This window comes from Winogradskyella poriferorum (genome assembly GCF_050618035.1).
GTDB lineage: Bacteria > Bacteroidota > Bacteroidia > Flavobacteriales > Flavobacteriaceae > Winogradskyella > Winogradskyella poriferorum_A.
The window spans coordinates 57672-115342 of sequence record NZ_JBODPY010000007.1; the positions used below are offsets into that span (position 1 = coordinate 57672).

General features: G+C 35.2%; 62 protein-coding genes (2 of these 62 cut by a window edge). 50 read left to right on the plus strand and 12 right to left on the minus strand.

Features of this window, described 5'->3' with window-relative positions; all coding sequences use genetic code 11:
- Window positions 1-645: the 5' portion of a 5-(carboxyamino)imidazole ribonucleotide synthase gene (locus tag ACRHOC_RS13670; protein WP_431159209.1), read on the minus strand. It extends 510 nt beyond the left edge of the window; only the first 645 of its 1155 coding nucleotides appear in the window; its start codon is at window positions 643-645; its stop codon lies beyond the left edge, outside the window.
- A gap of 153 nt (window positions 646-798) precedes the next feature.
- On the opposite strand from ACRHOC_RS13670, the gene ACRHOC_RS13675 reads away from it, so the two are divergent.
- The 4 genes from ACRHOC_RS13675 to ACRHOC_RS13690 all read left to right on the plus strand — a co-directional run bounded on the left by ACRHOC_RS13675 (window position 799) and on the right by ACRHOC_RS13690 (window position 4178).
- The gene (locus ACRHOC_RS13675; protein ID WP_431159210.1) at window positions 799-1908 is read left to right on the plus strand and encodes an adenylate kinase; all 1110 of its coding nucleotides are present in this window, start codon (window positions 799-801) and stop codon (window positions 1906-1908) included.
- A 38-nt stretch (window positions 1909-1946) separates the two neighbouring features.
- Window positions 1947-2945 (plus strand): GTPase ObgE, encoded by a 999-nt coding sequence (gene obgE / locus ACRHOC_RS13680; protein WP_431159211.1) that lies wholly within the window; start codon window positions 1947-1949, stop codon window positions 2943-2945.
- A gap of 70 nt (window positions 2946-3015) precedes the next feature.
- Complete coding sequence (locus tag ACRHOC_RS13685) at window positions 3016-3534, plus strand: DUF4136 domain-containing protein (protein ID WP_431159212.1); 519 nt, start codon at window positions 3016-3018, stop codon at window positions 3532-3534.
- Between the two features lie 83 nt (window positions 3535-3617).
- Window positions 3618-4178, plus strand: coding sequence for a DinB family protein (locus ACRHOC_RS13690; RefSeq protein WP_431159213.1), 561 nt, complete (start codon window positions 3618-3620; stop codon window positions 4176-4178).
- 37 nt (window positions 4179-4215) lie between these two features.
- On the opposite strand, the gene ACRHOC_RS13695 is transcribed toward ACRHOC_RS13690, so the two are convergent.
- On the minus strand, window positions 4216-10302 hold the full coding sequence (locus ACRHOC_RS13695) for an alpha-2-macroglobulin family protein (RefSeq protein ID WP_431159214.1): 6087 nt from the start codon (window positions 10300-10302) through the stop codon (window positions 4216-4218).
- A gap of 174 nt (window positions 10303-10476) precedes the next feature.
- Between ACRHOC_RS13695 and ACRHOC_RS13700 the strand changes: the two genes are divergently transcribed.
- The 6 genes from ACRHOC_RS13700 to ACRHOC_RS13725 all read left to right on the plus strand — a co-directional run bounded on the left by ACRHOC_RS13700 (window position 10477) and on the right by ACRHOC_RS13725 (window position 18077).
- Window positions 10477-11430 (plus strand): tetratricopeptide repeat protein, encoded by a 954-nt coding sequence (locus ACRHOC_RS13700; protein ID WP_431159215.1) that lies wholly within the window; start codon window positions 10477-10479, stop codon window positions 11428-11430.
- Window positions 11431-11547: 117 nt separating this feature from the next.
- Window positions 11548-12222, plus strand: a complete 675-nt coding sequence (locus tag ACRHOC_RS13705) for a TetR/AcrR family transcriptional regulator (protein ID WP_431159275.1) — start codon at window positions 11548-11550, stop codon at window positions 12220-12222.
- Window positions 12223-12227: 5 nt separating this feature from the next.
- Window positions 12228-13889, plus strand: a complete 1662-nt coding sequence (locus ACRHOC_RS13710; protein ID WP_431159216.1) for a peptidase domain-containing ABC transporter — start codon at window positions 12228-12230, stop codon at window positions 13887-13889.
- A gap of 11 nt (window positions 13890-13900) precedes the next feature.
- Window positions 13901-15250, plus strand: coding sequence for an HlyD family secretion protein (locus ACRHOC_RS13715; protein ID WP_431159217.1), 1350 nt, complete (start codon window positions 13901-13903; stop codon window positions 15248-15250).
- Window positions 15251-15253: 3 nt separating this feature from the next.
- Window positions 15254-16657, plus strand: a complete 1404-nt coding sequence (locus ACRHOC_RS13720) for a TolC family protein (protein WP_431159218.1) — start codon at window positions 15254-15256, stop codon at window positions 16655-16657.
- A 67-nt stretch (window positions 16658-16724) separates the two neighbouring features.
- Entirely contained in the window at window positions 16725-18077 is a 1353-nt protein-coding gene (locus tag ACRHOC_RS13725; RefSeq protein ID WP_431159219.1) for a UDP-N-acetylmuramate--L-alanine ligase, read from the plus strand.
- Between the two features lie 3 nt (window positions 18078-18080).
- On the opposite strand, the gene ACRHOC_RS13730 is transcribed toward ACRHOC_RS13725, so the two are convergent.
- The 3 genes from ACRHOC_RS13730 to ACRHOC_RS13740 are packed head-to-tail and all read right to left on the minus strand — an operon-like array spanning window position 18081 to window position 20025.
- Window positions 18081-18968 (minus strand): dienelactone hydrolase family protein, encoded by an 888-nt coding sequence (locus tag ACRHOC_RS13730; protein ID WP_431159220.1) that lies wholly within the window; start codon window positions 18966-18968, stop codon window positions 18081-18083.
- Window positions 18969-18988: 20 nt separating this feature from the next.
- The gene (locus tag ACRHOC_RS13735) at window positions 18989-19582 is read right to left on the minus strand and encodes an FMN-binding negative transcriptional regulator (RefSeq protein WP_431159221.1); all 594 of its coding nucleotides are present in this window, start codon (window positions 19580-19582) and stop codon (window positions 18989-18991) included.
- Window positions 19582-20025 (minus strand): DUF1569 domain-containing protein, encoded by a 444-nt coding sequence (locus tag ACRHOC_RS13740; RefSeq protein WP_431159222.1) that lies wholly within the window; start codon window positions 20023-20025, stop codon window positions 19582-19584. The genes ACRHOC_RS13735 and ACRHOC_RS13740 overlap by 1 nt, the downstream gene beginning before the upstream one ends.
- Window positions 20026-20076: 51 nt before the next feature.
- Between ACRHOC_RS13740 and radC the strand changes: the two genes are divergently transcribed.
- The 4 genes from radC to ACRHOC_RS13760 are packed head-to-tail and all read left to right on the plus strand — an operon-like array spanning window position 20077 to window position 23595.
- A complete protein-coding gene (gene radC, locus ACRHOC_RS13745) occupies window positions 20077-20775 on the plus strand; it encodes a RadC family protein (RefSeq protein WP_431159223.1) in 699 nt (232 codons plus the stop codon).
- Window positions 20775-22070: a polysaccharide deacetylase family protein gene (locus tag ACRHOC_RS13750; protein WP_431159224.1), complete on the plus strand. Its 1296-nt coding sequence runs from the start codon at window positions 20775-20777 to the stop codon at window positions 22068-22070. The genes radC and ACRHOC_RS13750 overlap by 1 nt, the downstream gene beginning before the upstream one ends.
- A complete protein-coding gene (locus ACRHOC_RS13755) occupies window positions 22067-22750 on the plus strand; it encodes a YjjG family noncanonical pyrimidine nucleotidase (RefSeq protein ID WP_431159225.1) in 684 nt (227 codons plus the stop codon). The genes ACRHOC_RS13750 and ACRHOC_RS13755 overlap by 4 nt, the downstream gene beginning before the upstream one ends.
- The gene (locus ACRHOC_RS13760) at window positions 22750-23595 is read left to right on the plus strand and encodes a hypothetical protein (RefSeq protein ID WP_431159226.1); all 846 of its coding nucleotides are present in this window, start codon (window positions 22750-22752) and stop codon (window positions 23593-23595) included. Before ACRHOC_RS13755 ends, ACRHOC_RS13760 begins: the two co-directional genes overlap by 1 nt.
- Here the strand turns inward: ACRHOC_RS13760 and ACRHOC_RS13765 are convergent.
- On the minus strand, window positions 23592-24869 hold the full coding sequence (locus ACRHOC_RS13765; protein ID WP_431159227.1) for a replication-associated recombination protein A: 1278 nt from the start codon (window positions 24867-24869) through the stop codon (window positions 23592-23594). The genes ACRHOC_RS13760 and ACRHOC_RS13765 overlap by 4 nt on opposite strands.
- A 66-nt stretch (window positions 24870-24935) precedes the next feature.
- Here ACRHOC_RS13765 and ACRHOC_RS13770 point away from each other — a divergent pair, with 66 nt between their 5' ends.
- Both ACRHOC_RS13770 and ACRHOC_RS13775 read left to right on the plus strand, forming a co-directional pair.
- Entirely contained in the window at window positions 24936-25676 is a 741-nt protein-coding gene (locus ACRHOC_RS13770) for a rhomboid family intramembrane serine protease (protein ID WP_431159228.1), read from the plus strand.
- Between the two features lie 152 nt (window positions 25677-25828).
- Window positions 25829-27577 carry an FG-GAP-like repeat-containing protein gene (locus tag ACRHOC_RS13775; protein ID WP_431159229.1) on the plus strand — a complete coding sequence of 583 codons (1749 nt, stop codon included), beginning with the start codon at window positions 25829-25831 and terminating at the stop codon, window positions 27575-27577.
- 59 nt (window positions 27578-27636) lie between these two features.
- On the opposite strand, the gene ACRHOC_RS13780 is transcribed toward ACRHOC_RS13775, so the two are convergent.
- From ACRHOC_RS13780 to ACRHOC_RS13805, 6 genes are all read right to left on the minus strand, one after another.
- Window positions 27637-28491, minus strand: coding sequence for a hypothetical protein (locus ACRHOC_RS13780; RefSeq protein WP_431159230.1), 855 nt, complete (start codon window positions 28489-28491; stop codon window positions 27637-27639).
- Between the two features lie 12 nt (window positions 28492-28503).
- Window positions 28504-30162, minus strand: coding sequence for a SusD/RagB family nutrient-binding outer membrane lipoprotein (locus ACRHOC_RS13785; protein WP_431159231.1), 1659 nt, complete (start codon window positions 30160-30162; stop codon window positions 28504-28506).
- A 9-nt stretch (window positions 30163-30171) separates the two neighbouring features.
- Window positions 30172-33423 (minus strand): SusC/RagA family TonB-linked outer membrane protein, encoded by a 3252-nt coding sequence (locus ACRHOC_RS13790; RefSeq protein ID WP_431159232.1) that lies wholly within the window; start codon window positions 33421-33423, stop codon window positions 30172-30174.
- Between the two features lie 140 nt (window positions 33424-33563).
- On the minus strand, window positions 33564-34304 hold the full coding sequence (rlmB, locus tag ACRHOC_RS13795) for a 23S rRNA (guanosine(2251)-2'-O)-methyltransferase RlmB (protein WP_431159233.1): 741 nt from the start codon (window positions 34302-34304) through the stop codon (window positions 33564-33566).
- Between the two features lie 60 nt (window positions 34305-34364).
- Entirely contained in the window at window positions 34365-36002 is a 1638-nt protein-coding gene (locus tag ACRHOC_RS13800; RefSeq protein ID WP_431159234.1) for an aryl-sulfate sulfotransferase, read from the minus strand.
- Between the two features lie 50 nt (window positions 36003-36052).
- The gene (locus tag ACRHOC_RS13805) at window positions 36053-37741 is read right to left on the minus strand and encodes a POTRA domain-containing protein (RefSeq protein ID WP_431159235.1); all 1689 of its coding nucleotides are present in this window, start codon (window positions 37739-37741) and stop codon (window positions 36053-36055) included.
- A 177-nt stretch (window positions 37742-37918) separates the two neighbouring features.
- Here ACRHOC_RS13805 and rpsL point away from each other — a divergent pair, with 177 nt between their 5' ends.
- The 34 genes from rpsL to eno form a co-directional block, all read left to right on the plus strand.
- A complete protein-coding gene (rpsL, locus tag ACRHOC_RS13810; RefSeq protein WP_008269190.1) occupies window positions 37919-38293 on the plus strand; it encodes a 30S ribosomal protein S12 in 375 nt (124 codons plus the stop codon).
- A 22-nt stretch (window positions 38294-38315) separates the two neighbouring features.
- Window positions 38316-38792, plus strand: a complete 477-nt coding sequence (rpsG, locus tag ACRHOC_RS13815; protein ID WP_431159236.1) for a 30S ribosomal protein S7 — start codon at window positions 38316-38318, stop codon at window positions 38790-38792.
- Window positions 38793-38797: 5 nt separating this feature from the next.
- Complete coding sequence (fusA, locus tag ACRHOC_RS13820) at window positions 38798-40924, plus strand: elongation factor G (protein ID WP_431159237.1); 2127 nt, start codon at window positions 38798-38800, stop codon at window positions 40922-40924.
- 11 nt (window positions 40925-40935) lie between these two features.
- Complete coding sequence (gene rpsJ / locus ACRHOC_RS13825; protein WP_007650482.1) at window positions 40936-41241, plus strand: 30S ribosomal protein S10; 306 nt, start codon at window positions 40936-40938, stop codon at window positions 41239-41241.
- 141 nt (window positions 41242-41382) lie between these two features.
- The gene (gene rplC, locus ACRHOC_RS13830) at window positions 41383-42000 is read left to right on the plus strand and encodes a 50S ribosomal protein L3 (RefSeq protein ID WP_431159238.1); all 618 of its coding nucleotides are present in this window, start codon (window positions 41383-41385) and stop codon (window positions 41998-42000) included.
- A complete protein-coding gene (rplD, locus tag ACRHOC_RS13835) occupies window positions 42000-42629 on the plus strand; it encodes a 50S ribosomal protein L4 (RefSeq protein ID WP_431159239.1) in 630 nt (209 codons plus the stop codon). The genes rplC and rplD overlap by 1 nt, the downstream gene beginning before the upstream one ends.
- 7 nt (window positions 42630-42636) lie before the next feature.
- A complete protein-coding gene (gene rplW, locus ACRHOC_RS13840) occupies window positions 42637-42927 on the plus strand; it encodes a 50S ribosomal protein L23 (protein WP_224530957.1) in 291 nt (96 codons plus the stop codon).
- 10 nt (window positions 42928-42937) lie between these two features.
- Complete coding sequence (rplB, locus tag ACRHOC_RS13845; protein ID WP_431159240.1) at window positions 42938-43765, plus strand: 50S ribosomal protein L2; 828 nt, start codon at window positions 42938-42940, stop codon at window positions 43763-43765.
- A gap of 10 nt (window positions 43766-43775) precedes the next feature.
- Entirely contained in the window at window positions 43776-44054 is a 279-nt protein-coding gene (gene rpsS / locus ACRHOC_RS13850; RefSeq protein WP_111685493.1) for a 30S ribosomal protein S19, read from the plus strand.
- A 5-nt stretch (window positions 44055-44059) separates the two neighbouring features.
- Entirely contained in the window at window positions 44060-44467 is a 408-nt protein-coding gene (gene rplV / locus ACRHOC_RS13855) for a 50S ribosomal protein L22 (protein WP_431159241.1), read from the plus strand.
- Window positions 44468-44476: 9 nt separating this feature from the next.
- Window positions 44477-45187 (plus strand): 30S ribosomal protein S3, encoded by a 711-nt coding sequence (gene rpsC / locus ACRHOC_RS13860; protein WP_114300010.1) that lies wholly within the window; start codon window positions 44477-44479, stop codon window positions 45185-45187.
- Between the two features lie 20 nt (window positions 45188-45207).
- Window positions 45208-45627 carry a 50S ribosomal protein L16 gene (gene rplP, locus ACRHOC_RS13865; protein WP_218547011.1) on the plus strand — a complete coding sequence of 140 codons (420 nt, stop codon included), beginning with the start codon at window positions 45208-45210 and terminating at the stop codon, window positions 45625-45627.
- A 12-nt stretch (window positions 45628-45639) separates the two neighbouring features.
- Window positions 45640-45831, plus strand: a complete 192-nt coding sequence (gene rpmC / locus ACRHOC_RS13870) for a 50S ribosomal protein L29 (protein ID WP_431159242.1) — start codon at window positions 45640-45642, stop codon at window positions 45829-45831.
- A 17-nt stretch (window positions 45832-45848) separates the two neighbouring features.
- Window positions 45849-46106 (plus strand): 30S ribosomal protein S17, encoded by a 258-nt coding sequence (rpsQ, locus tag ACRHOC_RS13875; RefSeq protein WP_111685488.1) that lies wholly within the window; start codon window positions 45849-45851, stop codon window positions 46104-46106.
- 2 nt (window positions 46107-46108) lie between these two features.
- Window positions 46109-46477 carry a 50S ribosomal protein L14 gene (gene rplN, locus ACRHOC_RS13880; RefSeq protein WP_431159243.1) on the plus strand — a complete coding sequence of 123 codons (369 nt, stop codon included), beginning with the start codon at window positions 46109-46111 and terminating at the stop codon, window positions 46475-46477.
- Window positions 46478-46489: 12 nt separating this feature from the next.
- Entirely contained in the window at window positions 46490-46801 is a 312-nt protein-coding gene (rplX, locus tag ACRHOC_RS13885) for a 50S ribosomal protein L24 (RefSeq protein ID WP_111685486.1), read from the plus strand.
- Window positions 46802-46803: 2 nt separating this feature from the next.
- Complete coding sequence (gene rplE / locus ACRHOC_RS13890; RefSeq protein ID WP_431159244.1) at window positions 46804-47355, plus strand: 50S ribosomal protein L5; 552 nt, start codon at window positions 46804-46806, stop codon at window positions 47353-47355.
- 2 nt (window positions 47356-47357) lie between these two features.
- Entirely contained in the window at window positions 47358-47627 is a 270-nt protein-coding gene (gene rpsN, locus ACRHOC_RS13895; protein WP_114300021.1) for a 30S ribosomal protein S14, read from the plus strand.
- A 106-nt stretch (window positions 47628-47733) separates the two neighbouring features.
- Window positions 47734-48132: a 30S ribosomal protein S8 gene (rpsH, locus tag ACRHOC_RS13900; RefSeq protein WP_296355447.1), complete on the plus strand. Its 399-nt coding sequence runs from the start codon at window positions 47734-47736 to the stop codon at window positions 48130-48132.
- 13 nt (window positions 48133-48145) lie between these two features.
- Complete coding sequence (rplF, locus tag ACRHOC_RS13905; protein WP_431159245.1) at window positions 48146-48688, plus strand: 50S ribosomal protein L6; 543 nt, start codon at window positions 48146-48148, stop codon at window positions 48686-48688.
- A 10-nt stretch (window positions 48689-48698) separates the two neighbouring features.
- Window positions 48699-49055, plus strand: coding sequence for a 50S ribosomal protein L18 (gene rplR, locus ACRHOC_RS13910; protein WP_431159246.1), 357 nt, complete (start codon window positions 48699-48701; stop codon window positions 49053-49055).
- Between the two features lie 6 nt (window positions 49056-49061).
- A complete protein-coding gene (rpsE, locus tag ACRHOC_RS13915) occupies window positions 49062-49586 on the plus strand; it encodes a 30S ribosomal protein S5 (protein ID WP_431159247.1) in 525 nt (174 codons plus the stop codon).
- A 12-nt stretch (window positions 49587-49598) separates the two neighbouring features.
- Complete coding sequence (gene rpmD / locus ACRHOC_RS13920; RefSeq protein ID WP_431159248.1) at window positions 49599-49778, plus strand: 50S ribosomal protein L30; 180 nt, start codon at window positions 49599-49601, stop codon at window positions 49776-49778.
- 16 nt (window positions 49779-49794) lie between these two features.
- On the plus strand, window positions 49795-50247 hold the full coding sequence (gene rplO, locus ACRHOC_RS13925; protein ID WP_431159249.1) for a 50S ribosomal protein L15: 453 nt from the start codon (window positions 49795-49797) through the stop codon (window positions 50245-50247).
- Between the two features lie 10 nt (window positions 50248-50257).
- Window positions 50258-51619 (plus strand): preprotein translocase subunit SecY, encoded by a 1362-nt coding sequence (gene secY / locus ACRHOC_RS13930; protein WP_431159250.1) that lies wholly within the window; start codon window positions 50258-50260, stop codon window positions 51617-51619.
- A gap of 9 nt (window positions 51620-51628) precedes the next feature.
- Entirely contained in the window at window positions 51629-51844 is a 216-nt protein-coding gene (gene infA, locus ACRHOC_RS13935) for a translation initiation factor IF-1 (RefSeq protein WP_007094967.1), read from the plus strand.
- Between the two features lie 26 nt (window positions 51845-51870).
- Entirely contained in the window at window positions 51871-51987 is a 117-nt protein-coding gene (gene ykgO, locus ACRHOC_RS13940) for a type B 50S ribosomal protein L36 (RefSeq protein ID WP_008269159.1), read from the plus strand.
- A gap of 2 nt (window positions 51988-51989) precedes the next feature.
- A complete protein-coding gene (gene rpsM, locus ACRHOC_RS13945; protein ID WP_431159251.1) occupies window positions 51990-52364 on the plus strand; it encodes a 30S ribosomal protein S13 in 375 nt (124 codons plus the stop codon).
- A gap of 107 nt (window positions 52365-52471) precedes the next feature.
- Window positions 52472-52855 carry a 30S ribosomal protein S11 gene (rpsK, locus tag ACRHOC_RS13950; protein ID WP_431159252.1) on the plus strand — a complete coding sequence of 128 codons (384 nt, stop codon included), beginning with the start codon at window positions 52472-52474 and terminating at the stop codon, window positions 52853-52855.
- Window positions 52856-52985: 130 nt separating this feature from the next.
- Entirely contained in the window at window positions 52986-53591 is a 606-nt protein-coding gene (gene rpsD / locus ACRHOC_RS13955; protein WP_431159253.1) for a 30S ribosomal protein S4, read from the plus strand.
- A gap of 96 nt (window positions 53592-53687) precedes the next feature.
- Complete coding sequence (locus ACRHOC_RS13960; protein WP_431159254.1) at window positions 53688-54680, plus strand: DNA-directed RNA polymerase subunit alpha; 993 nt, start codon at window positions 53688-53690, stop codon at window positions 54678-54680.
- 68 nt (window positions 54681-54748) lie between these two features.
- On the plus strand, window positions 54749-55222 hold the full coding sequence (rplQ, locus tag ACRHOC_RS13965) for a 50S ribosomal protein L17 (protein WP_431159255.1): 474 nt from the start codon (window positions 54749-54751) through the stop codon (window positions 55220-55222).
- 93 nt (window positions 55223-55315) lie between these two features.
- Entirely contained in the window at window positions 55316-56419 is a 1104-nt protein-coding gene (carA, locus tag ACRHOC_RS13970; RefSeq protein ID WP_431159256.1) for a glutamine-hydrolyzing carbamoyl-phosphate synthase small subunit, read from the plus strand.
- A 153-nt stretch (window positions 56420-56572) separates the two neighbouring features.
- On the plus strand, window positions 56573-57671 hold the 5' portion of the coding sequence (gene eno / locus ACRHOC_RS13975; protein WP_431159257.1) for a phosphopyruvate hydratase. Its footprint extends 191 nt past the window's final position; only the first 1099 of its 1290 coding nucleotides appear in the window; its start codon is at window positions 56573-56575; its stop codon lies off the right edge, out of view.

The window sequence follows — 57671 nt, forward strand, 5'->3', positions numbered from 1 at the left end:
AGCTTCTGGATGAAATTCCATTTCTACAACTGGATAAGTCTTTAAGTCGCCTCTTTCATTTCTTGCAACAATAACAGCCAATTCATTTTTAAATGGAATCATCTTCTCTGCAATACACTCTACATTAGGTAAGTCTATCAGATCTGTATAGCGTTTTACAATTTTAACCCCTTGGCCATCATAACCAAAGCGCGCACTTTTCCAAACGAATGGATAACTAAGGCCACCGTTTTCGACCGCTTCATCAATTTCCGAAGTATAGGCAAATCGTGAAAATTCAGCTGTTGGGATATTATTATCTACATAGAATAATTTTTGATGGGCCTTATTCTGTATGGTTTTTAATGTTTTTGCTGATGGATAAACTTTAATGCCTTTATTTTCTAGAGTCTCAAGTGCATCGACATTAACATTTTCAATTTCGATTGTAAGGACATCTACTTTTTCACCAAATTCCACAACGGATTTATAATCCATTAAATCACCAACAAAAAACTCATCGCAGGCAAGTCTAGCAGGTGCTTCTTTACTAGGGTCCAAGACGCAGGTGTGAACATCAAATTTACGTGTATTGTACAAAATCATTTTGCCTAGTTGGCCACCACCTAAAATACCAAGTTTAAATTTAGAAGAGAAGTAGTTCATATGCGCCTGATACACTTATAAGATCAATAAATAAATCCATTAAAATTACAGCAAAAATACACTAATTATAGTACATTTTTCTAAAATCATAAATCAAAAAATAGTCTTTCGTTAATCAAATGATTATCTTTGCATTTCTAAAATTATAGCACATTGATAAAGCTTCACGATTTATACTTTAAGCCATTTATTTCAGAAGATGAAATTCAAGAAGCCGTGCAAAGAATGGTTGATGCTGTTGCAGCAGACTTGGGAGATGAAATGCCAGTATTTGTTGGGATCCTTAATGGCTCATTTATGCTTGCTAGTGATTTTGTTAAACTCTATCCAAAACCTTGTGAGGTAACATTTATAAAACTAGCATCTTATGAAGGTGTAAAGTCTACTGAGGATATACAACGTTTAATTGGTTTAACCCAAGATCTGACAGGTAGGACCGTAGTAATTTTAGAGGATATTATAGATTCTGGTAATACGCTAGAGGAAGTGCACCGCATCTTTAGTAATGAAAACGTAAAGCAACTTCTTATAGCTACGCTTTTCTACAAACCAGAGGCTTATAAAAAGGACTTTAAACTTCATTATGTTGGTATGGAAATTCCTAATAAATTTATTGTGGGCTATGGATTAGACTACAATGGTTTAGGTAGAGATATGCCAGCAGTATATCAATTAAAATCGACACAACACATGACTAATTTCGTTTTATTTGGCCCTCCAGGTGCAGGTAAAGGAACTCAAGCAAATTTTTTAAAAGAAAAATATGATTTAGTACATATTTCCACTGGTGATGTTTTTAGATATAATATCAAAAACGAAACAGCTTTGGGAATGTTAGCGAAATCTTATATGGATAAAGGTGACTTGGTGCCAGATCAGGTGACTATTGATATGCTTAATAAAGAGGTTGAAAAAAATTCTGATGCTAACGGATTTATTTTTGATGGTTTCCCAAGAACAAATGCTCAAGCCAAAGCGCTCGATGAACTAATGGAATCTAAAGATTCACAGATTAATGCAATGGTTGCATTAGAAGTTGATGATGAGGTACTTGTGCAGCGTTTATTAGAACGTGGTAAAACGAGTGGAAGAGCTGATGATGCAGATGAGTCTATCATTAGAAACCGTATTAAAGAATATTACGACAAAACAGCTATCTTAAAAGATTATTACTCAGATCAAGATAAATACTACGGTGTGGACGGTGTTGGTAGCATTGATGAAATTACTGTGCGTCTGAGTAACGTAATCGATAATTTATAAGAGATAAGTATACTTCACGTACTTATTAGTCTTTTACCATGACAGAAGGAAATTTTGTAGACTACGTAAAAATGCATGTTGCTTCTGGTAATGGAGGTAAAGGATCTACACACTTACATCGCGAAAAATATATTGCCAAAGGAGGTCCAGATGGTGGTGATGGTGGTCGCGGTGGTCATGTCATAATCAAAGGGAATTCTAATCTATGGACTTTAGTGCATCTAAAGTTTAAACGTCATATTAAAGCAGGTCATGGTGCTCATGGTAGTTCTGGAAGAAGTACTGGTGCTGATGGTGCCGATGCCATAATAGAAGTGCCACTGGGTACAGTTGTGAGAGATACCGATACGAATAAAATTATCTTCGAAATCACAGAGGAAGGTGAGGAAAAAATAGTAGCTGAAGGTGGTAAAGGTGGCCGTGGCAATTGGCATTTTAAAAGTGCAACCAACCAAACACCTAGATACGCTCAACCAGGTATTCCCTTGGAAGAAAAAAATATCACCTTAGAGCTTAAAGTACTTGCCGATGTTGGTTTGGTAGGTTTTCCTAATGCGGGAAAATCAACATTATTATCTGTCTTAACTTCTGCCAAACCAAAGATTGCCGATTATGAGTTTACCACTCTAAAGCCAAATTTGGGAATAGTAAAGTATAGAGATTACCAGTCTTTTGTAATGGCAGATATACCTGGTATTATTGAAGGTGCTGCAGAAGGTAAAGGATTAGGTTATTACTTTTTAAGACATATAGAGCGCAACTCGATATTGTTGTTTTTAATCCCTGCAGATGCTAAGGATATTGTGGAGCAATATGAAATTTTAGTTGATGAGTTAAGACGTTATAACCCAGAGATGCTAGATAAAGAACGCTTTGTGGTTATTTCTAAATCGGATATGCTAGACGACGAGCTAAAAACAGAAATGACAGAAATTCTAAATAAAGATCTTGAGACGGATTATATGTTTATTTCTTCTGTTGCACAACAAGGCTTAACTGAGCTAAAAGATAAGCTTTGGCATATGCTTAATAACTAATCAATTTTAACTTCTTTTAATAGTTTCTGTTCTCAAAGGCGCTATCTTTTTTAATATCTTTAAAAGAAAAATGAAAGCGTTAAAATACCTTCTTGTATTTTTTGTTATTTCTTCCTGTGGGCCACTGGTATCGTATGACTATGAAGAATCTACAAACTTTAATAAATATAGGTCTTACAACTACTTTGATGATATGGACACTGGTCTAAGTGCGTTTGACCAAAAGAGAATAATGAGGTCCATAGATTCCAAATTAGAGGCATTAGGTTTAGAGCGAAAAGACAATGCTGATTTTTATATTGATATTACTACCAGAGAGGTACAACCAAGAAATAATTCTACCATTGGACTTGGTGTTGGAGGAACAGGTACTAATATGGGTGGTGGTGTTTCTGTTGGTGTTCCCGTGGCAAGTAATCTTCTATCTCGCGAAATTACTGTTGATTTCGTGGATTTGAGTGAGGGTGAAAAGCTAATTTGGCGCGCCATTTGTGAAGCTCTCTATAAGCCAAATGATACGCCTGAGAAACGTGATGCACATTTTGAAAAGGTAGTAGAAAAGATATTATCTAAATATCCACCTAAGTAGGTTACGCCTTAGTTATCAAGTAGTTTGTGTTATTGTCAAATTTCGATTTAGTACTTTTAGTCTAATCTTAAAATTCACAAACCATGAAACATGTATTAATTCTTGCCCTAACTTTACTTAGCCTAGTTTCAATTCACTCACAAAACACCATAACTGCAGAGGATGGTTTTACACCTCAAGTTGGCGTTCTTGTGTCAATGCTTAATGATCTAAGTAATCGTGTAGAACGAACTGTAAAAGACTTGGATGCTGAAGGTGTTGATTTTTTACTCGACGAAAATGCAAATTCTATTGGGACATTAATTATGCATTTAGCCGCTACAGAAAAAATTTATCAGGTGTATACCTTTGAGAAAAGAGAGTTTAATGATGAAGAAGCAGAGGCATGGGGAACAGCCATGTCTATGGGTAAGGATGCTCAGAAAAAATTTACTGGTAAGGACGTAAAGGAATATCTCGAGTCCTTTAAAAAGGTAAGAGCTAAAACATTAGAATATTTAAAAACAAAGGATGATGCTTGGTTGGGCGAAAATACCTTTGATAATAGTATGAACCACTATTGGGCTTGGTTTCACGTCATGGAGCATCAGTCAAGTCATTTGGGACAAATATTATTAATTAAGAAACGAATTCCCAAAGCGTAATACGCTATATTAAAAAGAGGCCTAAAAGCCTCTTTTTTTATTCTACATTTATTCTAGTGCCTTCACTTTGACTACTAAATTCTGGTGCATACATAGATTGTATAGTACTGATGCCGTTACTCATATTGCCAGCATTATTAACTCTAAGGTCATATTCAAAAACAAATACACCTTTTGGCAAATAATCGATAAAGAAATTAGTTGAGGCATCCTTAGTGCTTTCATAATAACCTAAACCGTCTTGCCATTTATATTGTGAGACGACATTTATTGGCTCCAGACCAGAAGCTCGCATGTCTTTTAGGTGAATAAATTCCATGGAGCGATCAGTTCGCAGTTCAATTCGAACCCTAATAAGATCTCCAACTTTAAGACTTGTACTGTCTTTTATTTCAGTGATGACTTCCCCGTTTTCTGTGTTCCTTTTTAGGAATAACTTTTTGTTTAGTTTCAGACTTGTCTCAGTACTTGAAATTTTATCGAGATTTTCAAAATATTGCCAATACAATGCACCCCAAACTATACCTTCACCTTTTTTGGTCATGGTGATATCAGCCATACTTTTGCTAATTTCAGTACCATTCCATGAGGTTTTAAAATAACCAGAACCTGCTTCTATTTTTACATCATCTTTAGATTGAGGAGAAACGTTTATATCCCCAACCTTAACATCCACCATTTCAGTTACATCGAGCCAAGAACTTCCTTGTAGTAACAAGGCGTACACTGCCTCAGTTGTAGCCTTAGTAGTTTTCCATTGATTAGTTTGTCTGTTTTTTAGCAACCAAATTTTAAGGTTATCAATTGTTTCAATTTCATTTTCAATTTCAGAGAAAGCTTCAATAAGTAAGGCTTGCGTTTCTATTGGAGCCTGGTGCCAATACAAAGAATTTGTATTGTCCTTCCAATACATACCCAATTCCTCAGAGATAATGCTATTTTCCTTTAATGATCTCAATATTTTGGTCGCCGTTTCACTATCATCCAACCTGTGCATAGTCAATGTCATCAATCCTTTGGCGTATAAAGAACGTTTTAACCAGTAGGATTTAATTTGTGATTTATAGTAATCAACAATATCCCTTACTTCTTTAGTTTTTGGAATATCAGGGTAAAAACTTCTAACATATAGATAATGTAATTGGGTGTATGAGAGATGGTCTTTATCTAAATCTACATCATCATTATACTTTTTTAAATCCTTATATTCTTTCACAAACTCCCTGTCGAGATATTTTATAGCATTTTGAATCATTCTTTGGTCGTCTCCTTCAAGAGAACCAATCACATTAAGTTTTTTTAAATGACCAAAGCCTGCAATTATATGTTGTGTTATGTAGCGATTATCTCGACCTCCATTAAACCATGGCCACGCACCAGAATTAGATTGATTGTTTCTTAATTTCATTTTAGCCGATTGCAATTCTTGAGTCATTTTATTCAAATCGAATAATAATGCAATTCTTTTTTTCTGTTCTGACTCCGACTGAGCGTCTCTTAACCAAGGCGTCTCAGAAATGAGAATATTTTTTAATTCTTGGTTCTTTTCAAGATTAGATATTAATGCATCAGAAGACTTCCATTGCTTAAAAACGGCTTCTATCTTTGGATTAGAAGTCACAATATGTTGTGCTAAGGCATTCGCATAATAGCGTGAAAAGGTCTGCTCATTACAATCATAAGGATATTCCATAAGGTATGGTAACGCCTGCACTGCATACCACGCAGGATTTGATGTGATTTCTAATGTCAGCTTATGGTGCTTCAAGGTTGCTGAGTTATTGGTCTTTAATTTGTCTAATGAAAAGGACTTGGTTTCATTAGATCCTACCCACATTGGTAATGTTTCTGTGACAAGCATTCGATTACTTAAAACCGGAAGCGCATTCTGTTCACCATCGCTATATTCACCTGTAGTTGCGACGATTTTATATTGAATAACTTGCGTGCCGTTTGGAATTTGAAGCGTCCAGTTGGTATTAGTGTTGTTATTCGCATCAATAGAAAACGCTTGATCCGTTAGTTCGGTCATTACCGTATAATTTTTTCCAGCTTCACCTTTTATTAACTTTGAAAGTGAGGCACCTGATATAGGGTCTGTAAGTTCTAGCCTTACAGTTCCAGATAATATCTTATCAGTGAGATTTGCAATTTTTGTACTTAGCACTATTTCATCGCCTTGTCTTAAAAACCTAGGAGCATTTGGTAAAACCATTAACTCTTTTTGTGTTACCGTTTCAAGTTGGGTGACTGTACTTTCTAGTGTTTTGGTATGACCTAACAACTGTAATTTCCATCTGGTTAAGGCCTCAGGTGCTTTAAAAGTAAAACTTACATTGCCTTCAGAATCAGTTTGCAGTTGAGGAAAGAAAAATGCAGTTTCATTAAAGTTCTTTCTCACTTGAATATTCGTAAAGTCTTCTTCAGTTTGTTCGTTGGTAGAGGATGGTGCGCCGTTTGCAGGTGGTTCTGCTGATGCATCCTGTGCTATGCCATATCCTGTAACCACAAGTTCCTCTAAATCCGCCTTAGCTACTTCGGTCTCCATAAAAGCATCTGATAATTGCGGTGCTCCCACGGCTTGTACACGTACTTTTCGCATGGAATATCCAACATTTCCAAAATTAAATCCAAACCAATTTAAACGATCAAATTGGCGTTGAGGTTCATAACGTGCTGTTTTGAAACGGTTAAACAAATCGAAATTTGTCACGCCAAAACTGTTGTGATAGTTTTTGTTGAGATGACTGTAATACAAAGGTTTATTAATTGGGTTAAATGCCCAAACGTGTGGTAAAAATTCATCTAGAGACGCATCATACATACTGGCAAGTAACTCGGCAGTGACTTTATCACCTTTTGGTCCTTTTATTGTAAATCGCCATGTTTCTTCATCGTTGGGTTGAAGTCTATCTCTAAACGATTCCGTTATAATTTCTAAATCGGTGTGTGGATATGGGACATTAACTCTAACAGATTGAGAGATAAAACTATTTGCAAAGGCAAAGCTGTAATGAATGATGAAACCACCCACATCATCTTTTAATATTGGAATTACAATTTTCTTTTTTGAATCACTGAGTTTTACTAATTGGGATACTAAAATTTTATGATCTTTTTCAATTTCAACGCTAACCGTGACATCCTTAGCGCTAGAGCCTATAGTAAGCTCTGCCATGTCGTTAGGTTGGTAAGAATCTTTATCTAGTTGCACTTCTATAAGTTGATTGTCTGCAACGGTTTTATCCTTTTTACTGTAGACCGAAACATAAACCATATCTTTTACGTTCTTACCAAAATTGTCTTTGGTCTCAGCGATAATCACATATTTTCCAGATTCCCATTTTCTTAGTTTTTTAAGGGTTAGCGTTTTATCTTTTGCCGTGTCATAAGATTCGTTAAAGACGATTTCTCCTTTTTCCCAATTTCTAATATTGTTCTCATTTTTATAGGCATCATGTGGGAATAATTGAAGAAATTGTACTTCTGAAATTTCCTGAAAATCTGGTGCTGACCATGGTCTTGTTCTTAAGATTCTGTCTGGTGCATTTAATTTGATAACCTTAACCGTTCCTTTGGAGTCAATCGTCGAACCATTTAAATTAAATGCTTCAATAGTGATGTCTTTTTCTTTAAGAGTTTTGTCTATGTTTTCTGGAGCATTTATTGAAACCGTCATAGAATGGTATCCTACATTTACTATTGTTGTAGCACTTCTTGTCTCTCCATTAATATCTGTGATGTCAACTGTGACCTCATAATTAAAAACGGGTAAATTATCTTTAGAAACCCCTTTGTCTGGTATGGCTTTAAACTCTATTTCAAATTCACCCTTTTCATTAGTAAGGGTTTCTCCAAAAGTGATTTCTTGAGATTCAGAATTATAGTACGGCCCTCTCCAATAATACCATTCGGGAAATTGTACATTGCGTTTTACCCGATAGACCACTTTTGCATTTGTAATATTACTGCCGGCAAATGCTGTAGCCTTTCCACCAAGGGTGATGGTGTCATTAATTTTATAAGTCTCTGTGATGGCATCAAATTCTGGCCTAAACTTTGGTCGTTTATATTCCTCAACAGCGAAACTATGATATTGGTTTCCTATACGACTCGATGAGCTTCTTAATGAGTATTGTCCATTTAGTCCTGAATCTGGCAAGATGAATTCACCTTTTATAGATCCGAATTCATTTGATGTAAAATCTAGCTCCTTTAGTTTCTCTCCATTCACATTATGCAGAGCTACCTTTATTTTTTCGTCCGGTATGACTGAGGTATTTAGACCGTAGCGTTGAGATAGTATACCTTTAAAATATACGATTTGGCCTGGTCTATAAATGCTTCTATCCGTAAAAAGGTAAGTTTGGTATTGGGTGTCGTCATCAAAATCATAATCATACTTCTCAGACATATAATAGTCGCCGAAATAGGCTTCCTTATCATTTTTAGTAACCTTTATTTTAATTTTACGGAAATAGACGTTGCCCTTTTTAACTTCAAACCTACCATTACTATCTGTTGTAAATGTCCTTTTTCGGGATTGGTTATTGTTGATGTTATATGAAAATTGAATTTTCGCCTCTTTGATAGGCGCTCCATTATTTCTATTAATAAGTTGATAGAGTTGTTTATCCTCTGTGTCATTTTCTATAAGTGCAAAATCGGTGACTTGTATACTGGTGGTCGCAAAAACATTTTCTTCTGAATTTGTTTTCACTTCAATAATGTACAAGCCATTGGATAGTTTTGGCATTAAAACTTCAGTGGCATGTTCTTGATAATCACCTACAGTTTTTAATGAGCTTTCAAATGTTTTTAGTGGCTTTAACTTTCCTATGAATTGCTCCTTGTCTGTAGCGCGATAACTACTTTGAAATTTAGAGAGTTGCTTACTGTTAACGTTGTATATATTAAGATTGATTGCATCTAAATTTTTATAGGTAACTAACAGTCGTGAAGGACTTTCTATAGGTAAATATTCTTCCGCTTGAATTCTAAGATTTGGCTTTAATATTTGCTGTAGGAGCACCTCACACTTTTTGGCACCTTCACTATTTGGATAACTTTTAATTGTACTATTACATAAGGCCACAGCTTCTTTTAATTTCCACTGCTGATTGTCCTTTTGAGGTTCTGTACTACTATGATTAAAATTCAGTCCTTGGCGATGTTTTATTCGAGCTATTTCGAATAAATAGAGGGATGCTTGCTCAGAATCTTTTATGGATTTTGCCTTGTCATTCAGTCTGTCAATCAGTAGATTTTCTTTATCCGAAAACGTAGCGTGTTGTGTAATAAATAAAAGACGTTCTATATCCGAATATACAAAGGCTTTTGAGCTTAAATCTCTACCATGAAACTTTAATAAATTCTGATAAATCTTTATAGCATTAAATTGAAGTGATAAAGAATCCTTGGTCTTAATATCGAGATACGAGAAAGTTTTACTGTCCGAGAGTAAATCAGTATCTGTAATAGTAAATTTATAAGATGGTCTGGTTATATTATTTTCATCGGTTTTATAAAACTCTAGGGCATTATGACAAAGCAGATCGTAAAGTGTTGGACGAATGGTTTTAGATCCTTCTTGTTCGATTAACAAGGCACTATAATTTGATAAAGGTTCTTGCTGAAGAATTAAAGCACTTTGTAAAGAACTTTGATAATAATAATGAATTTCATTAAATAGAGTTTGTAAATCCCAAGTTCTAAAATCGTTGTTTACCTTTTCATCTGTTGTACTTCTATTATAAAACTTATATCTATTCTGATTGAAATAATGCCAGTATGTTGTTGCGAGTATATTTTGTAAGAGATGTTTTTTTACAAGATTGTCTGAAGCTTCTATTTCAGATTTAAATTGATTGACAATTTTGAGTTGGGCTTCCTCTTCTAAGATTAACATATACTTGCTTTTGTAAAGCAAGGCTTTAATACGTTCATCTACCATATTGTCGGCAACAGAAGTATTATAAATTTGATCAACAATTTCAAGCGCACTTTTAGTCAGTCCATCAGCTTCAAGCTTTTCGATTTCTTTCCATGAGTTTTCATTGCTGTTTTGAGCACTGGATAATGTAGCAAAACATATTATCATTAGAATTGAGATATAATTTTTCATTCATGAAATTATTTATGACAAAGTACCTTCAAAAGGTATTCCAAAAACAGTAGTAATACGTTAACCTAACTTTTCGATGAGGGAAGTTAAGCAATTTAGAAGTTAAAAAGTACGTTAAGTTTCTGAGTTTTTACGACTGTTTAATTGTAATTTTGTTTGAGACAGCCTTATCCTATGTACAAGATCATAACTTTTTTATTCTTCACCTTTTTAGGCTTTAGTCAAAATCCTGTAGCACATACCAAAGGCCTTATCGAATCCAAGAAATATGGGCTGGCACAGCAAGAAATGCTGAATTATCTTAAGTCGAATCCAAATGATATAGAAGCTAAAGAATTGTTGGGAGATGCCTATGCCTATCAGAGAAAGTGGGATAGCGCTATAGAACAATATGAATGGCTAAAATTAAATTATCCTAAAAATGCCAATTTTCATTATAAATATGGTGGTGCACTTGGAATGAAGGCACGTTCTATAAGTAAGTTTAAGGCTTTAGGTATTATTGGAGATATAAAGCGTTCCTTTTTAAAAGCGGCATCTTTAGACCCTACACATATTGACACGCGTTGGGCCTTAGTAGATTTATATGTTTCATTACCTGGAATAGTTGGAGGAAGTTATTCTAAAGCCCTAGAGTATGCACAACAGCTGGAAGATTTGTCAAAGGTTGATGGTTATTTAGCCAAAGGTTATGTATACGAATATGATGACGAACCAAAATTGGCAGAAAAATATTATAAGATGGCAATTAAGGTTGGAGGTTCAGTAACATGCTATGATAAGCTTACTACTTTTTACGACAATCAAAACCAACCTGGAAAAGCCATTGGGACTTTAGAAGAATCTCATTTAAGACACAAACGAAATGCCATCCATTATCAAATCGGTAAGGTCTGTGCTGATTATAATGTTCAGCTCAATAAAGGAGAAAAGTGTTTAAATGCTTATTTGGCAAATTATTCTGCAAAGGATGGCGTACCTAGAGAATGGGCCTATTATCGACTTGCTCAGATTTACAGACATAAAAAAGACAAGAGTAACGCACTGCTTTGGATCAACAAAGCAATCGCTGGCTTACCTAAAATTGAAGTTTTTAAGGATGAAAAAGCCTTAATATCAAGACTTTAAGCATTAAACATAAATAAAATTAATATATATTATAAGTATTATTTATAATACTAAATATTTGTTAAATACGCATAAATGATAGTATTACTATTATATTTGCACCCAAATATTTTAGGTATGATAAATTTACTGTCAAATTTAAAGATTCAAGTACCAGATAAAATTTATATCAAAGATCCGGAATCATCAGATCTGGGGAAACGAATCATCGAACATAGTATTTTATTAATTGAAGAAATTGGCTTCGATAGTTTTACGTTTAAAAAACTGGGAGCGAAAATTGGTTCTAACGAAAGTTCTATTTACCGATACTTTGAGAGCAAGCACAAATTACTTCTTTATTTAACGTCTTGGTATTGGGCATGGATTGAGTATCAATTGGTTTTTGCAACGCACAATATGCCTAACAAAGAAGAACAACTATTTAAGGCAATTGAGGTTGTAACAATGGCGATCAAAGAGGATGTTACATTCTCTCATATTAATGAGGTTGTTTTAAATAAGATTGTTGTAAACGAATACTCAAAAAGTTATTTAACTAAAGAGGTTGACACAGAAAATAAGGAAGGATACTTTGTGGTATATAAGAACTTGGTAAAGCGCCTTAGTGATTTTATTTCTAGTGTCGACGAATCTTATGAATTTCCTTCAAGTTTAGCGAGTACTATAGTAGAAGGATCGCTTCATCAGCATTACTTAAAATCTCATTTTAGTTCCATTACGGATTGTGATCAGAAAACAACACCGACAGATTTCTTTATTAACCTTACCAAAAAAGTATTAAATCTATAATAAGCATGAACAACGAAAAGCCTTTATTAACTCCTTGGCAACGTTTTGTAGGTATCCTGAGATTGGAAAAAAAGGACCTTTTACAGGTCATTTATTATGCCGTTTTTTCCGGTCTTATTGGACTTACATTGCCTTTGGGAATTCAAGCGATAATAAACCTAATCCAAGGAGCTCAGGTGAGTACATCTTGGATTGTTTTGGTAGTATTAGTAACGATTGGTGTTGCATTTGTTGGAATTCTACAGCTTATGCAAATGCGAATTATAGAAACAGTACAGCAAAGAATATTCATGAGAGCATCTTTTGAATTTACGTATCGTTTCCCAAAAATTAAAATGAACGAATTACGCAACTATTATCCACCAGAGTTGGCTAACCGATTTTTTGATGTACTAACGGTACAGAAAGGATTAGCTAAACTATTATTGGATGTGCCTGCAGCTGTTTTACAAATAGCCTTTGCACTTATTCTGTTGTCATTTTACCATCCTTTCTTTATTGCTTTTGGTGTACTTCTAATTGCTTTAATATACATCGTATTCAAGTTTACCATTCAGAGAGGTATGGAAACCAGTTTAGCAGAGTCAAAAAAGAAATATATGGTTGCGCATTGGATACAAGAAGTAGCGCGTGCGATAACGAGCTTTAAAATTTCTGGTCGTACATCTTTGGCTTTAGAAAAGAACGATAAGTTGGTAGATGGTTACTTAGTGGCAAGAGAAAGTCACTTTAGAATATTAGTTATTCAGTTTATCCAAATGATTGGCTTTAAAGTCATAGTAACTGCTGGGTTATTAATTATTGGTGGTTTGCTCGTATTAAGTCAAGAGATGAATATTGGTCAGTTTGTTGCAGCGGAAATTATAATTCTTCTTGTTATTTCTTCTGTTGAAAAACTAATTCTTGGATTGGAGTCTTTTTATGATGTGCTAACATCACTCGAAAAGATGGGCCAAGTTGTAGATAAGAAGTTAGAGGAGCAAGAAGGTATAAAAGTGGATCAGGCAGAGCATTTTGATATAGAACTTAATAAAATCACTTATGAAGTACCAGATAGAAATCTGCCTATACTTAATAATGTGTCGTTTCGCATTAAGCCTTCCTCAAGGATATTAGTACAAGGACCAAGTGGATCTGGTAAATCAAGCTTGTTGAGAATTATTTCTGGAATCATTTCACCATCAAAAGGTCATATTTACATTAATGAAGAATCGCTTGGCAATATTCATTTGAATAATTATAGGTCTTGCCTAGGATTATCATTAGCAGAAGAAACCCCTTTTGAGGGAAGTATTAGAGATAACCTAACACTTACCAACCCGAATATTACAGATGAGGAAATTCATAAGGTAATTGAAATCGTAGGCTTAAGAGATTACTTAAAAACTACAGCAAAGGGCTTGGATACTATTATATACCCTGAAGGAAAGCAGATATCTTTCACAGTAGCAAAGAAAATAATATTAGGAAGGGCTATTCTGAAGAAGCCAAAGCTATTGATTTTAGAGGAGCCTTTAGAGCATTTTGAGGCCGAAGAAGCAAAACGAATCATCAAAGCCTTAACGGCAGATTCTAATCCTTGGGCACTAATTGTAGCTAGTTTTAATCCAGATTGGTCTAGCGAGTGTACAGATGTTGTCAAATTAAATAATGGTGAAATCATTTAAACCAAAAAATCATGTTAAACATATCTAGAAATCCATTAAATAGAAAAGTTGACCTGTCAAGGTTTAAATCCAGTACGCATGTATTTAATAAGTCCTATTACAAATACTTTAATAGGTTCTTAGCGGGATTTGCAATATTTGGTTTCATCGTATTGTTCTTGCCATGGACACAGAATATTACTGGTCGAGGTAAGGTAACAACTTTAACACCAGATCAAAGACCTCAGACCATACAGTCTCCAATTCCTGGAAGTATTAAAAAGTGGTTTGTACGCGAAGGTGAGTTTGTAAAACAAGGTGATACCTTGTTGCAAATTGAAGAGATAAAGAGTGAGTATTTTGATCCTAATTTAGTACAACGTACTTCACAACAGCGAGATGCAAAATCTCTTGCTGTTAAGTCCTATGAGCAAAAGGTTAGAGCACAAGACGTAAGAATTAATGCCTTGCGTAATGAGAGAGTATTAAAATTGGAGCAAGCCCAAAACAAGTTGATACAGTCTAGATTAAAGGTACAAGCAGATAGTATTGATCTCGAAGCGGCCAAGATTAATTTAACCATTGCTGAAACAAAATACGATCGTGCAAAAACCCTTTTTGATGAGGAGATAGGAGCTTTGAAGACGGTAGAAGATACACGTATAAAACTCCAAGAAACTCAGGCAAAGCGTATTTCTCAAGAAGCTAAACTTTTGGCAAGTCGAAATGATGTTATTAATGCCCAAGTAGAAATTTCTCGAATTAAGGCTGAGTATGCTGATAAGATTTCAAAAGCAGAAAGTGATAAGTTCTCTGCACAGTCAAGCCAGTTTGATTCTGAAGCGCAGGTGCAAAAATTAGAAAACGAGGTTACTAATTATTCACTGCGTAATCAGTTGATGTTTATTACAGCGCCTTATGATGGTTATATACAAACAGCATTACGTGGCGGTGTTGGACAAACCTTTAAAGAAGGTGAGGAGTTGGTAGGTATCATACCAGCTAATGTAGACCTAGCAGTTGAAACTTTTGTAGAGCCTATTGATTTACCATTGATTCATAAAGGTGAAAAAGTGAGAATTCAATTTGACGGATGGCCTGCAATTATATTTAGCGGTTGGCCAAATGTCTCCTATGGTACTTATGGTGGTGAGGTTGTTGCTGTAGAGCGTTTTACAAGTCCAAATGGTAAGTTTAGAATCTTACTTAAGCCAGATCCAGACGACCACCCATGGCCTCAGGATGTCCGTGCAGGTTCTGGTGCTTTTACAATGGCATTGCTAGACGATGTCCCGATTTGGTTTGAACTTTGGCGTCAGTTAAATGGATTCCCTCCAAACTATTATCAGCCAATGGAGGTTACAGACACTAAAAAGAAATAAAATATGCGTTTTAAATTATTAACCATACTTGTTTGTTTCAGTTTTCTGGGTATTGCACAAACCGAGGAATTATCAAATGTTTTAAGATTTGATGAGTATCTAGGTTATGTAAAGGCCTATCATCCAATAGTAAAGCAAGCAGAGCTTGTTATTGATGAGAGCCAAGCTAAACTTATGAAATCGAGAGGTGCTTTCGATCCTAAGTTTGAAGTAGATTATGACCGAAAGAAATTCAAGGGTACAGAGTATTTCGATAGATTAAATGGAACATTTAAAATACCAACTTGGTTTGGTGTAGAACTTAAAGCTGCGTTTGAAGAGAATACAGGTGATTTCTTAAATCCTGAAGCCTTTGTACCAGACGATGGTCTTTATAGTGCAGGTATTGCTGTACCTTTAGGTAGAGGCTTATTAATTAATGATCGTATGGCTTCGTTAAAACAAGCCCGATTATTTAGAGAGCAAGCCAAAGCAGATCGAGATATTTTTGTCAACAACATTCTTTTTGAGGCGTCGCTGGTCTATTTTAAATGGTTACAGGCTTACAATGAGCTCAAGCTGTTTGAGAACTTTCTTGTTAATGCTGAGATAAGATATAGAAGTATTGAAAGAGGTGTAGAATTAGGAGAATATGCTGGGATTGATGCTACCGAAGCTCGTATTGCATTAAATAGCAGAAAATTAAGCCTGGAGCAATCGCGAGTAAAATTGATGAAGGCATCATTAGAATTATCTACATTTTTATGGTTAGAAAATAATACACCAGTTGAATTACAACCTAATGTAATTCCAGATGTAAATACAGAACCAATTGTAGATGCCACATTTAATATTAATCAATTACAAGAAGATGAGGCTGTAATTGAGGCGCATCCAAAAATGGTGTCATTAGACTACAAGATACAAGGACTAGAAGTTGATACACGCTTAAAAGCCAATAGGCTATTGCCAAGAATTGATGTGGAGTATAACTTCTTAACTGAAGTACCAGAGATCGCAAGAAGTTTAAATACGGCAGAGTACAAGGGTGGATTAAACATAAGTTTTCCATTGTTTTTACGTAAGGAGCGTGGTGATTTAAAACTTGCCAAAATTAAATTATCTGATACGGAATTTGAGAGAGATGCAACACGCGTTAATCTTCAAAATAAGATAGATGCCTTAAAGCAAGAGTTAGATTCTTATGTCACGCAGAACGATATAACACTTCAAATGGTTACCGATTCTGAGCAGGTGCTAACGGCTGAGGAGCGTAAGTTTCAATTAGGAGAGAGTTCATTATTCTTAGTTAATTCAAGGGAGTCTAAGCTTATTGAGAATCAGTTAAAAGCAATATCCATTCAGAATAAATTTTTCAACACTAAGGCTAAGCTATTTAATAGTCTCGCTGTTAATCCAGATCTATAGGTTATACATTGGTTAATATTGTAGCACCTAATTTGGAAATTGGATAAGGTAGTTTGATATTTGCTACATGAATGTACATTTTATTGCCATTGGAGGTGCAGCAATGCACAATTTAGCTATTGCATTGCATAATAAAGGGTATAAGGTCACTGGTAGTGATGATACCATTTTCGATCCTTCCAAATCACGCCTTGAGGCCAAGGGATTACTGCCTAATGCCTTTGGATGGTTCCCAGAAAAAATCACTTCAGATTTAGATGCTATAGTTCTTGGTATGCATGCTAAAGAAGACAATCCAGAATTGCTGAAAGCTCAAGATCTTGGATTGAAAATTTTTAGTTATCCAGAGTTTTTGTACGAACAGTCTAAGCACAAAACCAGAGTAGTTATAGGAGGTAGTCATGGTAAAACGACAATAACATCCATGATTTTACATGTAATGCATTATCACGATAGAGATGTAGATTTTATGGTAGGCGCGCAACTCGAAGGATTTGATGTTATGGTAAAACTTACCGAGGATAATGATTTTATTGTACTCGAAGGTGATGAATACCTAAGTTCTCCAATCGATAGACGTCCAAAGTTTCATTTATATAAACCAAATATTGCCTTATTGAGTGGCATTGCTTGGGATCATATTAATGTGTTCCCGACCTATGAGAATTATGTGGAGCAATTCAAAATCTTTATTGATTCTATAATACGAGGTGGAAGTATTAACTATAATGAAGAAGATGAAGAGGTGAAACGTGTTGTACTTAAATCTGAAAATCAAATACGTAAATTACCTTACAATACACCAGAATATTCAGTAGAAGATGGTGTTACTTTATTGGAAACGCCAGATGGACCGATGCCAATTGAAGTTTTTGGGGCTCATAATCTCAATAATCTTGCAGGTGCAAAATGGATATGTCAACATATGGGAATTGACGAAGATGATTTCTATGAGGCTATATCAACTTTTAAAGGTGCCAGTAAGCGCTTGGAAAAGATTGCTGAAACTTCTAATAGTGTTGCATATAAAGATTTTGCACATTCACCAAGTAAGGTTGAAGCCACTACCAAAGCAGTAAAAAGCCAATATAGTGATAGAACTTTGGTAGCCTGTTTAGAATTGCACACCTATAGCAGTCTAAATGCAGAATTTCTTAAAGAATATAAAGGTGCTCTTGATAGCGCAGATGTTGCTGTGGTTTTTTATTCGCCTCACGCTGTTGAGATAAAGAAGCTGGAGGAAGTGACACATGAGCAAATAGCTAATGCCTTTCAACGTGATGATTTAATCATTTATACCAATCCAGAAGACTTTAAGAACTTCCTATTTTCTCAAAACTTTGATAATAAATCGTTACTCCTAATGAGTTCTGGTAACTATGGAGGATTAGATTTTGATGAGGTAAAAGGATTGATTTAGCAATTACATCAAATACTTCTTAAAAAAGGCAATGGTGCGTTCCCAAGATAAATTGGCAGCGTCTTTGTCAAATCGTGGTGTCGTATTGTTATGAAAACCATGGTTAACACCTGGATAAATATAAGCCTCATGTTCAATGTTGTTTTCTTTTAAAACTGCTTCAAAAGCCGGCCAACCAGCATTAACACGCTTATCTAGTTCACCATATTGCAAGAGTAAAGGTGATTTTATTTTCTTAGCATCTTCAGCCTCGGGTTGCCTACCATAATAGGGTACTGCAGCTCCTAATTCTGGTAGTCTTACAGCCATCATATTTGATATCCATCCACCGAAACAAAATCCTACCACACCAACTTTTCCGTTACAATTTTCATGATTTTTAAGATGGTGATAGGCCACTATAAAATCTTCTAACATTTCATTGCGATCACGCTGTCTTTGCATTGTTCTACCATCATCATCATTACCAGGATAACCACCTAAGGGCGAAAGTGCATCTGGTGCAAGTGAAATAAATCCTTCTTTAGCAACTCTTCGACCTACATCTTCAATGTAGGGATTGAGCCCTCTATTCTCATGAACAACCACAACGCCTGGAACTTTGGTATCCAAATTTTTCGGTTTAGAAAGCAATCCTTTAATGGTGCCACCTCCTTGAGGAGAATCATAATTTATATAATCAGAATCTATGGTTGGGTCATCTGGTTTTACCGTTATGGTATCTAAATAATTTGGTGACATAAAGCTTAACAGAGAAGAAACAGTTAAACCGCCAACAGCATAAAGAGATAGTTTTTCGACAAATTGTCTTCGATTTAATTTATTATGGGCATAATCATCATACAGGTCGAAAACCTCTTGCTTAATGTCTTCTTTTTTAATGTCTTTCATGAGGTGTTTATTTTTAGTGGTTAGCTAAAGACTTTATTTAAAAAATCTCTTATACTTTCTTGATTTGCTCTTATCAGTTCTTCTCTTGCAAAATTTATGTCACTTCTTTTTTTATCCTGCGATAGTTTAAACTTGCCTTCCCAATCTGTTATTGAAATCTCAAACATTTCAATATAATTGAGGTTTCTATCTAAACGTGGATTATCTGGTTCGAGAACATACTTATGATCTGGAGCTTCTAAAAACGCTGTCATAGCTATTAACGATTGCTTTAAGGCTTGTTTACTCTCAATAGCTTTAACATTACCCTTTAGATGCACCTTTATATAGTTCCATGTTGGTAGTTGGGTAGTGCCATATATACTCGGAGAAATATAACATTGCGGTCCCGAAAACAGTATAGTAACTTCATTGTTATCCTTCAATAACTTAGCTTGTGGATTATAGATATCGATATGGCCAATGAGCTTCCCATCTTCGTAAATTAATGGGAGATGTGTTATTAATGGTTTATTTTCATGTACAGAAATTACTGTCGCTAAAGGATACGTCTTTATGACCTCTACAATATGATTCTTGTCGCTTTCTTGATGATGCTTCGGTGGATAATTCATTACACTCCAAATTGTCTAAGATGATGGTCTAAATGTTTGTATTGCATTTTGCCCCATTCCGCTTTAGTAAGTTTGCCAAATGCTGGGTGTGGTTGCCAATCATCACGATTTTTTTGAGAATTTAACTCCTTGAGCAATATTGAAATTACCTGCTTTTCAACTTCAAAATCTTTTTCTGTTTTAATACTAAATCCTGGAGCTGTTGGAAGATTTTTTCTCCATAATTTATCGCTGTACATTGATTTTTTGAACAATAGATTGATTAACCAGTTTGGCTTAACACCATAATCTTCTTTCTCAAGAATTATATTAAGTGGCATTTGACAATGATTAAGCATTTGACCAACATCCATTTTTCCCCATTTAGGTTGTGTTGATCCATCGAGTTTATTTATACGATTTGTAATTTCCTCATATACACCATCCTCAAAAAACGATTTCATATTTATAGGATTTAATTGATTCTGAAATTTACAATTTTTTATCTTTAGTCCATGGCAGAAAAAGCAGCTTCGTTTTCTATAAAAAATTGGTCTCAAGATGATCAGCCAAGAGAAAAACTAAGAGATAAGGGTAAGACAATTTTAAGCGATGCTGAATTGTTGGCAATACTTATTGGTTCTGGTACCAAGGATGAAAGTGCAGTAGATCTGTGTAAACGCATACTGGCGAGTGTAGACAACAATCTAAATGCACTAGGAAAACTTTCAATTAAACAATTAATGCAATTTAAAGGTATTGGAGAAGCTAAGGCCATAAGTATTGTTGGCGCTCTAGAATTAGGTAGACGTAGAAGGCAAGAGGATGTAGTTTCTTTAAATAAAATAACTTCTAGCAAGACCGTTTTTGAAATTATGCAACCAATAATTGGTGAGTTGCCACATGAAGAGTTTTGGATACTATATTTAAACAATTCTAATAAGATAATTCATAAAAATCAATTGAGTAAAGGTGGAATAACAGGGACCTTAGTGGACGTTAGATTGGTTTTAAAAAATGCTTTAGAGAATGGTGCAACTTCATTAATTCTATGTCATAATCATCCCTCTGGTACACTGAAGCCTAGTCAGGCCGATAAAAATATTACCCAAAAATTAAAGCAGGCCTCAGAGAGTTTAGATATAAAGGTGTTGGACCATTTAATTATTACCGAGCACAGTTATTTTAGTTTTGCTGATGAAGAATTAATGTAATGCTATTAGTTTATACACATAAAATCACACCACGTCTAAAATATACGTTTAAGCATATCTGTAAGCGTATTTTACAATTAGATGTAAAATTTACTTCAAAAGTTGAGGATTTTATTGCACACGATAGTTTAAAAATGTCCTACACTAAACAACCACTCAGTAATGAATTGTTTATTAGAAGCCATTCTTTGTTGTTTGAAAGCGGTTTATCAGATTTAAGTATTAATGTGCAAACTTGGGAGGATACCAAAGGGTTTTTTGCAACAGGTGAACGTAGTGATTTACCCTATGATATTTTTGCCGCTTCTTTTTATTTGTTAAGTCGTTACGAAGAGTATTTGCCACATGTAAAAGATGAATTTGGCCGGTTTATGGCTAAGGAGAGTTTAGGCTATGTGCATCGATTTTTAAATCAACCGGTAGTTGACATTTGGGCTTATAAACTAAGAGATCTTTTACTTAAGAAATTTCCAAACTTTAAGTTTAAAGAGCGTGAGTATAACGTAATTCCAGTTATCGATGTTCCGATGGCTTATTATTTTAGGCAAAAAGGATTATTACGAACAATAGGAGGGACCTTAAGCGATATTGGGCGTTTTAAATTAAGGCAACTCTATCAACGTTACTCTGTGTTGATGGGATTTCAAAGAGATCCATATGATACCTTTAAATGGATAATTACTAAACAGAAACAGTTTAAACATAAGTTTATGGTGGTGTTTTTGTTGGGTAATTATTCAACCTATGATAAGAGTATTAATGTAAATAAAAAGGAGTTTGTTTCGCTTATAAAATCTGTCGCTGATTATTGCAGAGTTGGATTAAAGGCATCTTATTTTGCACTTGAGGATATCACAATTCTAAAAAAGGAAAAGCAAAAAATAGAATCTATTACTAACCGAGAATTGGAGGCTGTGAGGCATTCTTTTTCTAAACTCAATTTGCCAAAATCATATCGTAATTTGATTGAGTTAGAGATCCATCAAGACTATACAATGGGCTATGTAGATACTTTAGGGTTTAGAGCTGGTACATGTACGCCTTTTCAATTTTATGATCTCGATTATGAAGTCCAAACACCTTTACAAATTAATCCTTATCAGTGTATGGATTTTGCCCTTTTGAAATATCAATCCCAATTAGACAAAACAGAGCATCTTCAAAAACTTATCGATGAGATTAAAGCTGTTCAAGGAACATTCACACCTATTTTTCATAATTATACATTTAGTGATTCCGAACGTTGGGATGGGTTTAAATCTCTTTTTAATTTAATACTTGAAACCTCAGAATGAATAACGGAATAAAACATGTTTTTTTTGATTTAGATCACACACTATGGGATTTTGATAAAAATTCAGGACTGACCTTTGAGAAAATATTTAAGCTGAATAAAATCGATGTTAATTTATCGGAGTTTCTCGAAGTCTATGAGCCAATAAATCTCAGATATTGGAAAATGTACAGAGAGGAGCGTGTAAGTAAAACTGATCTAAGATACGGTAGGCTAAAGGATGCCTTCGATTCCATTAATGTTAGCGTTGAAGATGATATGATTAATCATTTATCGGTTGCTTATATAGATTATCTGACTACATTTAATCACCTATTTGACGGGACATTTGAGATATTAGAATACCTACAATTAAAATATCATTTGCATATAATTACAAATGGTTTTGAGGAGGCTCAAGAACGAAAAATGACAAACTCCAATATCAGGTCTTATTTTAAGACCGTTACAAATTCTGAAATGGTAGGTGTAAAGAAACCAAATCCAAAAATTTTTAATTTTGCATTGAATCAGGCTAATGCTAATTCACACGAAAGTATTATGATTGGCGACAGTTTAGAAGCAGATATAGAAGGTGCAAAACATGTTGGTATGAGCGCTATCTTATTTACTCAAAAAAGTCAGGATGTGCATCAAACTAAAGTTATTAATCATTTAAAAGAATTAAAGAATCATCTCTAATGAAAAAGTTATTTCTAGTAATATTTACAGTGCTTATTGTTTTGCCCAGCCTTAATGCGCAATCAGAAGTAAATTCATATAAGTATGTTATCGTACCTCTGCAATATAAGTTCTTAAAAGGGCAGAATAAGTATCGCTTAAATACACTGACCAAACAGCTTTTTTTAAAGAGTGGTTATGAGGTTTACTATGATAATCAATTACTACCTGATGATGTTTTTCAAGATAGATGCCTAGCTATGTATGTCGATGTTAATGAGGTAGAAAAAGGTTTTAGAGTTACCAATCTAGAAATTGAATTACGCAATTGTAGAGGAGAGCTCATTTTAAAATCAGAATTAGGGCAATCGGGTACAAATGTGCACTCAGATCGATATCAAATGGCCTTGCGAAATGCGTATGAAACCATAAATGATAAAATGTTCTATAAAGAGAATAGTAAATCTTTTACCTCAGAAGAGAAGGTGGTCGAAACAAAAGAGGATGAACTCGTAAAAGAGTCAACTGTTACTGCTGAAGCTATTGAATCAGTTGAAACACAAGAAGGTGCAATTGAGAGTTCTAATACAAATTCTGAGCCTGAAGTAGAAACTAAAGTAGTGCCAGTAGAAGAGAAACCTGAGGAAGTTTTGAGTACAATTTTCTATGCGCAAAAAATTGAAGGAGGCTTCCAGATCGTTGATTCAGAACCAAAAGTACTTATGGTCTTGCTTCAAAGTAGCCTAGAAGATGTTTTTATGGTTAAAGGTGAAAACGCTGTTGTGTTTAAAAGAGATGGTGATTGGGTTCTTTCAAAAAATAATGGAAAAAAAGTAGAGGAGGAGATCTTAAATATTAAGTTCTAATAGCCATATTTTTTATTCCATAAACTCCTGAGGTATTTGCGTTGAGCTTCTTCCCTTGGATTATTTCCGGGATTGTAAAGTTTGGTATTGGCAATTTCATCTGGTAGAAATTCGTGTTCTGCAAAATTTTGCTCATAGCTATGCGCATACTTATAGTTGCTACCATAACCTAGTTCTTTCATAAGTTTTGTTGGTGCGTTTCTAATGGATAGAGGTATCGATAAATCACCTGTTTCCTTAACTAATTGTTGCGCTTTGTTAATAGCTTCATATGAAGCATTACTTTTTGGTGAACTCGCCAAATAAGTAGCACATTGACTTAAAATTATCCGAGATTCTGGATTACCAATTACAGATACCGCCTGAAAAGTGTTATTGGCAATTACAAGAGCCGTCGGATTGGCATTACCGATATCTTCACTCGCCAAAATCAATAATCGTCTCGCAATAAATTTTACATCCTCACCACCTTCAATCATTCTTGCCAAATAATAAACGGCTGCATTGGGATCACTACCACGGATAGATTTTATAAATGCAGAAATTATATCGTAATGCTGATCACCAGTTTTATCATAACGCACAGATTTTGATTGTACTTGTTTCATTACAAGTTCATTCGTAATCGCGATCGATTCACCGTCAAAGGCACTCACAATGAGCTCGAAAATATTAAGCAATTTTCTGGCATCGCCTCCAGATAATCTTAATAATGCTTCGGTTTCCTTTAGTTCTATATTTAGTTTTGATAATATTTGGTCATCTGTTAGCGCTCGCTTTAATAGCGCTTCTAAATCCTCTTTATTGAATGGATTTAAGGTATAAACTTGACATCTCGATAAAAGTGCTGATATGACCTCAAAGCTTGGGTTTTCTGTTGTAGCTCCAATGAGTGTAACCCAACCTTTCTCAACTGCTTCTAGAAGTGAGTCCTGTTGGGACTTACTAAATCTGTGAATTTCATCAATAAACAGTATGGGGTTTTTAGAAGTAAAAAGGCCACCACTTTTTTTTGCTTTATCTATAACCTCTCTAATGTCCTTTACACCAGAATTAATAGCACTTAACTTAAAGAAAGGGCGCTCAGACTCATTGGCAATAATATTGGCTAAAGTTGTTTTACCAATGCCAGGAGGTCCCCAAAGTATTAGGGAAGGAATTACACCACTTTTAATTTGCTGATAAAGCAGACCCTCTTTACCCACTAAATGTTGTTGGCTGAGGTAGTCTTCTAAACGCTTTGGTCTTAGTCGTTCCGCTAGTGGTGTATTCATGTGTTAAAAGTACAAAACAAGGTTTAAAATAATTGCTTTAAAATGTAGGACTTGTGACAATATTTCATGGATACCATATTTGGTTTTAAATTTGGTGTATGGTCTATAACTATTATGTCTAAAGAACCACAATTTAAATATTCAACCAGTGTAATTTTATACCCAATACTATTGCTTTTTAGTATTTGGTTAGTCTTCTGGTTTCAGGTAAGGATAGATTATGGCATTAAGGCGTATGGGATTAAACCACATAAATTAGAAGGACTATTGGGCATATTTACGAGTCCATTTCTACATGGAGATATTAATCATTTATATAACAACTCCATACCACTTTTTGTACTGTCCCTTGCACTTTTTTACTTCTACAAGAAAATAGCCTGGAGGGTCATTTTATACGGAATTTTATTATCTGGTTTATTGACTTGGTTAATAGCGAAATCGGGCAATCATATTGGTGCAAGTGGATTAATTTATGTCTTAGTAAGCTTTATCTTTTTTAAAGGAATATTTGCTAAGCACTATAGACTAATTGCACTCTCCCTTATGGTAGTCTTTTTATACGGCAGTTTAATCTGGTATGTATTTCCGGTGAAAGCAGGTATGTCCTGGCAAGGTCATCTTGGTGGTTTAATTACAGGGTTCTTGTTTGCCTTAGTATTTAGGAAACAGGTGGCTAAACCAGAACGCTATTACTGGGAACAACCCGATTATAATGAAGATGACGATCCCTTTATGAAGCATTTTGATGAAGATGGTAATTTCATAGAGTTTATACCAGAAGAAAATACTGAGGAACTCGAATAGTATAGTTTTCATGAACTATTATTAGAACATGTACTGAGTTAAGGATTGTGTATTCCTATTTAGGAATTATTAGAGTTATAAGTATGGCTTTATTTTAGCTTTATATCCCTTACTTTTAGTTATATTTACAGGCGATGAACAGATATTTAAAAATGAAATCCAATCTGAAGAAATCATCCCTTTTAACTTTTTTGTTGTGCGGACTTTTATGTTGTTATAACAGTGTCCACAGTCAAATTAATTTTGAGAATTTATCTACGCACTATGGATTAAATTTAAGTTGTGGTGATACATTTTTAGGTAATGGTGTAGCCTTTGTTGATTTTGATAATGATGGCTGGGATGATTTAACCTTTACAACAGAAGATGGACAATCCATCAGATTCTTTAAGAATTATAATGGTATTTTTTCGGAGTATTTTTTTAGTATGCCTGATCTTACACACCAAACTAAGTCATTAAATTGGGTTGATTATGATAATGATGGTGATAAAGATTTGTTTGTTACAAGTTTTACAGACAGCAATAGATTACTTAGAAATGACGGTAGTGGTATTTTAGTGGATGTTACTGTTGCGGCTGGCTTTCCTCTAGAAGCATTAAAAACTTATGGTGCATCTTGGGGTGATATAAATAATGATGGATTTTTAGATGTATTCCTGTCTAGTTTTGACCCTGCTAAAGTTATACCCAATTTACTTTTTCAAAACAATGGTAATGGAACATTTTCAAATATAAGTTGGACAGCGGGTATAAGCAATGAAGGACATCTGTCCTTTTGTTCAGCCTTTTTAGATTATGATAATGATGGTTTTCAAGATATTTATATATCTAACGACCGCACAGCAAATACTAATATTCTTTATAGAAATAATGGTGATGGTACATTTGAAGATGTAAGCGAAGTGTCAGGTGCGGATTTGGCAATAGATGCCATGTCTGTTACCGTAGATGATGTGAATTCTGATGGTTGGCTAGATATTTATGTAACCAATACTCCAACCTTAGGAAATTATTTTCTTCAAAATAATGGTGATGGAACGTTCACTAATATTGCAGGTAGTTCTACAACAGAAGTATTTGGACCATGTTGGGGAGCTGTTTTTTTGAATGCAGAAAATGATATGGATTTGGATTTATATGTGAGTAGTACTGCTGATTATAATTCTACTTTTAATCCGTCTACATTTTTTAGAAATGTAGGAAATGAATCTTTTGTTACATCCTCTTCTAATTTCTACGGTTTTAATAATGATGATAATTATAGTTTTTCAAACGCCATTGGAGACGTAGATAATGATGGGTTGTATGAGATAATCGTCACAAATGCTAGTGACGAGAATGTCGATTTCTGGAAGAATAATACCAACACAATTAATAATTATCTAAAGATAAATCTGGAGGGTGTAATAAGCAACCGAGATGGAATTGGTTCGGTTATTGAAATTTCGATTAATGGAACTGTACAATATGGCTATACGCTCTGTGGCGAAGGGTATTTATCTCAAAACTCTTCGACTGAGGTATTTGGTTTAGGTAATAATGATGTTGTTGATTACGTAAAAGTGAATTGGTTAAGTGGTATTGAGGATACCATTTACAACGTTAGTGCTAATCAGGTATTAAATATTGTTGAGGGATCAACTTTGTCCATTGACTCATTTGAACAACAGCTTCAGATCGATTTATATCCTAATCCAGTTTCAGAAGTTTTAAATATTAATAATCTATCAGGTGCAAATATTGTTAGAATTCAATTACATGATCTTAAAGGTGATCTGATAAAGGAATTTGATAACTCAGAAAAAATTGATTGTTCGAACTTGATGCAGGGCTTTTATTTGGTCAGTTTAGAATTAGAAGATCACAGACTTCTTCATTACAAAATACTTAAGCAATAAAAAAACCATCTGATTTACAGATGGTTTTTTTATTTAGACTAATCAAAACTTTTTGATTTTTAATCCGGACAGTTATTGAGTAACTCACCCGTTGGAGGGCCATTACCTTGACTTCCGTCTCCTACACCTTCATCCAATACAACAACACCATTAGGATCTGTTAAAGTGAATAGGTTTTCACCTTCCCAATCTCCTGCAGTATAAGTAAATGTAAACTGAGTAGTACCATCAGGAACATTAATTGTTACTGTTGTACCGAAACCAGCAGCCGAATACGTTGTTGAAACACCGCTAATATTAACAGTGATTGCACCACCATTCCATCCATCACCATAAAGATCTACCATCTCTAGTGTCCAATCTCCTGGTTCAGGAACATTAAGGCATATTACATTGGAAATAAATGTGTGATCAGCAGATTGATTGTCAAAGTTTGCACTTACATCAGAAAAGACACCATCTGGATTTGTAACGGCCAATCTAAAATTAAATTGATCGCCACCCTCTAAATCTGAAGTAGTTAAACCTAAAAGGCTTATAATATCTGCCCCAACATAATCAACTTCAACTTGTGGATAATCACCATCTGAAGATTCAAAATCACTTGATGTTCTTGAGAACAACAATTGTTCTGAAGCGATGACATCATTAAGTCTTGTCGCATTGACATAAATATCAAGTTGAGTTATATCAGTACCTCCGGCTGGTGATACCAGCTGATATCGCTTAGAAAAATTTGAACCTGACGGGTCTAGTAAGTTAATATCACTTAAACCAGCTGAAGATAATTCTTGTGCAAATGCACCACCACTATCATTAAGGTCCGCAAAATCTACAGGAAGCTTATCGTCATCTGAACATCCAATACTAAAGACTAGCATGGATAATAATAATAATTTAAAAGTCTGTTTCATAATGCAATTTTTTTATTGTATAAATCCTGCTGGGTTAGTATCCCAGAAAGTTTGTACGGTTAAACCACTTTTTTGATCAATATTTGGGTTTCTATCTACAACAACATTTGGATAAAGGAATGTTCTTGGGAAATTCCCTGTACCAAGATAAGTTGGTTGTAAGTTAATAGGCGTTCCCGTACGTCTGTATAAGTTGTAACCTTCAACACCATTACCAAATAATGCTAACCAATACTCTTTACCAACTACAGCCATCCTTCCAGCATCGTCAGCCGCAGCATCATATAATGCTAAAACTTCATCTACATAGTTGTCTACGTCTGCAGTAGAAGGTACATTACTAAAGTCACCTGGATTTGGTAGTTTACTCATTACGGTAGCTATTGATGATCTTACACCTTGCTCTAACATAGCTCTTGGATTGTCTGATGTTCCTAATGTTAATGCAGCTTCTGCTCGCATAAAGTATACAAACGAATCCATCATTATGGGCCAAATACCAGCACCATCTAGTCCGTCTCCGGCATCAATACCTTCAGCATCATTATCGTCAAATTTACCTCCAACTGGATAAATACCAAAAGTCATACGCTTAGCATTGTCTGGAGGAATACCATCATTTTCTGAGTGGTCTCTTCCCCAATAACCATCGCCTCTGTCAAAAAGTGCACAGAATGGCATCGGTGCTGCAGAAATAGCATCAATGGCAGCATATGTACTTGGTCTTGGATCGTTCCAACAGTCAATTTCATTGTTTAAAGTTGCCGGATCCGTTGGGAATTCATCAACTTGTCTGTAGATGTAATAACGTAATCTTGGATCGTCTAATCCTTTTTCTTCAGTCATAGCCCAAGCTAAGTAATTAGGGATATACTCACCTGTATTCGCTGCTTCATATTCTTCAAAATAATACTGGTGCTTACTTTGTGGGTTATCACTAGTTCCTGCTTGCCAGAAAAAGTCATCAGCACTACTTGTAATGATGTCACCAGCACTTAATAAACTAGCAATGTCTGTAGCTGATCCTGTATTTAGGTAATACTTTAATTTAAGTGTGTTTGCCAACTTAGTCCATTTAGAGATATCACCACTAAAAAATAAGTCGTTTGCACTTGGAGTACTACTATCAATCTGATCAAAGTCACTTAGAGCTCCATTTAAATCTGCTAAAGCGGCAGCATAAACATCGGCTCCATTATCTAAACTAGGAAAGATATCCGCACCTTGAAGTGCCTCTGATAATGGTACATCACCAAAGTAATCAACCAAGGTCATTAGCGTGTAAGCTCTAATAATCTTATTAATTCCTAAGTGCTCAAATCTACCTGTTTCTTCCAAAATTGGTTGAATCAACTGGATTTCGTTAAGAATATCTGCATAAGCGATAGTCCACATATTTGCTAGGTTACCGTTAGAGTTAATATAATTTACCTCATAGGTATCAAACATGTATTCTAGTCTCACGGCTTCTGCACCAGCTTCTGTTGCTTCCTCAAAAAATTCTGCGAAACTAAATGCAACAAAATTTAAGTTGGTATCAGGATCTAATGCATCTGGTGTGGGAACGTTTGGATCTTGTAACAGATCTAATTCTGTCGTCTCACATGATATGGTCATGACTAAAACTATTGTCAAAAACCATGTTAATCTTTTAATTACTGTATTCTTCATAGTTTTTTTTTAAAATGTTAATTTAATGCTCATACCATAGCGTCTAGAATTCCAAGATGTCAAATAATCGAAACCTTGAGAATTACCTACACCTAAACTGTTAAGTTCTGGATCATAATTTACACTCTCAGGAACATTAAACGCTTTTACAAAAAGGTTTTGACCTGATAAAGTTAATGAAACAGAGCCAAAAGGTGTTCTGTCTAACCATTTTTTAGGCATGTTATAAGAAATTGATGCCTCTCTAAGTCTTACATGCGTTGCATCGTAGATTAGCATTTCGTCTGTACCGAAACCAATATTATTAAAATAAGCCTCAGTAGCTGTTAATTGAATATCATTTGGTTGTCCTGTAGATTGTCTAATTCCAGGAAGGATAACACTCTGAGTACGGTCAAAATCCGTATCCTCAACTAAACCACGACCTACTAATGCACCTACAGTAGTAGCGTAGATATCACCACCTTTTTGATATTCCCATTGCATATTAAAAGTTAGGTTTTTCCAAGATAGACTGTTGTTGATTGTAGAGAACCAATCTGGGTTAGGATCACCAATAATTCCGTTTGTTGGATCTTGTATCCAGTAACCATTTTCATCTACTAAACGATTTCCGTTATCATCTCGTAATATTCTACTACCTACAATTACACCTAATTGTTCTCCGTTAATCGCAGCATTTGCAGGTGTAGCGAAAATTCCACCGTATAAAATTTGCTCACCATCATCTAAACCTTTTACTTCACTCACATTACGGCTAAAGCTACCTGAAACTGTCCAGTTCCAATCATCGTTACGAATTGGTGTAAAGTCAGCAACAAGCTCAATACCACGGTTAATAACATTACCAATATTAGTAAATTGACTTGTATAACCAGTTTCTGGTGGAAGTGGTCTTTGAATAATTTGATCTTCTGTATCTCTGTTATAAACTGTGAATTCAAATCCAGCACGGTTTTCTAAAAATCTTGCATCTATACCAAATTCAAATTCTTTTGACAATTCTGGTCTAAGATTGGCATTTGGTAAAGCATTTGGAATACTAGATGCAATTGCACCACCGTTTCCAATATCAACAATACTTGGATTTAAAGAAACAAAGCTTCTTGTAATATAGTTTGCAGATGGGAATCCAGGTGCAGTACCATAACCAGCTCTCAACTTTAAGAAGTTTAATCCTTTTTCTGATTTTAACTCAGGGAAAGCACTTGTAGGAATAAAAGAAGCACTTATACCTGGTGAGAATTGTGATCTAAATTCTGGCTCTAAATTGGATGTCCATTCATTTCTGATTGAAGCATTTAGATATAAGAAGTTCTTATAAGACACTGTAGTCGCAGCATATAACGCTGTAATATTTCTTTCATTCTGTGATTGGTATGTCACGTTATTATCAGCAAAAAGAGTACCTTCTATAATGGTACTAGAGTTTTGATAATTGATGTGATTTTGAAGTCCAAAAATAATTTGATCGCGACTTTCAGCACCATCCGTAAATAATTCTTGACGTTGAGAGTTTGCACCCAATGTACCTTGAATACTAAAGTCTTCATTGATTTCCCTATCGATATTTAATAATAAGGAATGATCCCATACCGAACGTCTTGCTGAAGTCGTTTGTAAATATCCATTTGGATGGATACCATCATTAGCACCCTTGTTAATACTACGTTCTGTCATTGTATTTGTAATATCAAAACCAGCTCTATAGCTAAGCGACATCCAATCATTGAACTCATATGAAGTAATGAAATTACCAAATACTCTATTTGTTTTAGATTCATCTAAAGTATTATCAACCACCCAAAGCGGATTCATACGGTCGTTACCACCTCTGTACCATAAACTTTCACCAGTAGCAGGATGTTGGTAAGGTGTACCAGTGATATCAACACTTCGTGGAAGATATAAGATGTTCCAAATAGAAGCCACACCACCAGTACCAGCAGTAGAGATACTTACATCACTACCTGTTGAGGCATCTGTAAATGGTGACTTAATATCAGTTTTAGCAAAATTAACTTTACCGTTGATGCTAAACTTATTATCAAATTTGTAAGAAGCACCTAACGAGAAGTTATTTCTTATTAAACTGTTTCCAGGAATAAATGATTCATCATCTACATAACTGTAGTTGACGTTGAATGCACCTTTATCGGCTAAACTACCTGATGCACCTATAGAAGTCGTTGCTACGATTCCTGTATCAAAAAATGCATCTTGGCTATCATAAGGACGATACACTACATCTCTCGCATCTAAGTCTGTTCTGCCAGGGAATAAATCTGATGGTAGCTGACCAGGAGCTAAGAAGTTGTTTTCTAACATTGTTCTAAATGCATTATCGATAGTGTCCTGGCTATCAAAACGTGAACCCCAGTTACTAAAAAATGCACCATAAACATTTTGAAATCCATTACCCCAAGTATCTTGATAATCAGGTAGGATTATGTTATTGGTAAATAAGGATTGTGTAACACTAATCTCCATTTTCTTATTAGTCTGGCTTCCTGATTTAGTTGTAATTAAGATTACACCATTTCTACCTTGACCACCATAAAGAGCTGTCGCACTTAAACCTTTTAAGATACTAACACTTTCAATGTTACTTGGATCAATATCTGCAAATCCACTACGAACGTTTCCAGATTGGAAACTAGCAGAGCTAGATGCCTGATTAGATCCTCCAGTAGAACCATCAATTAAAACGCCATCAACAACGAAAAGTGGTTGGTTACCACCTGTAATTGAAGAAAAACCTCTAATAATAATATTCGAACCACTACCCGAAACACCACCGGTTCCAGTAATTCTTACACCCGAAGCTTTACCTCTTAATATTCTACCAATGTCGGTATCTGGTTTTTGCTCAATATCCTTGCTATCTACTGTAGACACAGCATAACCAAGTGCCTTCTTTTCCTTTCTAATACCTTGAGCAGTAATAATTACTTCTTCTAAGGCGTTGTCTGGATCAAGGGATACATTGATTTGATCACCAGCACCGAGAGCTACTTCCTTCTCGGCATAACCAACATAGCTAAAAACTAAAACCGCCCCTTCACTAACGGTTATGGAATATTTACCATCAAAGTCTGTTGATACTCCATTAGTTGTGTTTTTTTCCACAACTGAGGCGCCAGGTAAAGGAACGCCATTCTCATCAGAAACAATACCAGTAATCGTTCGCTCTTGAGCAATACATATTTGCAAGAGAAAAACGAAAAGCATTGTTAGCTTTACATTCAATTTTGTATTCATATGATTTAGTTAATGTTTGTTTCAAAAATCTTAACAAAATCTTAAATAAGCAAAAATTATTAAAAGATTTTTAATAAAAAATTGAATACCTCTTAAAGAATGTAGTGTTTTAACGAAAAATCTGAAATTTTTTCAAAGACCTAATTTGTAATTCGCTGTCTAACAGCTTCATATAGGAAGGCGCCACAAGCTACTGAAACATTAAGGGATTCGATGTCTCCTAGTATTGGGAGTTTGGCAAGTTCATCAACAGCTTTTAAAACAGAGGGATTAATACCTCTGCCTTCAGAACCCATTATAATCGCGCAAGGATCGTTAAGCGATAAATTGTAAATAGTGTCTTCTGCTTTTTCTGTTGCTGCAATAACTTTTATGCCAGAAGATTGCAAGTGATAAACCGCATCTTTAATATGGTCAACCTTACAAATAGGAATCTTAAATATTGCACCAGCACTTGTTTTTATGGTGTCACCGTTTATTGGGGCACCACCTTTTTTCTGAATAATAATTCCAGAAACTCCAGTGCATTCTGCTGTTCGGACAATAGCACCAAAGTTTCTAACATCGCTCAGCTGATCGAGTAATAGAAATAATGGAGTTGTACCAGATTCAATAACATTTAGGACAAGGTCGGCGATATTATGAAACTCTATGGGTGAAATTTGTGCAACAGCACCTTGGTGATTACCACGCGACAGGCGATTTAGTTTTTCAATTGGTACGTATGAAGAATTGATACCTTCGGTTCTTACAAGATGTTCTAACTCTTGGAATAACTCTCCTCTAGATCCTTTTTGAAGAAATACCTTGTCAATTGTTTTTTCCGATTTAATAGCTTCAATAATAGCCCTAATTCCAAAAATCGTAGTCTCATTTTTCATGCAGTAAAGGTATAAAAAAACCACCCTGATTATGGGTGGTTATGCATATCTTTTCGAAGTTTAATTTTTAATTACACGTTTACTGATAATAGATCTATCCGTAAAAATTTTTAAAAGATAAATACCTTTTTCTTGGCCTGTTAAATTAATCTCATTGGATTCTGATTCACTTATTTTTCGACCTAACATATTAAAAACTTCAACTCTTAAAACAACTTCACTGGTGTTTACAAAAACACTATTTTTTGTCGGATTTGGATAAAGAGTAACAGTATCAAACCCATATTCTTCTGTACTTAGATTATTACAAGGTGTTAAGTCAGGATTCAATTCTAATGGGAGTCCAGGTGTTAAATCTCTTCCCGTGAATGCTGAATAATCCGTACCGTATTTAAAAGCCCTGAAGACTAAATTTCCACTAGGTGAATCCATTTGAGCTGTTGATGTACCATTGATATTGTTGATCGGGTTTCTATATTCCCATACTTTGTTGTCGTTGGTATCTAACTCAAAAAAGTAACCTTGATTACCTTCATTCACTAGAATATTCCCGTTTGGAAGTTGTTGTGCGTTGCTAACAATAACCGAAAATAATGTAGAAGGATCTTCACCAGGTTCCGAGTATGTGTAATCTGGTGCAAGGGGTCCATATGCCGTTCCTGCAGTATAATCAAAAACACCCAATGAAGATTCGGGAGGTGAAATAATATCTACCTGTGAGAATTCTGGCGTACGCTGAAAACCATTGTTGAATAAAATAATTTTACCTGCATTAGGATAACCATTCGGAATGAAATAAGGAGAATGTTGACCAAATAAGGTACGGTCTAATTCGGTACCTTGTCTATATGCTTGAGGATTTCCCCATCTGTAGAGCAAGTCTCCACCCATTCCGTAAGTTCCACCTGAACCTGTTGCTGCTTCAGCGGTAGTAGTAGAGTGGTCAATTACCCAAATTTCACTAACACGTCTCGCACTTAGTGTAATCTGATCGCGCTGATTGTCATATTGAATGGAGTTAACGTGTAACCAGTTATTACCACCAGTGTCATTATTAATAAAATTGATATCCAACTTCTCAGGATGATCTCCTACAACGCCAAAATTTTGTTTGGTATTATCAAAATCCTGAATGAGATGATCAAAAATATTCCATTCCCAGACTATATTTCCAGTAGTTGTACCCAGTATTGGTTCCACTTCAATTATTTGCTCATTATATAATTCACCATCTGGAAGAACCGATGGGTCTCTCCCTAAATCAATAGCTTCAGCACCAGTAACAACAGTTGCTGCCAAGATCAATACATTTCCATTTGGTAGAGGGTACACATCGTGATGTTGTCTGAATAAATTGGAGCTGTAAGTATATGACCATATAACATTACCATCCCAATCAAAAAGTTCGACTATTCCACCTTGACCACCAAATCCAATGTCACTACTACCATCATCTAATCGTCCTGCTCTTAGTAAATTGCCGTTTGGCAGGAGGTATACTGAACTACCGGGTAAATAAGCACTATTCCACTCATTAACAACTTCTCCACAATTATTTATGAGGTAAGCTTTTGTGTGTATGTTAAAAAGAGTATAACCATCAAATACGTCGTTTGTAACAGATATCGTTCCAACCGTATTCTGACCGATTATTGAAAGTGAAAAAAATAATGATAGAAGGAGTAAAGTTTTTCGCATTGCTTTTTTTTGATAAATATAAACTAAACTTTCAATTCTAGAGTCATATTTTAGAAAGTAGCCGTTAGGCTAATATGTACTTTAGAATCGGATAGTTTAAACTGTCTATTTTCTGATTTACCGCTAGAGTAGTTTAATCGAAATAAACCTGCGTTAGTGAGTAACCCAAGACCAAAGCCAAAGCCAAATAATTTTTCTTTGCTTTCGGTTAAATCATTTTCAAAATATGCCGCGTCAAGCACAGAATGTACATAAATAGTATTACTAAGTCTATAACGATACTCTGTATTAATAACGCCAAATAAATTGGCTACTAAACTGTTTTCTTCAAAACCGCGAATAGAGTTAATACCACCAAAACGAAAAAGTTCATTGTCTAGGTAATCATCAGAAATTAGCATGGCACCATTTATTCTTGTAAATATGCTGTTCCTGTTATTAAGATTGAATATTTTATAAGTATCGATACGATAAAAACTCTGATCTCTGTCACCAAGATCATTACTTCTACTTCCAAAGTCCGAAGAAAAGTCTAGCCAAAAATTAAAAGGAAATAAGGGGTCCCTAAATTGGGGTTTATTAAAATTATAATTTGCTGTAAAATAATTTGAGCTATAATCATTAAGTACAGAGGTGTCTTCCTCTAATAAATTACTCGATTTTATAGCATTGATTCCAATACCTATTTTATGTAATGCGTTAATTTGATAATTAAAATTCGCCCTTTGGGTAACATTAATAAAAGTCGAATCTTTTCTGAAAATATTTAACCCTAAGTCTAGCCCTATTGGAGTTTTGAATAAAAAGGGTAAATCTACATTTACTCTAAATGTTTGTTGATCTATTTCGTCACTTTTATAATATAAGTTTAGGGTCTCACCATAATTAAGATTATTTACGAGTCTTAAATCTAGATAGCCATCAAATTCAAGCTTGTTGGTAGTTTCATTTGTCCCAAAACCTAAAAAACCATCAAAATTATTTGTTCTTACTTTCTCTACATATAAATACAGAGTTGTGGAATCCTTTGTAAAAAGTACTTCAGGGTCTTTAATCTTATTTGCAAATCTTAAATCTTCAAGGAGCTCAACCTTTTTCTTAATTTCATTCAATCCAAAGGTTTCTCCTTCTTTTAATTTTAGGAAATACTTTATGTAAGACTTTGGGAAGTTTTCATAACCTTTTATTACAATATTATCAATACGTCTCAACTGTGAAGTGTCTATACGGAGCGATGCAGAAATCAAATCGGATCCAAGTTTTAATATATTCTCGAGTTGAAGGGAAGTAAAAGGATCACCTTTTTCTGCAATTGCAGCGTTAAGTGTAGTTAGGTCTGTTTCTAGATTATTTATATCAATTTCAAAATAATTGGTTCCATTGACATGGTCTATAATTTTAAGCAAGTCCGTGTTAAAAGTGCTGTCAAAGTAAACCCTAATTCGGTTTACCTTTTTACCCAGTTTAAACCGTGTTTCATAGAGCGTGTCATTTTTCTTGTCAACAGTAATTAACTTAGTGTCTATATAGCCAATTTTTGTTAAGCGAGTTCTTAAACTATTTATTTCCTTATCTAAGGATTTGTAGTCTTTAAATTTAGACTTGTATCCTACAGAATCGATAACTGCGAGATCTTTTTGAGAATCAGATAATACCTTAAGAGAAAGGTTTTGACCGGTTAATTGATTTGGCAAAATCAAAAATAAAAGAAACACAAATGGCAGATAAAGTCCTTTCATTAAGAATGGTAGAGAAATTATGCTTTAATAACGTAAAAATAGGTCTTAATGTATAGGCATGAAACAAAAGTTCAATTTTCTTGTCAAAATATATCTCTAACAGTTTGAATAATTAATATATATTTCTACCTTTGCAGCCCTCAAAAGTGAGGGTTAAATAATTTTTTTTAGAAATATATGCCAACAATTTCACAATTAGTACGAAAAGGAAGAGCCAAAATAACCAAGAAGAGTAAATCGGCTGCTTTAGATTCGTGTCCGCAAAGACGTGGTGTATGTACTCGTGTTTATACAACAACACCTAAGAAACCAAACTCAGCAATGCGTAAGGTAGCAAGGGTTCGTTTAACTAACGGTAACGAGGTTAATGCATACATCGGTGGAGAAGGTCACAACCTACAAGAGCACTCGATAGTATTGGTTAGAGGTGGAAGGGTAAAAGATTTACCAGGTGTTAGATATCACATTGTGCGTGGTGCATTAGATACAGCAGGTGTTGCTGGTCGCACGCAAAGGAGATCTAAGTATGGTGCAAAACGCCCTAAGAAGTAATTTAAAACTTTAAGAAGAAGACATGAGAAAAAGACAAGCGAAAAAGAGACCGCTTTTACCAGACCCAAGATTTAACGATCAGTTGGTTACACGTTTTGTAAACAACATGATGTGGGACGGTAAGAAGTCTGTGGCGTTTAAAGTATTCTACGATGCAATTGATATTGTAGAAGAGAAAAAGAATGACGACGAAAAAACAGCTTTAGAAGTATGGAAAGATGCTTTATCAAATGTGATGCCTCACGTAGAAGTACGTAGTCGTCGTGTTGGTGGTGCTACATTCCAGATCCCAATGCAAATTCGTCCAGATCGTAAAGTTTCAACTGCGATGAAGTGGTTAATAGGTTACGCTCGTAAGAGAAACGAAAAATCTATGGCTCAAAAATTAGCAGCAGAAATTTTAGCGGCTGCCAAAGAAGAAGGTGCTGCTGTTAAGAAAAGAGTTGACACGCACAAAATGGCTGAAGCTAACAAGGCATTCTCACACTTTAGATTTTAATTAAAATGGGAAGAGATTTAAAATTTACAAGAAATATAGGTATTGCTGCACATATTGATGCAGGTAAAACCACTACAACAGAGCGTATCCTTTATTATACTGGTGTATCTCACAAAATTGGTGAAGTACATGACGGTGCGGCTACAATGGATTGGATGGAGCAAGAGCAAGAAAGAGGTATTACAATTACTTCTGCTGCTACAACTTGTACCTGGAATTTCCCTATTGAAAACGGACAGCCAACTCCAGATACTAAAGGTTATCACTTTAATATTATCGATACTCCAGGTCACGTTGATTTTACCGTAGAGGTAAATCGTTCTTTACGTGTATTAGATGGATTAGTATTCTTGTTTAGTGCGGTTGATGGTGTAGAGCCACAATCCGAAACTAACTGGAGACTTGCAGATAACTACAAAGTACCAAGAATTGGATTTGTTAACAAAATGGACCGTCAAGGATCTAACTTTATGGCAGTTTGTCAGCAAGTTAAAGATATGCTTGGGTCTAATGCAGTTCCAATCGTAATGAATATTGGTGATGAAGCTGATTTTAAAGGCATCGTTGATTTAGTAAAGAACCGTGCGATCGTATGGCACGATGAAACTCAAGGTTCTACTTTTGATGTTATCGATATTCCTGAAGAATTAAAGGCTGAAGCGGCTGAGCTAAGAGCACAATTAATCGAAGAGGTTGCAACTTACGATGAAAATCTTCTTGAGAAATTCATGGAAGATGAAAACTCTATTACAGAGGACGAAGTACATGCAGCTTTAAGAGCGGCAGTAATGGATATGTCTATTATTCCAATGATTTGTGGCTCTGCCTTTAAAAACAAAGGTGTTCAGTTCTTATTAGACGCAGTATGTCGTTACTTACCTTCTCCTGTGGATAAAGAAGCTATCGTTGGTACTGAGCCAGATTCAGATAACGAAATTTCACGTAAGCCAGATGTAAAAGAGCCATTCTCTGCATTAGCATTTAAAATTGCTACTGATCCTTTCGTTGGTCGTTTAGCATTCTTTAGAGCATATTCAGGTAGATTGGATGCTGGTTCATACGTATTAAATAACAGATCAGGTAAAAAAGAACGTATTTCGCGTATTTACCAAATGCACTCTAACAAACAAAATGCTATTGAGTTTATTGAAGCAGGAGATATTGGAGCAGCAGTTGGATTTAAGGATATCAAAACTGGAGATACTTTATCTGATGAAAAGAATCCAATTGTTTTAGAATCTATGGACTTCCCAGATCCAGTAATCGGTATCGCAGTGGAGCCTAAGACTAAGGCAGATGTAGATAAGTTAGGTATGGCTTTAGCGAAGTTAGCTGAAGAAGATCCAACATTTACAGTAAGAACAGATGAAGCTTCTGGTCAGACAATTATTTCTGGTATGGGTGAGCTTCACTTAGATATTATTGTAGACCGTCTTAAGCGTGAGTTTAAGGTTGAGGTTAACCAAGGTCAACCTCAGGTAGAGTACAAAGAAGCAATTACACAACGTGCACAGCACAGAGAAGTTTACAAGAAACAATCTGGTGGACGTGGTAAATTCGCTGATATTGTCTTTACACTTGAGCCTGCAGAAGAAGGTAAACAAGGTTTAGAATTTGTTTCTGAAATTAAAGGGGGTAACGTTCCTAAAGAATTTATCCCTTCAGTTGAGAAAGGATTCAAGATGGCAATGGTAAATGGACCATTGGCTGGATACGAGGTAGATGCTATGAAAGTTACTTTAACTGATGGTTCTTACCACGATGTAGATTCAGATCAATTATCATTCGAATTGGCTGCGAAATTAGGATTTAAAGCTGCTGCAAAAGCTGCAAAGGCTGTAATCATGGAGCCAATCATGAAATTAGAAGTGTTAACTCCTGAGGAAAGTATGGGAGATATTGTAGGTGACCTTAACCGTCGTCGTGGTCAAGTTAATGACATGAGCGATAGAGCAGGTTCTAAAGTTGTTAAGGCAAATGTGCCACTATCAGAAATGTTTGGATATGTTACTTCATTAAGAACATTATCATCGGGTAGAGCAACATCAACCATGGAATTCTCACACTATGCTGAAACACCTTCAAATATATCTGAAGATGTGATTAAGGCAGCAAAAGGAGTTGAAGCTTAAATTTTAAGAAAATGAGTCAAAAAATTAGAATAAAGTTAAAATCTTACGATCACAATTTAGTAGACAAGTCTGCTGATAAGATTGTAAAAACAGTAAAAAGTACTGGTGCAGTTGTTACGGGACCAATTCCTTTACCAACACACAAGAAAATTTTCACTGTCTTACGTTCACCTCACGTAAATAAGAAGTCAAGAGAGCAGTTTCAATTAAGCTCTTACAAGAGATTATTAGATATCTACTCTTCGTCTTCAAAAACAATTGATGCTTTAATGAAGCTCGAATTACCAAGTGGTGTTGAAGTAGAGATTAAGGTGTAATGATAAACTGAGCTGAATGCTCAAAGACATGTCCGGAGCTGCGTGCGAAGGAAAAACGGTAAAAATACAATTCAAGGCTGAAGCGTATTTTCAGCCTTGAGTTTTAAATAACAAATAGTAAATAATTAATAATTAATAAATATGTCTGGGTTAATTGGAAAAAAAGTCGGTATGACCAGCATTTTCGATGAGAATGGAAAGAATATTCCATGTACAGTTATCGAAGCAGGTCCATGTATCGTTACCCAAGTCAGAACTGAAGAAGTTGATGGCTACAATGCACTTCAACTAGGTTTCGATGACGCGACAGAAAAAAGCGCTACTAAAGCAGCCTTAGGGCATGCTAAAAAAGCGGGTACTTCTGTAAAACGCAAGGTCGTTGAATTCAAAGGTTTTGATGAGGAGTACAAATTAGGAGATGCTGTAACAGTAGAGCATTTTGTAGAAGGAGAGTTTGTTGATGTATCTGGTACATCAAAAGGTAAAGGTTTCCAGGGTGTTGTAAAACGTCACGGTTTTGGTGGTGTTGGTCAAGCTACACACGGTCAACATAACCGTTTAAGAGCTCCTGGTTCAATTGGTGCTGCTTCGTATCCTGCAAGAGTTTTCAAAGGAATGAAAATGGCAGGTCGTATGGGTGGTGAAACAGTTAAAGTTCAAAATTTAAGAGTTTATAAGGTAGTTCCAGAAAAGAACTTACTTGTTGTTAAAGGATGTGTTCCTGGTCATAAGAACTCTTATGTAATTATTGAGAAGTAATGAAAGTAGCAGTTTTAGATATTAACGGAAAAGACACTGGTAGAAAAGCTGAGCTTTCTAAAGAAGTGTTTGCTATAGAACCTAATAACCATGCAGTGTATCTAGATGTTAAGCAGTATTTAGCTAACCAAAGACAAGGTACGCATAAGGCAAAGGAAAGAGGTGAGATTGCAGGAAGTACACGTAAGATCAAAAAACAAAAAGGTACTGGTACAGCAAGAGCTGGTAGTATCAAGTCTGGTGTATTTAAAGGTGGTGGTCGTATGTTTGGACCAAGACCAAGAAACTATGGTTTTAAGCTTAACAAAAATGTTAAGCGTTTAGCACGTAGATCTGCATTATCAATCAAAGCAAATGATAAGTCAATAGTTGTTTTAGAAGATTTCAATTTCGAAGCACCAAAGACTAAGAATTTTGTGGATGTATTGAAAGCATTAGAGATAGAAAACAAAAAATCTCTGTTTGTGTTGGGTGACGCTAATAATAATGTATATTTGTCGTCGCGCAATTTGAAAGGTTCTGATGTTATAACAGCTTCAGAATTAAGCACTTATAAGATTATGAACGCTAATAAAGTGGTTCTATTAGAAGGTGCATTAGAAGGAATTGAATCGAATTTAAGTAAATAGAACAACGATGAGTATCTTAATAAAACCTATCATCACTGAAAAAGCAACCACGCAAAGTGAGTTGTTAAATGCTTATGCGTTTGAGGTGAACACAAAGGCGAACAAGGTAGAAATCAAAAAAGCAGTTGAAGCTGCTTATGGAGTTTCTGTTGAAAAAGTTCGTACTATAAATGTCCGTCCAGATAGAAGAACACGTTATACAAAAACGGGTATTCAACATGGTAAAACAAATGCTGTTAAAAAGGCAATTGTACAACTGGCGGAAGGTGAAACAATAGATTTATACGCTAACATGTAATTAGACAAAAATGTCAGTTAGAAAATTAAAACCGATTACATCAGCCCAGCGTTTTAGAGTAGTAAATGGATTTGACGCAATTACTACTGATAAGCCGGAGAAAAGTTTACTTGCTCCGAAAAAAAGGTCTGGTGGTAGAAACAGTCAAGGAAAAATGACTATGCGCTACAAAGGTGGTGGTCATAAGAGAAAGTATCGTATCATTGATTTTAAAAGAAACAAAACTGGAATTCCAGCAGAAGTAAAGTCAATAGAATACGATCCAAACAGAACAGCATTTATTGCTTTATTAAATTACCAAGATGGAGAGAAGCGTTACGTTATCGCTCAGAATGGTTTGCAAGTAGGGCAAAAGATTGTATCTGGAGAAAGTGGTATTGCACCAGAGATTGGTAATGCAATGCCTTTGAGTGAAATTCCATTAGGTACTATTGTATCCTGTATAGAATTACATCCAGGTCAAGGTGCGGTTATGGCACGTAGTGCTGGTGCGTTTGCACAATTAATGGCACGTGATGGGAAGTTCGCAACAATTAAATTGCCTTCAGGTGAAACCAGAATGGTTTTAGCAACTTGTATGGCAACAATAGGTGTTGTGTCTAACTCAGATCATCAGTTAATCGTATCAGGTAAAGCTGGTAGAAGCAGATGGTTAGGTAGACGTCCACGAACTAGACCAGTAGTAATGAACCCAGTTGATCACCCAATGGGTGGTGGTGAAGGTAAGTCTTCAGGAGGTCACCCAAGATCAAGAAACGGTATTCCTGCTAAAGGTTATAGAACGCGTTCTAAGACGAAAGCGAGTAATAAGTATATTGTAGAACGTAGAAAGAAATAAGTAAGATAGTATGGCACGTTCATTAAAAAAAGGACCTTATATCCACTATAAATTAGAAAAGAAAGTTGCAGAGAATGTAGCTTCTAATAAAAAGACTGTAATTAAAACTTGGTCTAGAGCCTCTATGATTTCTCCAGATTTCGTAGGTCAGACTATCGCTGTTCACAACGGTCGTCAGTTTGTACCAGTTTATATTACTGAAAATATGGTAGGTCATAAATTAGGCGAATTTTCACCAACAAGATCATTTAGAGGTCATGCAGGTGCAAAAAATAAAGGTAAAAAATAAGAATCATGGGAAGTCGTAAAAAACAAATGGCTGAAGCTATTAAGGCGGAGAAAAAGCAAGTTGCTTTTGCTAAGCTAAATAACTGTCCTACATCTCCAAGAAAGATGCGTTTAGTAGCGGATTTAATTAGAGGCGAAAAGGCAGAAAAAGCTCTTCAGATTCTTAGATTTAGCCAAAAGGAAGCATCACGTCGTTTAGAGAAATTGGTTATGTCGGCAATTTCAAACTGGCAGGCTAAAAACGAAGATGCAGATGTTGAGGAAGCAGATCTATTCATCAAAGAAATTAGAGTAGATGGTGGGACAATGTTAAAAAGATTGCGTCCTGCACCTCAAGGTAGAGCACATAGAATTAGAAAAAGATCTAATCACGTAACTGTGGTAATAGATTCATTAAACAAAACACAAAGCTAAGATAGAGATATGGGACAAAAGACAAATCCAATCGGAAATCGCTTAGGAATTATCAGAGGATGGGAATCTAACTGGTACGGAGGAAACGATTATGGTGATAAACTTGCCGAAGACGATAAGATTAGAAAATACGTTCATGCGCGTTTATCTAAAGCTAGTGTAAGTAGAGTAATTATTGAGCGTACGCTTAAACTTGTAACCGTTACTATCACTACTGCTAGACCTGGTATTATTATCGGTAAAGGTGGTCAAGAGGTAGATAAGTTAAAAGAAGAGCTTAAAAAGATTACTGGTAAAGAAGTTCAATTGAACATCTTTGAGATTAAAAGACCTGAACTAGATGCACATTTAGTAGCAGCAAGTGTTGCACGTCAGATAGAAAGCCGAATTTCTTACAGACGAGCAATTAAAATGGCTATCGCTGCCGCTATGCGTATGAATGCTGAAGGAATCAAAATTCAAATTAGTGGTCGTTTAAACGGAGCTGAAATGGCACGTTCTGAGCACTATAAAGAAGGACGTATTCCTTTATCTACATTTAGAGCTGATATTGATTATGCTCTTGTTGAAGCACATACTACTTACGGTAGATTAGGTGTTAAAGTGTGGATTATGAAAGGCGAAGTTTATGGAAAAAGAGAACTTTCTCCATTAGTGGGTCTTTCTAAGCAAAAAGGAAAAGGTGGACGAGGTGGAAAAAACCAACGTCGTAGAAAGTAATTTTTTAAAGAAAAGAAAAAATGTTACAGCCTAAAAGAACAAAATTTCGTAAGCAGCAAAAGGGTCGTATGAAGGGTAATGCTGGTAGAGGCCATTTATTATCTAATGGTACTTTCGGTATAAAATCTTTAGACTCCTCTTTTATAACTGCTCGTCAAATAGAAGCGGCGCGTATTGCAGCTACACGTTACATGAAAAGAGAAGGATCTCTGTGGATTAAAATTTTCCCAGACAAGCCTATTACAAAGAAACCTCTTGAAGTACGTATGGGTAAAGGTAAAGGTGCCGTTGAATATTGGGCAGCTGTTGTAAAGCCTGGACGTGTATTATTTGAAGTAAGTGGTGTACCATTAGACGTAGCTCAAGAAGCGTTACGTTTAGCAGCACAAAAACTTCCAGTAAAAACTAAGTTTATCATAGCTAGAGATTACGAAGCTTAATAAAAAGATATTATGAAGCAATCAGAAATTAAACAGCTTTCAACAGCTGAGTTACAAGAAAAACTTAGTGAGACTAAAAAGAGTTATGCAGACCTAAAAATGGCTCACGCAATTTCTCCTTTAGAAAATCCAATCCAATTGCGTACGGTAAGACGTGCAGTAGCGAGATTGGCAACTGAATTAACTAATAGAGAAGGACAATAATTGTATTCTGCTGAAAGATGGAAAAAAGAAATTTAAGAAAAGAACGTATAGGAGTAGTTACTAGTAACAAAATGGAGAAATCTATTGTTGTTTCTGAAGTAAAGAAAGTAAAGCATCCTATGTATGGAAAATTCGTGTTAAAGACAAAGAAATATGTTGCGCACGATGAGAAAAACGACTGCAACGAAGGAGATACTGTAAAGATCATGGAAACAAGACCTTTAAGTAAATCTAAGTGTTGGAGATTAGTAGAAATAATTGAAAGAGCGAAGTAATTATGGTACAACAAGAATCTAGATTAAAAGTAGCTGATAACACTGGTGCTAAAGAAGTTTTAGTAATTCGTGTTTTAGGTGGTACAAAAAAGAGATATGCTTCTGTTGGTGACAAAGTAGTGGTTTCTGTTAAAGATGCTACACCTAACGGAAACGTTAAGAAAAAAGCAGTTTCTACTGCTGTTGTTGTACGTACTGCTAAAGAAGTTAGAAGACCAGACGGATCTTATATAAGATTCGACGATAATGCTTGTGTACTTTTAAACCCACAAGGGGAAATGAGAGGAACACGTGTATTTGGTCCTGTAGCGAGAGAACTTCGTGATAAACAATTCATGAAAATTGTATCATTAGCACCTGAAGTGCTTTAATTGATTAATAAGATGACAAAGCTTAAAATAAAATCAGGAGATACAGTACAAGTAATTGCTGGAGACCACAAAGGTTCAGAAGGTAAAGTACTTAAAGTATTAAGAGATAAGAACAAAGCCATCGTGGAAGGTGTTAATATGGTAAAAAAACACACTAAGCCAAGTGCTCAGAATCCTCAAGGTGGTATTGTTGAGAAAGAAGCATCTATTCACATTTCAAACTTGTCTTTATTGACAAGTAAGGGTGAAACAACAAGAGTTGGATATAGAATGGATGGCGATAATAAAGTAAGATTTTCTAAAAAATCTAATGAAGTAATTTAGTTATGGCTTACGTTGCAAGATTAAAACAAGAGTATAAGGATAAAATTATTCCAGCTCTTACAGAAGAATTCGGATATGAAAATGTAATGCAAGTACCAAAGCTTGAAAAGATTGTATTGTCTAGAGGTGTTGGTGCTGCGGTTGCAGATAAGAAGTTAATTGATCACGCTGTTGATGAGCTAACTAAAATTACAGGACAAAAAGCTGTAGCAACAATCTCTAAGAAAGACGTTGCCTCTTTCAAGTTACGTAAAGGGATGCCAATTGGTGCCAAAGTAACATTAAGAGGAGAGCGCATGTATGAGTTCTTAGATCGATTAGTTACTTCAGCATTACCACGTGTTAGAGATTTCAATGGTATCAAAGCTAATGGTTTTGATGGTAGAGGAAATTATAACTTAGGTGTAACAGAACAGATTATATTTCCAGAAATCGATATTGATAAAATCAACAAGATTTCAGGTATGGATATCACATTTGTGACTTCAGCTGAGACAGATAAAGAAGCTAAGTCATTATTAACAGAACTAGGATTACCATTTAAAAGAAATTAATTATGGCTAAAGAATCAATGAAAGCTCGTGAGGTGAAGCGTGCAAAAATGGTTGCTAAATATGCTGAGAAGAGAAAAGCTTTAAAAGAAGCTGGAGATTACGAAGCATTACAAAAGTTACCTAAAAATGCATCACCAATACGTATGCACAACCGTTGTAAACTTACAGGAAGACCAAAAGGTTATATGAGACAATTTGGAATCTCTCGTGTAATGTTTAGAGAAATGGCTAACAAAGGGTTAATTCCTGGTGTGAAAAAAGCAAGTTGGTAACAATTGAGGAAGCGAATTAGCTTCTGTACAATTATCAATATAATTATTGTATAATCGGAATTTAGGTTCGGTAACATTCGAAAACCATTTTCCAAAAATTAAAATTATGTACACAGATCCAATAGCGGACTATTTAACGCGAGTTAGAAATGCTGTGAAAGCTAACCACAGAGTGGTAGAGATTCCTGCATCTAACTTAAAAAAGGAGATAACTAAAATATTGTTCGATCAGGGCTATATTTTAAGTTACAAATTCGATGACTCTACAGTTCAGGGTACAATAAAGATTGCCTTGAAATACAACAAAGACACAAAAGAGTCTGTCATTAAGAAAATTCAAAGAATCAGTAAACCAGGTTTACGTAAGTATGCCGGTGCTAACGAAATGCCAAGAATCTTAAATGGTTTAGGTATTGCAATTGTTTCTACGTCTCACGGAGTGATGACTGGTAAGCAAGCGCAAAGAGAAAACGTTGGTGGCGAGGTATTATGTTACGTATACTAAAAAACAGGAAATTATGTCAAGAATAGGTAAAAGCCCAATAACAGTTCCTGAAGGTGTTACAGTTGAGATTAGCGACAACTTAATTACTGCAAAAGGAAAATTAGGTGAGTTAACTCAAGAGTATTCAGATATTGAAATTAAACTAGAGGAAGGAACGGTTACTTTAACGCGTTCATCTGAAAAGAAAGATCACAGAGCAAAGCATGGTTTATATCGTGCATTAATTGCTAATATGATAGAAGGTGTTTCTAACGGATTTACTAAAGAATTAGAATTAGTAGGTGTTGGTTACAGAGCTTCAAATCAAGGACAAAAATTAGATTTAGCGATCGGTTTCTCTCACAATATAGTAATGGATATTGCTCCAGAAGTAAAAGTTGAGACTATCTCAGAGAAAGGTAAAAATCCAATCGTTAAACTTACATCACACGACAAGCAATTAGTTGGTCAAGTTGCGGCTAAGATTCGTAGCTTCCGTAAGCCAGAGCCTTACAAAGGAAAAGGTATCAAGTTTGTTGGTGAAGAAATTAGAAGAAAAGCAGGTAAATCAGCTTAATAGTTAAGTTATGGCATTGACAAAGAATCAAAGAAGAACAAGAATAAAAAACAGAATACGTAAAGTAGTATCTGGTACTGAAGCAAGACCAAGATTATCTGTTTTTAGAAGCAATAAAGAAATTTATGCTCAAGTTGTGAATGATGTAACTGGCGAGACAATTGCTGCTGCATCTTCAAGAGATAAAGACATAGCGAAAGCTAAAGGAAATAAAACTGAAGTTGCGGCTTTAGTTGGAAAAGCTGTTGCTGAAAAAGCAATGAAAGCTGGTGTTGAGACCATTTCATTCGATAGAGGTGGCTATTTGTATCACGGAAGAGTAAAATCTTTAGCTGAAGGCGCTAGAGAAGCAGGACTTAAATTTTAAGACATTATGTATCAAAAATATAAAAACGCAGAACTAGTAAAGCCAGGCGGTTTAGAATTAAAAGATCGTTTAGTAGGCGTACAGCGTGTTACAAAAGTAACTAAAGGTGGTAGAGCATTTGGTTTTTCAGCAATCGTAGTTGTTGGTGATGAAGCAGGTGTTGTTGGTCACGGATTAGGAAAATCTAAAGATGTTGCAACTGCAATTGCAAAAGCAGTTGAAGATGCAAAGAAAAATCTTGTTAGAATTCCTATCGTAAAAGGTACATTACCACATGAGCAAAAAGGTAAGTACGGTGGTGCAAGAGTAAATATTATTCCTGCTGCACCTGGTACCGGAGTAATTGCAGGTGGTGCAGTAAGAACTGTACTTGAAGCAGTTGGTGTTCATGATGTATTATCAAAGTCTCAAGGTTCATCTAACCCTCATAATGTAGTAAAAGCAACATTTGATGCTTTATTACAATTAAGAGATGCTAGAGCTGTAGCAAGAGAGCGTGGTATATCACTTGAAAAAGTATTTAACGGATAATCATTGGATAAAATGGCAAAGATTAAAGTAAAGAAAGTAAAAAGTGCAATTAACCGTACTAAAAAGCAAAAGCTTACATTAGAGGCTTTAGGTTTAAAAAGAATTGGTCAGGTTGTAGAGCACGATGCCACGCCAAATATCCTTGGTATGGTTAAAAAAGTTGAACATTTAGTTTCTGTAGAAGAAGCTTAAAAATATAAACTTAAAAATGGATTTAAGTAATTTAAAACCTGCAGAAGGTTCAGTAAAAAGTCAAGGTAAACGTGTAGGTCGTGGACAAGGATCTGGTAAAGGCGGCACTGCGACTAGAGGACATAAAGGTGCCAAGTCACGTTCTGGTTACTCTAAGAAACTTGGTTTCGAAGGTGGACAGATGCCGTTACAAAGACGTGTGCCTAAATACGGATTCAAAAACATTAACCGTGTTGAGTATCAAGCTGTAAATATTGATACACTTCAGCAATTAGTTGATGAAAAGAAAATTAAGGGAACTGTAGATTTTGAAACTCTAGTTTCTTTAGGAAAGGTTGGTAAAAACGATCTTGTAAAAATCCTAGGAAGAGGAGAGTTAAAAGCAAAATTAACAGTTACTGCTCATAAATTTACTGCTACAGCAAAAGCTGCTATTGAAGCTGCTGGTGGTGAAGCTGTAACTTTATAAGATAATAAGGATGAAGATAATAGAAACATTAAAAAACGTTTGGAAGATCACTGAACTTAAAGATAGAATTATCTTGACTTTAGGTTTATTATTGGTATATCGTTTTGGTGCTCAGGTAGTTTTACCAGGTATCAATATTGATGCACTAGGTGGTTTACAAGCAGGAACAGATAGTGGTATATTAGGTTTATTAAATGCATTCACAGGTGGAGCCTTTGCTAACGCCTCTGTATTCGCATTAGGTATTATGCCTTATATCTCAGCATCGATTGTTGTTCAGTTAATGGGTATTGCAATTCCTTATTTACAGAAATTACAGAAAGAAGGGGCAAGTGGCCAAAAGAAAATTACGCAAATTACTCGTTGGTTAACCATCGGAATTTGTTTGGTTCAGGCGCCTGGTTACTTAGCTAGTGTTCCTGCATTATCTGGAGCACCATCTATGAGTACACTTTTAATGCCTGGTTTTAATGAGAGTATTTTCTATTTCTCATCAGTAATCATCTTAGTAACCGGTTGTGTATTTGCAATGTGGTTAGGAGAGAAAATTACAGACAAGGGAATTGGAAATGGTATTTCATTATTAATTATGGTTGGTATCATCGCAACCTTGCCACAGTCTTTCATGCAAAATGCATTATCAAGAACTGAGGGTAATGGTGGATTTATGATGATATTAATAGAATTGGTGATCTGGTTCTTAATCATATTAGCATCAGTGTTCTTAGTAATGGCAGTTAGAAAAATAGCTGTTCAGTATGCGAGAAGAACTGCTTCTGGTGGTTATGAAAAGAATGTATTTGGATCTAGACAATTCTTACCATTAAAGTTAAATGCGTCTGGTGTAATGCCAATCATTTTTGCGCAAGCAATAATGTTTGTACCAAGTTTAATAGGTGGATCTTCTCTATTAAAGGAGACAACAGCTGGTGCTTGGATGCAGACTAACTTTTCTGATATCTTCGGATTATGGTATAATGTTGTATTTGGATTATTAATCATTGTATTTACATATTTCTATACTGCGATTACAGTGCCAACAAATAAGATGGCAGATGATTTAAAACGTAGTGGAGGTTTTATCCCTGGTATAAGACCAGGTTCTGAAACTTCAGAATATCTAGACAAGATAATGTCACAAATTACATTACCTGGTTCTATTTTCTTAGCACTAATTGCTGTGTTCCCAGCATTTATTGTAAAGCTAATGGGTGTTCAACAAGGATGGGCATTATTTTTTGGTGGTACATCATTATTAATTATGGTTGGTGTGGCTATTGATACGATGCAACAAGTCAATTCATACTTGCTTAACAAGCATTATGATGGATTGATGAAAACAGGTAAAAACAGAAAAGCGGTTGCGCAATAAATAAGTATTATGGCAAAACAAGCAGCAATAGAACAAGACGGAACAATTATAGAGGCATTATCAAATGCTATGTTCCGTGTAGAATTAGAAAATGGTCACATTGTGACTGCACACATATCTGGTAAAATGCGTATGCATTACATTAAGTTGTTACCAGGAGATAAGGTAAAATTAGAAATGAGTCCTTACGATTTAACAAAGGCTCGTATAACTTATAGATACTAATAATTAGTATTTAAAAACTAGTACAGATGAAAGTAAGAGCATCAGTAAAGAAAAGAAGCGCAGACTGTAAATTAGTACGACGCAAAGGAAGACTTTACGTAATTAACAAAAAGAATCCTAGATTCAAACAAAGACAAGGGTAATTATGGCAAGAATTGCAGGTGTAGACATACCAAAACAAAAAAGAGGAGTTATCTCTTTGACTTATATCTATGGAATAGGTAGAAGTAGAGCAAAAGAAATTTTAGCTACTGCTAAAGTAGACGAAGGCACTAAGGTTCAAGACTGGACTGACGATCAAATAGGAGCAATCCGTGAAGCGGTTGGTACTTATAAAATCGAAGGTGAATTACGTTCTGAAACACAATTAAACATTAAGCGATTAATGGATATTGGATGTTACAGAGGTATCCGTCACAGAGCAGGACTTCCTTTAAGAGGTCAACGTACTAAGAACAACTCTCGTACAAGAAAAGGTAGAAGAAAAACGGTTGCTAACAAAAAGAAAGTAACTAAATAATAATTAAAGACATTAGTCATTAGTAATTAGGCGTTAGATGAATCTGTCTGAAATGTAAAAGTTTAGGATTCTAACAACTAAAAGCTAACAACTAGAAACTAAAAAACATGGCAAAGTCAAGTACAAAAAAACGTAAAGTAATTGTTGATGCAATTGGAGAAGCTCATATTACAGCATCTTTCAACAACATCATCATTTCTTTAACAAACAAAAAAGGTGACGTAATTTCTTGGTCATCAGCTGGTAAAATGGGATTCAGAGGTTCTAAAAAGAACACACCTTACGCAGCACAATTAGCGGCAGAGGATGCAGCAGGTGTAGCGAAAGAAGCTGGATTAAAGAAAGTTAAGGTATATGTAAAAGGTCCTGGTAACGGTAGAGAATCTGCTATCAGATCTATCCATAATGCTGGTATTGAAGTATCAGAAATTATCGATGTTACACCATTACCACATAACGGTTGTCGTCCGCCAAAAAGACGTAGAGTATAAGCATTGATTTTCGCATTAAATGCGTAAATTTGCAAACTGAAAAATAAACAAGTATCACCGAGAGATTAACGATTGTAAGAGGATAAGCTTAAGACCTTAATTTTATAATCACTCTCAAATTAAATTTAAAATGGCAAGATATACTGGTCCTAAAACTAAAATAGCTCGTAAATTCGGTCAAGCTATCTTCGGAGACGACAAAGCCTTCGATAAAAGAAACTACCCTCCTGGACAACACGGTCCTAACAAAAGAAGAGGTAAAAAATCTGAATATGCAATCCAATTAATGGAGAAGCAAAAAGCAAAATACACTTACGGTATTTTAGAGCGTCAATTCAGAAACATGTTCAAAAAAGCAACTGCAGCTCCTGGTATTACAGGTGAGGTATTACTACAGTTATGTGAATCTCGTTTAGACAACGTTGTATACAGAATGGGTATAGCTCCAACAAGAAGCGGTGCTAGACAATTAGTATCTCACAGACACATAACAGTTAACGGTGAAAAGGTAAACATTCCTTCTTACCAATTAAAAGCTGGTGATGTAGTTGGTGTTAGAGAAAAATCTAAATCATTAGAGGCTATTCAAAATTCACTAACTAACTCTAGCAGTGTTTACGAATGGATTACTTGGAATAATGATACAATGGAAGGAACTTATGTTTCTGTTCCTGCGAGAATTCAGATTCCAGAGCAAATTAACGAACAGTTCATCGTCGAACTTTATTCTAAATAATAAATTAACCATATTGGTATTTAGCCAAAGGGTTTATTGGTCTTCTTCAAACCTCTGAACCGCGCAACTAAATGACAATTAAAACGAAGATAAAACATGGCAATATTAAATTTTCAGAAGCCTGACAAAGTAATCATGATCGATTCAACTGATTTTGAAGGTAAGTTTGAATTCAGACCTTTAGAACCAGGATACGGATTGACAGTAGGAAATGCATTAAGAAGAGTACTTTTATCTTCTTTAGAAGGTTTCGCGATTACTTCAGTTAGAATTGAGGGTGTAGATCACGAGTTCTCTACGATCTCCGGTGTAGTTGAGGATGTAACTGAAATGATTTTGAACTTAAAGCAAGTAAACTTTAAGCGTCAAATCGATGAAATCGATAACGAAACTGTTACGATTTCAATTTCTGGTCAAGAGCAGATTACTGCTGGTGATTTCCAGAAGTTTATTTCTGGTTTCCAAGTATTAAATACAGATTTAGTTATCTGTAATCTTGATCCTAAAGTGAACATCAACATGGAACTTACTATCGAGAAAGGTAGAGGATATGTTCCTGCTGAAGAGAATAAAAAGGCATCTGCTCCTGTAGGTACGATCTTTACGGATTCTATCTACACACCAATTAAAAATGTGAAGTACAGTATTGAAAACTTCCGTGTAGAGCAGAAAACAGATTACGAAAAATTAGTTTTCGAAATCATTACAGATGGTTCTATCCATCCAAAAGATGCTTTAACTGAAGCTGCTAAAATCTTAATCCACCACTTCATGTTATTCTCAGATGAGAGAATTACGTTAGAGGCAGATGAGATTGCACAGACTGAAACTTATGATGAAGAATCACTTCACATGAGACAGTTATTAAAAACTAAGTTAGTAGACATGGACCTTTCTGTACGTGCTTTAAACTGTTTAAAAGCAGCAGAAGTAGATACATTAGGAGACTTAGTATCTTTTAACAAGAATGATTTAATGAAATTCAGAAACTTTGGTAAGAAGTCTTTAACTGAGCTAGAAGAATTAGTAAGCGTTAAAGGTCTTAATTTCGGAATGGATTTAAGCAAATATAAATTAGACAAAGATTAATTATAAACTCCTTTGTATTTTGCTCCTCAAAAGAGTTTGAAGCAAGATAAAGGTTTAAAACAAGAGTCATGAGACACGGAAAAAAATTCAACCACTTAGGTAGAAAATCTGCTCACAGAAAAGCAATGCTTGCTAATATGGCATGTTCTTTAATAGAGCACAAGCGTATTAATACAACAACAGCTAAGGCAAAAGCATTAAAGCAATTTATTGAGCCGATGATTACAAAGTCTAAATCGGATACGACACACAACAGACGTATCGTTTTTTCTAGACTTAGACAAAAGGAAGCAGTAGCAGAATTATTTAGAGATGTTGCAGCAAAGGTTGGTGATCGTCCAGGTGGTTATACACGTATCATCAAATTAGGAAACAGATTAGGTGATAACGCTGATATGGCAATGATCGAATTAGTAGATTACAATGAACTATATAATGCTGGTAAGCCTGCTAAGAAAACAACTCGTAGAAGTAGAAGAGGTGGTAAAAAAGCAACTACTGTTCCACCAGTAGAAACTCAAGCTTCAAACGAAGAAGAATAAATGTTAATAAGCATTAATAAATATCAAGGATAAACTTTATGAGTTTATCCTTTTTTTTTGATTTTTACAAAACTTTTTTTTCAAACAAAGACTATGAAATATAAACAGAGAAAGAAAGCCCTTATTTTACTCGCAGACGGAACAATTTTTTATGGTAAATCGATTGGCAAAGAAGGTACTGCCTTTGGTGAAGTTTGTTTTAATACAGGTACAACAGGTTACCAGGAGATTTTTACAGACCCTTCCTATTACGGCCAATTAATGGTAACTACCAATGCACATATTGGTAATTACGGTACAAAAGAAGACGAAAACCAATCAGATACAGTAAAAATTGCTGGTTTGATTTGTAAAAACTTTAGCTTCGAATATTCTCGTCCAGGAGGTGATGCCTCTTTAGAAGATTATTTTGAAAAGCATAACACATTGGCAATTGCTGATGTAGATACAAGAGCTTTAGTAAGCTATATTAGAGATAATGGCGCTATGAATGCTGTGATATCTACTGATGTAGATAATATCGATGGTCTTAAGAAGCAATTGGCAGAGCAGCCAAATATGGAAGGTTTAGAGTTGGCATCAAAAGTATCAACTAAAGAGCCTTATTATTTTGGTGACGAAAATGCGACCTATAAAATTTCAGCTCTAGATATTGGGATTAAAAAGAACATCCTTGTAAACCTAGCGAGCCGTGATGCTTATATAAAAGTGTTTCCACACAATTCAAAGTTTGAAGATTTAGAAGCTTTTAATCCAGATGGCTATTTCATTTCTAATGGACCTGGTGATCCTGAACCTCTCGTAGAGGCTCAAGATGTAGCAAGAGAAATTATTAAGAGAGACAAACCTTTATTTGGAATCTGCTTAGGACATCAAGTTATTGCATTAGCCAACGGTATTTCAACATATAAAATGCACAATGGTCATAGAGGTATAAATCACCCAGTAAAAAACTTGGTTACAGGTAAGGGCGAAATTACTTCTCAAAACCATGGATTTGCAATTAATAGAGAAGAGACAGAGGCGAATCCTAATGTAGAGATCACCCATTTGCATTTAAATGATAATACGGTTGCAGGTATTAAGGTAAAAGACAAGAATTGTTTCTCGGTACAATACCATCCAGAGGCAAGTCCTGGTCCAAATGATTCGGTTTATCTATTTGACCAGTTTATAGATAATATTAAGAACGCTTAGCAAATAAAAAACGCAATAAAACTCAATCTTTATTGCGTTTTTTTAGTTACGAAAACATTATAGTAAATATTAATCGCAAATATGATTTTTGTTGGGTTTAACGCTAGAGATTTTCGTAATTTTGAATCAAATCAATAATAAAAATATTTAGAAATGAGCATTATAATTAATGTACACGCTAGACAAATTTTAGATTCGAGAGGTAATCCTACAGTAGAAGTAGATGTAATAACAGAAAGTGGTGTTTTAGGAAGAGCTGCAGTTCCGTCTGGAGCTTCAACTGGTGAGCACGAAGCTGTTGAGCTTAGAGATGGTGGAGACACTTATATGGGTAAAGGAGTTTTAAAAGCTGTAGAGAATGTTAATTCTATAATCGCTCAAGAACTTTTAGGTGTATCTGTTTTCGAACAGAATATGATAGATCAATTAATGATAGATCTAGACGGAACACCAAACAAATCAAAGTTAGGGGCTAATGCTATTTTGGGTGTGTCTTTGGCAGTGGCTAAAGCGGCAGCCAATGAATTAGGAATGCCTTTATACAGATATGTAGGTGGTGTATCAGCCAACACATTGCCATTACCAATGATGAATATTATTAACGGTGGTTCTCACAGTGATGCGCCAATTGCATTTCAGGAGTTTATGGTAATGCCAGTAAAAGCAGAAAATTTCACACATGCTATGCAAATGGGTACTGAAATTTTCCATAACCTTAAAAAGGTATTACACGATAGAGGATTAAGTACTGCCGTCGGTGATGAAGGTGGATTTGCACCAACTTTAGACGGTACAGAAGATGCTTTAGATACAATAGCTAAAGCTGTTGAGAAGGCAGGCTATAAGTTTGGAGAAGAAGTCATGATTGCTTTAGATTGTGCTGCTGCAGAATTCTACAAGGATGGTAAATACGATTATACATTGTTTGAAGGTGATACAGGTGTTGTAAGAACAAGTGCAGAACAAGCTGCTTATTTAGCAGAATTGGCGGCAAAGTATCCAATTATATCAATCGAGGATGGTATGGATGAAAATGATTGGGATGGATGGAAAGACTTAACAGACCGCATTGGTGATAGGGTACAATTGGTTGGTGACGATTTATTCGTAACTAATGTAGAACGTTTATCGCGTGGTATTGATAATGGAATTGCAAACTCTATACTTATTAAAGTAAATCAAATAGGTTCTTTAACTGAAACTATAGCTGCTGTAAATATGGCGAAGAACGCTGGTTATACTTGTGTAATGT

Excerpts from the sequence above, each read along its gene's own strand:
- obgE (WP_431159211.1), top strand. The coding sequence starts at position 1,947 with ATGACAGAAGGAAATTTTGTAGACTACGTAAAAATGCATGTTGCTTCT.
- rplF (WP_431159245.1), top strand. The coding sequence starts at position 48,146 with ATGTCAAGAATAGGTAAAAGCCCAATAACAGTTCCTGAAGGTGTTACA.
- ACRHOC_RS13805 (WP_431159235.1), bottom strand. The coding sequence starts at position 37,741 with ATGAAAGGACTTTATCTGCCATTTGTGTTTCTTTTATTTTTGATTTTG.
- rplE (WP_431159244.1), top strand. The coding sequence starts at position 46,804 with ATGGCTTACGTTGCAAGATTAAAACAAGAGTATAAGGATAAAATTATT.
- ACRHOC_RS13695 (WP_431159214.1), bottom strand. The coding sequence starts at position 10,302 with ATGAAAAATTATATCTCAATTCTAATGATAATATGTTTTGCTACATTA.
- ACRHOC_RS13960 (WP_431159254.1), top strand. The coding sequence starts at position 53,688 with ATGGCAATATTAAATTTTCAGAAGCCTGACAAAGTAATCATGATCGAT.
- infA (WP_007094967.1), top strand. The coding sequence starts at position 51,629 with ATGGCAAAACAAGCAGCAATAGAACAAGACGGAACAATTATAGAGGCA.
- ACRHOC_RS13760 (WP_431159226.1), top strand. The coding sequence starts at position 22,750 with ATGAAAAAGTTATTTCTAGTAATATTTACAGTGCTTATTGTTTTGCCC.
- rplD (WP_431159239.1), top strand. The coding sequence starts at position 42,000 with ATGAAAGTAGCAGTTTTAGATATTAACGGAAAAGACACTGGTAGAAAA.
- ACRHOC_RS13765 (WP_431159227.1), bottom strand. The coding sequence starts at position 24,869 with ATGAATACACCACTAGCGGAACGACTAAGACCAAAGCGTTTAGAAGAC.
- ACRHOC_RS13730 (WP_431159220.1), bottom strand. The coding sequence starts at position 18,968 with ATGAAAGACATTAAAAAAGAAGACATTAAGCAAGAGGTTTTCGACCTG.
- rlmB (WP_431159233.1), bottom strand. The coding sequence starts at position 34,304 with ATGAAAAATGAGACTACGATTTTTGGAATTAGGGCTATTATTGAAGCT.
- rpsM (WP_431159251.1), top strand. The coding sequence starts at position 51,990 with ATGGCAAGAATTGCAGGTGTAGACATACCAAAACAAAAAAGAGGAGTT.
- rpmC (WP_431159242.1), top strand. The coding sequence starts at position 45,640 with ATGAAGCAATCAGAAATTAAACAGCTTTCAACAGCTGAGTTACAAGAA.
- ACRHOC_RS13700 (WP_431159215.1), top strand. The coding sequence starts at position 10,477 with ATGTACAAGATCATAACTTTTTTATTCTTCACCTTTTTAGGCTTTAGT.
- fusA (WP_431159237.1), top strand. The coding sequence starts at position 38,798 with ATGGGAAGAGATTTAAAATTTACAAGAAATATAGGTATTGCTGCACAT.
- ACRHOC_RS13720 (WP_431159218.1), top strand. The coding sequence starts at position 15,254 with ATGCGTTTTAAATTATTAACCATACTTGTTTGTTTCAGTTTTCTGGGT.
- rpsC (WP_114300010.1), top strand. The coding sequence starts at position 44,477 with ATGGGACAAAAGACAAATCCAATCGGAAATCGCTTAGGAATTATCAGA.
- rpsD (WP_431159253.1), top strand. The coding sequence starts at position 52,986 with ATGGCAAGATATACTGGTCCTAAAACTAAAATAGCTCGTAAATTCGGT.
- ACRHOC_RS13710 (WP_431159216.1), top strand. The coding sequence starts at position 12,228 with ATGAACAACGAAAAGCCTTTATTAACTCCTTGGCAACGTTTTGTAGGT.
- rpsG (WP_431159236.1), top strand. The coding sequence starts at position 38,316 with ATGAGAAAAAGACAAGCGAAAAAGAGACCGCTTTTACCAGACCCAAGA.
- rplV (WP_431159241.1), top strand. The coding sequence starts at position 44,060 with ATGGGAAGTCGTAAAAAACAAATGGCTGAAGCTATTAAGGCGGAGAAA.
- rplO (WP_431159249.1), top strand. The coding sequence starts at position 49,795 with ATGGATTTAAGTAATTTAAAACCTGCAGAAGGTTCAGTAAAAAGTCAA.
- rpsN (WP_114300021.1), top strand. The coding sequence starts at position 47,358 with ATGGCTAAAGAATCAATGAAAGCTCGTGAGGTGAAGCGTGCAAAAATG.
- ACRHOC_RS13800 (WP_431159234.1), bottom strand. The coding sequence starts at position 36,002 with ATGCGAAAAACTTTACTCCTTCTATCATTATTTTTTTCACTTTCAATA.
- ACRHOC_RS13690 (WP_431159213.1), top strand. The coding sequence starts at position 3,618 with ATGAAACATGTATTAATTCTTGCCCTAACTTTACTTAGCCTAGTTTCA.
- rplB (WP_431159240.1), top strand. The coding sequence starts at position 42,938 with ATGTCAGTTAGAAAATTAAAACCGATTACATCAGCCCAGCGTTTTAGA.
- rplN (WP_431159243.1), top strand. The coding sequence starts at position 46,109 with ATGGTACAACAAGAATCTAGATTAAAAGTAGCTGATAACACTGGTGCT.
- ACRHOC_RS13715 (WP_431159217.1), top strand. The coding sequence starts at position 13,901 with ATGTTAAACATATCTAGAAATCCATTAAATAGAAAAGTTGACCTGTCA.
- rpsQ (WP_111685488.1), top strand. The coding sequence starts at position 45,849 with ATGGAAAAAAGAAATTTAAGAAAAGAACGTATAGGAGTAGTTACTAGT.
- ACRHOC_RS13755 (WP_431159225.1), top strand. The coding sequence starts at position 22,067 with ATGAATAACGGAATAAAACATGTTTTTTTTGATTTAGATCACACACTA.
- rpsE (WP_431159247.1), top strand. The coding sequence starts at position 49,062 with ATGTATCAAAAATATAAAAACGCAGAACTAGTAAAGCCAGGCGGTTTA.
- carA (WP_431159256.1), top strand. The coding sequence starts at position 55,316 with ATGAAATATAAACAGAGAAAGAAAGCCCTTATTTTACTCGCAGACGGA.
- rpsJ (WP_007650482.1), top strand. The coding sequence starts at position 40,936 with ATGAGTCAAAAAATTAGAATAAAGTTAAAATCTTACGATCACAATTTA.
- ACRHOC_RS13735 (WP_431159221.1), bottom strand. The coding sequence starts at position 19,582 with ATGAATTATCCACCGAAGCATCATCAAGAAAGCGACAAGAATCATATT.
- ACRHOC_RS13705 (WP_431159275.1), top strand. The coding sequence starts at position 11,548 with ATGATAAATTTACTGTCAAATTTAAAGATTCAAGTACCAGATAAAATT.
- rplQ (WP_431159255.1), top strand. The coding sequence starts at position 54,749 with ATGAGACACGGAAAAAAATTCAACCACTTAGGTAGAAAATCTGCTCAC.
- rpsK (WP_431159252.1), top strand. The coding sequence starts at position 52,472 with ATGGCAAAGTCAAGTACAAAAAAACGTAAAGTAATTGTTGATGCAATT.
- ACRHOC_RS13775 (WP_431159229.1), top strand. The coding sequence starts at position 25,829 with ATGAAATCCAATCTGAAGAAATCATCCCTTTTAACTTTTTTGTTGTGC.
- ykgO (WP_008269159.1), top strand. The coding sequence starts at position 51,871 with ATGAAAGTAAGAGCATCAGTAAAGAAAAGAAGCGCAGACTGTAAATTA.
- rpsL (WP_008269190.1), top strand. The coding sequence starts at position 37,919 with ATGCCAACAATTTCACAATTAGTACGAAAAGGAAGAGCCAAAATAACC.
- ACRHOC_RS13725 (WP_431159219.1), top strand. The coding sequence starts at position 16,725 with ATGAATGTACATTTTATTGCCATTGGAGGTGCAGCAATGCACAATTTA.
- rpsS (WP_111685493.1), top strand. The coding sequence starts at position 43,776 with ATGGCACGTTCATTAAAAAAAGGACCTTATATCCACTATAAATTAGAA.
- secY (WP_431159250.1), top strand. The coding sequence starts at position 50,258 with ATGAAGATAATAGAAACATTAAAAAACGTTTGGAAGATCACTGAACTT.
- rplC (WP_431159238.1), top strand. The coding sequence starts at position 41,383 with ATGTCTGGGTTAATTGGAAAAAAAGTCGGTATGACCAGCATTTTCGAT.
- ACRHOC_RS13685 (WP_431159212.1), top strand. The coding sequence starts at position 3,016 with ATGAAAGCGTTAAAATACCTTCTTGTATTTTTTGTTATTTCTTCCTGT.
- ACRHOC_RS13785 (WP_431159231.1), bottom strand. The coding sequence starts at position 30,162 with ATGAAGAATACAGTAATTAAAAGATTAACATGGTTTTTGACAATAGTT.
- radC (WP_431159223.1), top strand. The coding sequence starts at position 20,077 with ATGGCAGAAAAAGCAGCTTCGTTTTCTATAAAAAATTGGTCTCAAGAT.
- rplX (WP_111685486.1), top strand. The coding sequence starts at position 46,490 with ATGACAAAGCTTAAAATAAAATCAGGAGATACAGTACAAGTAATTGCT.
- rplR (WP_431159246.1), top strand. The coding sequence starts at position 48,699 with ATGGCATTGACAAAGAATCAAAGAAGAACAAGAATAAAAAACAGAATA.
- ACRHOC_RS13790 (WP_431159232.1), bottom strand. The coding sequence starts at position 33,423 with ATGAATACAAAATTGAATGTAAAGCTAACAATGCTTTTCGTTTTTCTC.
- ACRHOC_RS13770 (WP_431159228.1), top strand. The coding sequence starts at position 24,936 with ATGGATACCATATTTGGTTTTAAATTTGGTGTATGGTCTATAACTATT.
- ACRHOC_RS13740 (WP_431159222.1), bottom strand. The coding sequence starts at position 20,025 with ATGAAATCGTTTTTTGAGGATGGTGTATATGAGGAAATTACAAATCGT.
- ACRHOC_RS13780 (WP_431159230.1), bottom strand. The coding sequence starts at position 28,491 with ATGAAACAGACTTTTAAATTATTATTATTATCCATGCTAGTCTTTAGT.
- rpmD (WP_431159248.1), top strand. The coding sequence starts at position 49,599 with ATGGCAAAGATTAAAGTAAAGAAAGTAAAAAGTGCAATTAACCGTACT.
- rpsH (WP_296355447.1), top strand. The coding sequence starts at position 47,734 with ATGTACACAGATCCAATAGCGGACTATTTAACGCGAGTTAGAAATGCT.
- rplW (WP_224530957.1), top strand. The coding sequence starts at position 42,637 with ATGAGTATCTTAATAAAACCTATCATCACTGAAAAAGCAACCACGCAA.
- rplP (WP_218547011.1), top strand. The coding sequence starts at position 45,208 with ATGTTACAGCCTAAAAGAACAAAATTTCGTAAGCAGCAAAAGGGTCGT.
- ACRHOC_RS13750 (WP_431159224.1), top strand. The coding sequence starts at position 20,775 with ATGCTATTAGTTTATACACATAAAATCACACCACGTCTAAAATATACG.